The 55,064-nt window shown below is 63.4% G+C and carries 56 protein-coding genes, 1 tRNA gene and 1 pseudogene (2 of these 58 running past the window's edge); 23 read left to right on the top strand and 35 right to left on the bottom strand.

Going from position 1 to position 55,064, the window contains the following annotated elements; translation table 11 throughout:
• A protein-coding gene (locus AC6I6L_RS15075) for a hypothetical protein (RefSeq protein WP_497918584.1) crosses the window boundary here: on the top strand, window positions 1–90 show its final stretch. It extends 408 nt beyond the left edge of the window; only the last 90 of its 498 coding nucleotides appear in the window; its start codon lies beyond the left edge, outside the window; its stop codon occupies window positions 88–90.
• Between the two features lie 161 nt (window positions 91–251).
• On the opposite strand, the gene AC6I6L_RS15070 is transcribed toward AC6I6L_RS15075, so the two are convergent.
• Window positions 252–461 carry a hypothetical protein gene (locus AC6I6L_RS15070; RefSeq protein ID WP_497918583.1) on the bottom strand — a complete coding sequence of 70 codons (210 nt, stop codon included), beginning with the start codon at window positions 459–461 and terminating at the stop codon, window positions 252–254.
• Window positions 462–864: 403 nt separating this feature from the next.
• Here AC6I6L_RS15070 and AC6I6L_RS15065 point away from each other — a divergent pair, with 403 nt between their 5' ends.
• The 4 genes from AC6I6L_RS15065 (at window position 865) to AC6I6L_RS15050 (ending at window position 3,292) form a co-directional block, all read left to right on the top strand.
• Complete coding sequence (locus tag AC6I6L_RS15065) at window positions 865–1,128, top strand: helix-turn-helix domain-containing protein (protein ID WP_497918582.1); 264 nt, start codon at window positions 865–867, stop codon at window positions 1,126–1,128.
• 95 nt (window positions 1,129–1,223) lie between these two features.
• Window positions 1,224–1,415 carry a hypothetical protein gene (locus tag AC6I6L_RS15060; protein WP_497918581.1) on the top strand — a complete coding sequence of 64 codons (192 nt, stop codon included), beginning with the start codon at window positions 1,224–1,226 and terminating at the stop codon, window positions 1,413–1,415.
• 283 nt (window positions 1,416–1,698) lie between these two features.
• Window positions 1,699–2,526: a helix-turn-helix transcriptional regulator gene (locus tag AC6I6L_RS15055; RefSeq protein WP_497918580.1), complete on the top strand. Its 828-nt coding sequence runs from the start codon at window positions 1,699–1,701 to the stop codon at window positions 2,524–2,526.
• Between the two features lie 160 nt (window positions 2,527–2,686).
• Entirely contained in the window at window positions 2,687–3,292 is a 606-nt protein-coding gene (locus tag AC6I6L_RS15050) for an OsmC family protein (protein ID WP_497918579.1), read from the top strand.
• Between the two features lie 98 nt (window positions 3,293–3,390).
• Here AC6I6L_RS15050 and AC6I6L_RS15045 read toward each other — a convergent pair whose 3' ends face one another.
• Window positions 3,391–4,467 carry an NAD(P)/FAD-dependent oxidoreductase gene (locus AC6I6L_RS15045; protein ID WP_497918578.1) on the bottom strand — a complete coding sequence of 359 codons (1,077 nt, stop codon included), beginning with the start codon at window positions 4,465–4,467 and terminating at the stop codon, window positions 3,391–3,393.
• 155 nt (window positions 4,468–4,622) lie between these two features.
• On the opposite strand from AC6I6L_RS15045, the gene AC6I6L_RS15040 reads away from it, so the two are divergent.
• Window positions 4,623–5,798, top strand: a complete 1,176-nt coding sequence (locus AC6I6L_RS15040; protein WP_497918577.1) for a DUF7115 domain-containing protein — start codon at window positions 4,623–4,625, stop codon at window positions 5,796–5,798.
• A gap of 60 nt (window positions 5,799–5,858) precedes the next feature.
• Here AC6I6L_RS15040 and AC6I6L_RS15035 read toward each other — a convergent pair whose 3' ends face one another.
• Entirely contained in the window at window positions 5,859–6,278 is a 420-nt protein-coding gene (locus AC6I6L_RS15035; protein ID WP_497918576.1) for a DUF5830 family protein, read from the bottom strand.
• 93 nt (window positions 6,279–6,371) lie between these two features.
• Here AC6I6L_RS15035 and AC6I6L_RS15030 point away from each other — a divergent pair, with 93 nt between their 5' ends.
• Window positions 6,372–7,175 (top strand): TVP38/TMEM64 family protein, encoded by an 804-nt coding sequence (locus AC6I6L_RS15030; protein ID WP_497918575.1) that lies wholly within the window; start codon window positions 6,372–6,374, stop codon window positions 7,173–7,175.
• A gap of 34 nt (window positions 7,176–7,209) precedes the next feature.
• On the opposite strand, the gene AC6I6L_RS15025 is transcribed toward AC6I6L_RS15030, so the two are convergent.
• The 3 genes from AC6I6L_RS15025 to AC6I6L_RS15015 all read right to left on the bottom strand — a co-directional run bounded on the left by AC6I6L_RS15025 (window position 7,210) and on the right by AC6I6L_RS15015 (window position 12,399).
• Window positions 7,210–7,737, bottom strand: coding sequence for a response regulator (locus AC6I6L_RS15025; RefSeq protein ID WP_497918574.1), 528 nt, complete (start codon window positions 7,735–7,737; stop codon window positions 7,210–7,212).
• A 108-nt stretch (window positions 7,738–7,845) separates the two neighbouring features.
• Complete coding sequence (locus AC6I6L_RS15020; RefSeq protein WP_497918573.1) at window positions 7,846–7,995, bottom strand: HVO_2523 family zinc finger protein; 150 nt, start codon at window positions 7,993–7,995, stop codon at window positions 7,846–7,848.
• Between the two features lie 180 nt (window positions 7,996–8,175).
• On the bottom strand, window positions 8,176–12,399 hold the full coding sequence (locus AC6I6L_RS15015) for a ribonucleotide reductase barrel domain-containing protein (protein ID WP_497918572.1): 4,224 nt from the start codon (window positions 12,397–12,399) through the stop codon (window positions 8,176–8,178).
• 507 nt (window positions 12,400–12,906) lie between these two features.
• On the opposite strand from AC6I6L_RS15015, the gene AC6I6L_RS15010 reads away from it, so the two are divergent.
• Entirely contained in the window at window positions 12,907–13,077 is a 171-nt protein-coding gene (locus tag AC6I6L_RS15010) for a DUF8029 family protein (RefSeq protein WP_497918571.1), read from the top strand.
• A gap of 48 nt (window positions 13,078–13,125) precedes the next feature.
• On the opposite strand, the gene trpG is transcribed toward AC6I6L_RS15010, so the two are convergent.
• From trpG to trpD, 4 genes are read right to left on the bottom strand one after another with little or no spacing between them, the layout of a single operon-like run.
• Window positions 13,126–13,779, bottom strand: coding sequence for an anthranilate synthase component II (gene trpG, locus AC6I6L_RS15005; RefSeq protein WP_497918570.1), 654 nt, complete (start codon window positions 13,777–13,779; stop codon window positions 13,126–13,128).
• The gene (gene trpE, locus AC6I6L_RS15000) at window positions 13,776–15,458 is read right to left on the bottom strand and encodes an anthranilate synthase component I (RefSeq protein ID WP_497918569.1); all 1,683 of its coding nucleotides are present in this window, start codon (window positions 15,456–15,458) and stop codon (window positions 13,776–13,778) included. Before trpE ends, trpG begins: the two co-directional genes overlap by 4 nt.
• A 5-nt stretch (window positions 15,459–15,463) precedes the next feature.
• On the bottom strand, window positions 15,464–16,114 hold the full coding sequence (locus tag AC6I6L_RS14995) for a phosphoribosylanthranilate isomerase (RefSeq protein WP_497918568.1): 651 nt from the start codon (window positions 16,112–16,114) through the stop codon (window positions 15,464–15,466).
• Window positions 16,111–17,139 carry an anthranilate phosphoribosyltransferase gene (gene trpD, locus AC6I6L_RS14990; protein ID WP_497918567.1) on the bottom strand — a complete coding sequence of 343 codons (1,029 nt, stop codon included), beginning with the start codon at window positions 17,137–17,139 and terminating at the stop codon, window positions 16,111–16,113. The genes AC6I6L_RS14995 and trpD overlap by 4 nt, the downstream gene beginning before the upstream one ends.
• 187 nt (window positions 17,140–17,326) lie before the next feature.
• Here trpD and AC6I6L_RS14985 point away from each other — a divergent pair.
• Window positions 17,327–17,401: transfer RNA gene (locus AC6I6L_RS14985), tRNA-Val, on the top strand.
• 163 nt (window positions 17,402–17,564) lie between these two features.
• Here AC6I6L_RS14985 and AC6I6L_RS14980 read toward each other — a convergent pair.
• Window positions 17,565–18,811: pseudogene (locus AC6I6L_RS14980) on the bottom strand (RNA-guided endonuclease InsQ/TnpB family protein).
• 1 nt (window position 18,812) lies between these two features.
• Window positions 18,813–19,217 (bottom strand): IS200/IS605 family transposase, encoded by a 405-nt coding sequence (tnpA, locus tag AC6I6L_RS14975; RefSeq protein ID WP_497918566.1) that lies wholly within the window; start codon window positions 19,215–19,217, stop codon window positions 18,813–18,815.
• Window positions 19,218–19,469: 252 nt separating this feature from the next.
• Between tnpA and AC6I6L_RS14970 the strand changes: the two genes are divergently transcribed.
• The gene (locus tag AC6I6L_RS14970; protein ID WP_497918565.1) at window positions 19,470–19,628 is read left to right on the top strand and encodes a hypothetical protein; all 159 of its coding nucleotides are present in this window, start codon (window positions 19,470–19,472) and stop codon (window positions 19,626–19,628) included.
• 63 nt (window positions 19,629–19,691) lie between these two features.
• Here AC6I6L_RS14970 and AC6I6L_RS14965 read toward each other — a convergent pair whose 3' ends face one another.
• The 3 genes from AC6I6L_RS14965 to AC6I6L_RS14955 all read right to left on the bottom strand — a co-directional run bounded on the left by AC6I6L_RS14965 (window position 19,692) and on the right by AC6I6L_RS14955 (window position 22,546).
• Window positions 19,692–19,841, bottom strand: a complete 150-nt coding sequence (locus tag AC6I6L_RS14965) for a hypothetical protein (protein WP_497918564.1) — start codon at window positions 19,839–19,841, stop codon at window positions 19,692–19,694.
• Between the two features lie 146 nt (window positions 19,842–19,987).
• On the bottom strand, window positions 19,988–20,650 hold the full coding sequence (gene msrA, locus AC6I6L_RS14960) for a peptide-methionine (S)-S-oxide reductase MsrA (RefSeq protein WP_497918563.1): 663 nt from the start codon (window positions 20,648–20,650) through the stop codon (window positions 19,988–19,990).
• 96 nt (window positions 20,651–20,746) lie between these two features.
• Window positions 20,747–22,546, bottom strand: coding sequence for an aldehyde ferredoxin oxidoreductase family protein (locus AC6I6L_RS14955; RefSeq protein ID WP_497918562.1), 1,800 nt, complete (start codon window positions 22,544–22,546; stop codon window positions 20,747–20,749).
• 192 nt (window positions 22,547–22,738) lie between these two features.
• On the opposite strand from AC6I6L_RS14955, the gene AC6I6L_RS14950 reads away from it, so the two are divergent.
• Window positions 22,739–23,806: a zinc-dependent alcohol dehydrogenase family protein gene (locus tag AC6I6L_RS14950; protein ID WP_497918561.1), complete on the top strand. Its 1,068-nt coding sequence runs from the start codon at window positions 22,739–22,741 to the stop codon at window positions 23,804–23,806.
• Window positions 23,807–24,629: 823 nt separating this feature from the next.
• On the top strand, window positions 24,630–24,845 hold the full coding sequence (locus tag AC6I6L_RS14945; protein ID WP_497918560.1) for a hypothetical protein: 216 nt from the start codon (window positions 24,630–24,632) through the stop codon (window positions 24,843–24,845).
• Window positions 24,846–24,976: 131 nt separating this feature from the next.
• Here AC6I6L_RS14945 and gvpM read toward each other — a convergent pair whose 3' ends face one another.
• From gvpM to AC6I6L_RS14905, 8 genes are all read right to left on the bottom strand, one after another.
• Window positions 24,977–25,291 carry a gas vesicle protein GvpM gene (gene gvpM / locus AC6I6L_RS14940; RefSeq protein ID WP_497918559.1) on the bottom strand — a complete coding sequence of 105 codons (315 nt, stop codon included), beginning with the start codon at window positions 25,289–25,291 and terminating at the stop codon, window positions 24,977–24,979.
• Window positions 25,288–26,259, bottom strand: coding sequence for a gas vesicle protein GvpL (gene gvpL / locus AC6I6L_RS14935; RefSeq protein ID WP_497918558.1), 972 nt, complete (start codon window positions 26,257–26,259; stop codon window positions 25,288–25,290). The genes gvpM and gvpL overlap by 4 nt, the downstream gene beginning before the upstream one ends.
• A complete protein-coding gene (locus AC6I6L_RS14930; protein WP_497918557.1) occupies window positions 26,256–26,600 on the bottom strand; it encodes a gas vesicle protein K in 345 nt (114 codons plus the stop codon). Before AC6I6L_RS14930 ends, gvpL begins: the two co-directional genes overlap by 4 nt.
• Complete coding sequence (gvpJ, locus tag AC6I6L_RS14925) at window positions 26,597–27,190, bottom strand: gas vesicle protein GvpJ (RefSeq protein ID WP_497918556.1); 594 nt, start codon at window positions 27,188–27,190, stop codon at window positions 26,597–26,599. Before gvpJ ends, AC6I6L_RS14930 begins: the two co-directional genes overlap by 4 nt.
• Window positions 27,191–27,294: 104 nt before the next feature.
• A complete protein-coding gene (locus AC6I6L_RS14920; protein WP_497918555.1) occupies window positions 27,295–28,233 on the bottom strand; it encodes a hypothetical protein in 939 nt (312 codons plus the stop codon).
• Window positions 28,230–28,934, bottom strand: coding sequence for an Hsp20/alpha crystallin family protein (locus tag AC6I6L_RS14915; RefSeq protein ID WP_497918554.1), 705 nt, complete (start codon window positions 28,932–28,934; stop codon window positions 28,230–28,232). Before AC6I6L_RS14915 ends, AC6I6L_RS14920 begins: the two co-directional genes overlap by 4 nt.
• Window positions 28,934–29,188 (bottom strand): gas vesicle protein GvpF, encoded by a 255-nt coding sequence (gvpF, locus tag AC6I6L_RS14910; RefSeq protein WP_497918553.1) that lies wholly within the window; start codon window positions 29,186–29,188, stop codon window positions 28,934–28,936. The genes AC6I6L_RS14915 and gvpF overlap by 1 nt, the downstream gene beginning before the upstream one ends.
• Before the next feature lie 2 nt (window positions 29,189–29,190).
• Window positions 29,191–29,805 carry a GvpL/GvpF family gas vesicle protein gene (locus AC6I6L_RS14905; RefSeq protein WP_497918552.1) on the bottom strand — a complete coding sequence of 205 codons (615 nt, stop codon included), beginning with the start codon at window positions 29,803–29,805 and terminating at the stop codon, window positions 29,191–29,193.
• A gap of 298 nt (window positions 29,806–30,103) precedes the next feature.
• Here AC6I6L_RS14905 and gvpA point away from each other — a divergent pair, with 298 nt between their 5' ends.
• The 3 genes from gvpA to gvpO are packed head-to-tail and all read left to right on the top strand — an operon-like array spanning window position 30,104 to window position 32,057.
• Entirely contained in the window at window positions 30,104–30,385 is a 282-nt protein-coding gene (gene gvpA, locus AC6I6L_RS14900) for a gas vesicle protein GvpA (RefSeq protein ID WP_497918551.1), read from the top strand.
• A gap of 6 nt (window positions 30,386–30,391) precedes the next feature.
• Window positions 30,392–31,432 (top strand): gas vesicle protein GvpN, encoded by a 1,041-nt coding sequence (gene gvpN / locus AC6I6L_RS14895; RefSeq protein ID WP_497918550.1) that lies wholly within the window; start codon window positions 30,392–30,394, stop codon window positions 31,430–31,432.
• 40 nt (window positions 31,433–31,472) lie between these two features.
• Window positions 31,473–32,057, top strand: coding sequence for a gas vesicle protein GvpO, halophile-type (gene gvpO, locus AC6I6L_RS14890; protein ID WP_497918549.1), 585 nt, complete (start codon window positions 31,473–31,475; stop codon window positions 32,055–32,057).
• Between the two features lie 35 nt (window positions 32,058–32,092).
• Here gvpO and AC6I6L_RS14885 read toward each other — a convergent pair whose 3' ends face one another.
• Together AC6I6L_RS14885 and AC6I6L_RS14880 are read right to left on the bottom strand one after the other, a co-directional pair.
• Window positions 32,093–32,914 (bottom strand): helix-turn-helix transcriptional regulator, encoded by an 822-nt coding sequence (locus AC6I6L_RS14885; protein WP_497918548.1) that lies wholly within the window; start codon window positions 32,912–32,914, stop codon window positions 32,093–32,095.
• Window positions 32,915–33,061: 147 nt separating this feature from the next.
• Complete coding sequence (locus AC6I6L_RS14880; RefSeq protein WP_497918547.1) at window positions 33,062–36,268, bottom strand: bacterio-opsin activator domain-containing protein; 3,207 nt, start codon at window positions 36,266–36,268, stop codon at window positions 33,062–33,064.
• Between the two features lie 199 nt (window positions 36,269–36,467).
• Here AC6I6L_RS14880 and AC6I6L_RS14875 point away from each other — a divergent pair, with 199 nt between their 5' ends.
• The 3 genes from AC6I6L_RS14875 (at window position 36,468) to mutS (ending at window position 42,348) form a co-directional block, all read left to right on the top strand.
• A complete protein-coding gene (locus AC6I6L_RS14875; RefSeq protein WP_497918546.1) occupies window positions 36,468–38,783 on the top strand; it encodes a M26 family metallopeptidase in 2,316 nt (771 codons plus the stop codon).
• Complete coding sequence (locus AC6I6L_RS14870; protein ID WP_497918545.1) at window positions 38,780–39,361, top strand: hypothetical protein; 582 nt, start codon at window positions 38,780–38,782, stop codon at window positions 39,359–39,361. The genes AC6I6L_RS14875 and AC6I6L_RS14870 overlap by 4 nt, the downstream gene beginning before the upstream one ends.
• A gap of 134 nt (window positions 39,362–39,495) precedes the next feature.
• A complete protein-coding gene (gene mutS / locus AC6I6L_RS14865; protein WP_497918544.1) occupies window positions 39,496–42,348 on the top strand; it encodes a DNA mismatch repair protein MutS in 2,853 nt (950 codons plus the stop codon).
• Window positions 42,349–42,387: 39 nt separating this feature from the next.
• Here the strand turns inward: mutS and nucS are convergent, their stop codons facing one another.
• On the bottom strand, window positions 42,388–43,128 hold the full coding sequence (gene nucS / locus AC6I6L_RS14860) for an endonuclease NucS (protein WP_497918543.1): 741 nt from the start codon (window positions 43,126–43,128) through the stop codon (window positions 42,388–42,390).
• 163 nt (window positions 43,129–43,291) lie between these two features.
• On the opposite strand from nucS, the gene AC6I6L_RS14855 reads away from it, so the two are divergent.
• Window positions 43,292–43,852 (top strand): hypothetical protein, encoded by a 561-nt coding sequence (locus AC6I6L_RS14855; RefSeq protein WP_497918542.1) that lies wholly within the window; start codon window positions 43,292–43,294, stop codon window positions 43,850–43,852.
• Window positions 43,853–43,861: 9 nt separating this feature from the next.
• Here the strand turns inward: AC6I6L_RS14855 and AC6I6L_RS14850 are convergent, their stop codons facing one another.
• On the bottom strand, window positions 43,862–44,347 hold the full coding sequence (locus AC6I6L_RS14850) for a DUF7984 family protein (RefSeq protein WP_497918541.1): 486 nt from the start codon (window positions 44,345–44,347) through the stop codon (window positions 43,862–43,864).
• Window positions 44,348–44,719: 372 nt separating this feature from the next.
• On the opposite strand from AC6I6L_RS14850, the gene AC6I6L_RS14845 reads away from it, so the two are divergent.
• A complete protein-coding gene (locus tag AC6I6L_RS14845; protein WP_497918540.1) occupies window positions 44,720–46,660 on the top strand; it encodes a beta-CASP ribonuclease aCPSF1 in 1,941 nt (646 codons plus the stop codon).
• A gap of 67 nt (window positions 46,661–46,727) precedes the next feature.
• Here the strand turns inward: AC6I6L_RS14845 and AC6I6L_RS14840 are convergent, their stop codons facing one another.
• The 5 genes from AC6I6L_RS14840 to AC6I6L_RS14820 form a co-directional block, all read right to left on the bottom strand.
• On the bottom strand, window positions 46,728–47,543 hold the full coding sequence (locus tag AC6I6L_RS14840; protein ID WP_497918539.1) for an endonuclease III domain-containing protein: 816 nt from the start codon (window positions 47,541–47,543) through the stop codon (window positions 46,728–46,730).
• A gap of 102 nt (window positions 47,544–47,645) precedes the next feature.
• The gene (locus AC6I6L_RS14835; RefSeq protein ID WP_497918538.1) at window positions 47,646–48,059 is read right to left on the bottom strand and encodes a DUF371 domain-containing protein; all 414 of its coding nucleotides are present in this window, start codon (window positions 48,057–48,059) and stop codon (window positions 47,646–47,648) included.
• A 75-nt stretch (window positions 48,060–48,134) separates the two neighbouring features.
• Window positions 48,135–49,478: an alkaline phosphatase family protein gene (locus AC6I6L_RS14830; RefSeq protein ID WP_497918537.1), complete on the bottom strand. Its 1,344-nt coding sequence runs from the start codon at window positions 49,476–49,478 to the stop codon at window positions 48,135–48,137.
• 157 nt (window positions 49,479–49,635) lie between these two features.
• Window positions 49,636–49,767 (bottom strand): hypothetical protein, encoded by a 132-nt coding sequence (locus tag AC6I6L_RS14825; RefSeq protein ID WP_497918536.1) that lies wholly within the window; start codon window positions 49,765–49,767, stop codon window positions 49,636–49,638.
• 141 nt (window positions 49,768–49,908) lie between these two features.
• On the bottom strand, window positions 49,909–50,442 hold the full coding sequence (locus tag AC6I6L_RS14820) for an inorganic diphosphatase (protein ID WP_497918535.1): 534 nt from the start codon (window positions 50,440–50,442) through the stop codon (window positions 49,909–49,911).
• 204 nt (window positions 50,443–50,646) lie between these two features.
• On the opposite strand from AC6I6L_RS14820, the gene AC6I6L_RS14815 reads away from it, so the two are divergent.
• A complete protein-coding gene (locus AC6I6L_RS14815) occupies window positions 50,647–51,006 on the top strand; it encodes a PadR family transcriptional regulator (RefSeq protein ID WP_497918534.1) in 360 nt (119 codons plus the stop codon).
• 4 nt (window positions 51,007–51,010) lie between these two features.
• Here the strand turns inward: AC6I6L_RS14815 and AC6I6L_RS14810 are convergent, their stop codons facing one another.
• Together AC6I6L_RS14810 and rnhA are read right to left on the bottom strand one after the other, a co-directional pair.
• Window positions 51,011–51,721: a DUF7108 family protein gene (locus tag AC6I6L_RS14810; RefSeq protein WP_497918533.1), complete on the bottom strand. Its 711-nt coding sequence runs from the start codon at window positions 51,719–51,721 to the stop codon at window positions 51,011–51,013.
• A gap of 93 nt (window positions 51,722–51,814) precedes the next feature.
• Window positions 51,815–52,408: a ribonuclease HI gene (gene rnhA, locus AC6I6L_RS14805; RefSeq protein WP_497918532.1), complete on the bottom strand. Its 594-nt coding sequence runs from the start codon at window positions 52,406–52,408 to the stop codon at window positions 51,815–51,817.
• A 162-nt stretch (window positions 52,409–52,570) separates the two neighbouring features.
• Here rnhA and AC6I6L_RS14800 point away from each other — a divergent pair, with 162 nt between their 5' ends.
• The gene (locus AC6I6L_RS14800) at window positions 52,571–53,533 is read left to right on the top strand and encodes a transcription initiation factor IIB (protein ID WP_006108914.1); all 963 of its coding nucleotides are present in this window, start codon (window positions 52,571–52,573) and stop codon (window positions 53,531–53,533) included.
• Between the two features lie 257 nt (window positions 53,534–53,790).
• On the opposite strand, the gene gfcR is transcribed toward AC6I6L_RS14800, so the two are convergent.
• A complete protein-coding gene (gfcR, locus tag AC6I6L_RS14795; protein ID WP_497918531.1) occupies window positions 53,791–54,447 on the bottom strand; it encodes a transcriptional regulator GfcR in 657 nt (218 codons plus the stop codon).
• 184 nt (window positions 54,448–54,631) lie between these two features.
• Between gfcR and AC6I6L_RS14790 the strand changes: the two genes are divergently transcribed.
• Window positions 54,632–55,064 carry the start of an HAD family hydrolase gene (locus tag AC6I6L_RS14790; RefSeq protein WP_497918530.1) on the top strand. Its footprint extends 878 nt past the window's final position, so only the first 433 of its 1,311 coding nucleotides appear in the window; it begins with the start codon at window positions 54,632–54,634; its stop codon lies beyond the right edge, outside the window.

The raw sequence follows: 55,064 nt of genomic DNA, 5'->3' as shown, positions 1-55,064 counted from the left end.
GCGATTCCTGGCACGATCGTCAGTCTGGTCGGCCACATCGTCTACGCCGTCCCGGTGGCGCTCGCCTACGCGTTGATCGTACGAGACTAATCTCGGCACCGCCTCGCGGGCACGACCGTATCCCCGCCTCGCAAAGAGTTCATTTTCCGGGTCCCGACACGCACAGAGTGCGCTTTTCGGATGTTCGCGATCGTACGAGATCGACGTCCCCGCGGAGAAAACGGCGAGTCCAGGGTACGACCGAGTGATGTCTATTTTGGGGGGTCCACCGTCCGTTCGATCGGTGAGACGGCGTCGCCTCGCCACGACTGGACTCCGAATCCGCGGACGGAACCCTCGAACTCCACGTCCACAACGACGATCGAGTCGACGTCGGAGACGAGGTCACGGCACGCTGTCGCACCGACGAACCGATCGACGAGAACCGGTACCGTCTCGGGACCCAGGTCGAATCGATTCATTCCCCATCGTGCCAGAACTCACAGATTTCGAACTCTCGAACGCAGCGATCGGGTCCGACCCCTTTCGACTGAGCGACTACGCCGCGGATCCCGACCGCGACGCGATCGTCCTGGTCTTTCAGCGGGACTATTGGTTCGTTTCACGACATGGTCGGTCGGATGCCCGAAGCGATCCTCATCGACGCGTCCGGTTCCCAGCCGACGATCGAATACGTCCATCGCGGATCACACCCAGCCGATCGGCCAAGCGTCGCAAACCTTCTCGATCGGCTCGACGAACTCGCGGTTTCTCGGGTGAAACGATGAACACGCCTCTCTCGAACCGCTGCGCTCTCGAGCGACCGTGCACGAGCGGTGCACTACCAGCAAACGAGTATCTGCGTGCCCGGACGAGGAACCAGACATGACCGACGATCCAGAACGGCTCTACGAGCTTCCGCCGAGTGCAAAGCTCGTTTTCAAAGTTCTCACGGTGGAGGGCTCGATGACGCAGGGACGGCTCGCGGCGGAAACCCGGCTGAGCAGGCGAACCGTTCGGTACGCACTCGCGAGCCTCCGCGACGCTGGGGCCATCGACGAGCGCGTCTCCTTTCGCGATGCGAGGAAATCGATCTACTCGGTTTCTGAGTCGATCTCGGGCGAAGAGTTGCCGGCAGCCGCCGACTGACTTTCGTCGCCGTAACCCCCTCACGCGGACGTTCGCGTGTGGTTATTCGTTACGATATCGTACCGAGTATTGTACGGTAACCGAGGTACATTCCAATGTCCGCAGATACCACCCCATCAAACCACACCGAACCACACGGACAACCGTCGATCGGCGTCGACGCCGCCGATCTCGAACGATATTCGGCCGTGACGACGGACGATTCGGCGTTGATCGTGTACGACGAACGGACGGAAGACGCCTGGATTCAGTCCGACGACTGGATCGATACCCTTCTCATGGCGTAAGGCGGCCTGTTAACCGGTATCTCGGTGATCTGGCTGGCCGATCGTCGTTTCGCGGGCAGTGTCGGGTACCGGTCCGTGCGCGGGGTCGGTCGGTTTCCTCCTCCCGGTACGGAGATGGGCCTGTCCTCCCAGTACGGAGATAGGCCTGTCCTCCCGGTACGGGGATCGAGACCGTTCGATACGTGAACCCAGGTCACCGGCGTTCGTCCCGTCGGGCAACACTATCGATCGCATTCGATTGAACTGGCCTAGTCGTTTTAGTACTCGTTTGCGTACTCATCGTATGGCCTTCGATAACATGCCACAGTATACGCCCGATTCACCGATCGGTGATATCGCGTATCTCACGCGGTCTGAACACCGCGTTCCGGCGCTCGTCGCGTTGACGGAGCGTCCGCGGAGTCGCTCGGAACTCTGTGAGTTGACCGGCGTCTCGTCGTCGACGATTCGGCGGACCCTAGACGAGTTCGAAAGCCGAATCTGGGTCCGCAAGAGCGGGTACCAGTACGAAGCGACGCGGCTGGGTGAGGTAGTCGCTTCGGGAATCGAGGACCTGATCGAACGGGTCGACGTAGAGCGGCGATTGCGCGATATCTGGCACTGGCTCCCCGAGGAGATTCGTGCGCTGCCCATCGAGACGTGGGCGGAGATGACCGTCACTGTCGCTGAACCCGATTCACCGTACCGCCCGGTGAACCGATTCGAGTCGCGTCTTCGGGAGACGAGCGAGCTTCGGTTCGTGCACCCGAAAGTCGCGTTGATGGATCCCTGTTTTGACGTCCTCGTACAGCTGATCACCGAGGGGGTCGAGGTCGTTCTGGTGGACCGCCCGGACAGCCATACGTACTTTATTTCGACGTACCCCGAGCGCAGTTCCGAGATGATCCAGCGGGACAATTTCACCGTTCTGGAGCACGAGGATCTCCCGCCGTACGGAATCGGCCTTCTCGACGACTGCGTAATCATCAGTTGTTACGAACGAGAAAGCGGAACGGTCCATGCGGTGATCGATACCGACGCGGCGGCGGTCCGCGAGTGGGCGCAATCGACGTGGGAGTCGTATACGGTCCAGGCGACGCAGGTCGAGAAGATTACAAGCGAAATCCGATAGGTTCGCTCGGGTCGTTCCAGGGACCGGTTCCGGAACCGGCGCGGACGTCAGGAGGGTGCCGTTTTGCAAGGGCTGGTGGGACGGCAACTCCCGGCGAAATATCATAAATCACCCACATCATCTCCCACGCCGTAGCGTCTCTCGCAGAACGGTGATCCAAATGACCGACGATCGACACCCCGCACACGGTATCGACCTCGAAACGCTCGACGAATTCGCAGCGCACGCAGCCGAACAGCCCGACGCAGTCCAGCTCGGGCTGGGGGCGACCGCGACCTACGAGGGAACGGCCGCTCACAGCCTCGGAAAAATCGACAGCTACGAACTCGGCGGCGAGACGATCACCCGCGAGACGCGCGAGTACACCCTCCCGTACGGCGGCTGGAAAGACGTTCTGGACGCGGCCGGGTGGGTCGGCGCGACCGATCGGATGGAACCGATCGAAGTGGCGCTATCCGCACTCGCCGCCTGTATCAACGTCGGCATCTCGATCAACGCCGCGGCCAATGGCGTGGCGATCGACCACCTTCAGACGCGCGTCCGGACCGATTTCGATCCGGCGGTCCTGTTCAGTCTCGCGGAACTCAACGAGACCGACTCGGTCTTCGAGAACCTGACCGCCGAAGTCGAGGTCGACGGCGAGAGCCTCGACCAGAACCTGATCGACGAATGGGCGCGGCGTGCGCCCGTTTACGCGCTCGTCTCGCTCGCACAGGACGTCGACGTCGCTGTCGCAACCCCTGCCGAGGTGGCCGGCGGCGACTGATCGAAGTCGCTATTGCACAAGACGGATCGCTGTACCGTGGTCCCAGCGATCGCTCGGACGCGAAGGCGATCGACGGGACCGAACGACCACCGGCCGTCTCAATCGTCGCTTGCCGCCGAGTGAGCGCCCGCCTGCGATCGCAACTCCGGGCTCATCGCGGGAACGTCCTGCGGATCGACCGCCCCGTAGCGATCGAGTTCTGCGAGCGACTTCGGGAACTCGCGGAGACTCTTGTGGATCGCGATGCCGGCTTTCGCGCCCTGGCCCATCGCGACGGGAATCTGGTTGTGGCCGGGGGTGAGGTCACCGACGGCGAACAGCCCCTCGACGGAGGTCCGTCCGTGGTCGTCGACGACGACCGCTCCGTCGTCCGTGAGGTTCGCGCCGAGCGACGCCGCCAGACCGTTGTTGTACTCGGAGCCGTACATCGCGAAGCCGCCCGCGTACTCGCGAACGGTATCGTCTCCGGACGCCGATCGACTGCCAGTGGAGCGCGGTCCGACGCTATCTGCGAACTCTAGCGCTTCGAGCCAGCCGTCCTCGCCGTTCCGAACGCCGGTGACGTCTTCGTGAACGACGTCCACGGGGTGATTCTCGAGCAGCGCCGCCGTTTCGTCGCTCCACTCGGGATCTTCGCCGCGCAACAGGAGGTCGACCTCGTCGGTGAAGTTGAGCATGAGCAACGCCACGGTGGCGGCGCTGTCGCCGTGGCCCATCACGTACACCGGCTCGTCGACGAACATGTACGCGTCACAGTGGAGACAGTAGTGGAGTCCGCGCCCCGTCCGGGGCAGCGGCGGTTCGGGGCGGCCGTCGGAGAACCCGGTCGCGAGAACGACCCGCTCCGCGAGCGCCGTCCCGTCGGTCGTCTCCAGGTGGAACGACTCGTCACGTCGATCGATCGCGGTCACGAACTCCCGGCGGTAGTCCGCGCCGTACGATCGAATCTGGTCGACGGCCGTCTCGAGAAACTCAGCTCCGGAGACCGATTCGGGGACGCCGATGACGTTGTGGGTCTCCTGCATCATCGCGGCGCGACCGCCGCCGCGGTCGAAGACGGCGGTTTCGTGGCCGAGTCGAGCCGCGTACAGCGCCGCCGTCAGGCCGGCCGGTCCGCCGCCGACGATGGCGACTTCGTACCGTGGGGTGTCCGTCTGGTCGGTGGAGTTCGTCATTTGTAGGTTACCTCTTGTACCCTACTTACGAGTGGTTCGTTATAAATAGAAGCCAACCCTCACGTGACCGGATTACCTCCCGGTAACGCTTCGCTGGTCGACCGAGCGTTCCCCGGACCCACGGATTTATACAAGGGCCTTGCGAACTGCGGGGCATGAGCGTTCCCGGCATCGTCCACGCTGCGCTCGATGGCGACGAGATCGCGGCGCGCGTCTCTCTCGGCGGCGACGACGAACTCTTCATCACCGCCTCGGACACCATCATTTATCGCGCCGACGGGCTGTTGAGCGACGAATCGGTCGATAACTTCCCCCACGACGCCGATCGGCTCACCCTCTCCGAAGGGCGGCGGAAAACCACCTTCGCACTCGAGTACCCGCTCGAGGGAAGCCGATCGTTCGCGGTCCCGGCAAGCAAGACCGATGCCGCGCTTCACCCGGTTCTGGCGGGCGTTCTGAACGGCAACGGTATCACGGACGCCGGCGAAACTGTCGTCCAGACCTACCGCTTTAGCGAACTCACGCTCATTATCACGAGCGATCGACTCGTCAAGCATATCGGAGAAGCCGTCTGGGACGGCGATTACGAGGAGTACCACTTTGGCGACGTGACCAATCTCGCCTTCGAGGACGGCAGCGTCGCCACCTCGATCGTTCTCACCGTCGACGGCCGTCCTCAGCGCATCAAAGCGCCGAACGACGAGGCAAACGACTGTCGGGAACGACTCGAACGTGCGCTGTTCGAGTACCACGACGTGGGTTCGCTCGCGGAACTCAACGAGGTTCTCGGCGAAGACGACGAACCCGACGACGACAGCGCGGCCGGAACCGTCGACTTTGGCGACGGCGTCGATCCGCTCGATGCGAACCCACCTGAACCGGACGAGACCGCTGTCGAACCTCCGGCAAACACCGGCGGGTCGGACGCTGACGCCGGAGGTGAATCGCGACCGGCAGCACAGTCCGGATCACCGGACCCACTCGCGAGCGAAGGCGCAGTCCCCGACGCCGTCGACGCCACGCGAGCCCGCGATCGAACCGACGCGGCGACCGCTGGGGCTGACCGAGCGTCCGGAGAGCGCAGCCGCGACGACGCGGCTACCGCGGCCACCGGTGACTTGTTCGAGCCAGCGACGGAGACGATCGACGGTGACCTCGAGCCGACGACCGACGCCGCAACCGCCGAATCGGCCGCCAGCAGCGGGCCCGATCCCGAACTCCTCGATCGACTCGACGCCCTCGAAGCAGCCGTCGAACGACAGCGCGAACAGATCGAAACCCAGCAGCAAACGATCGAGACGCTGATCGAGGAACTGCGACAGGGTCGGTAGGCGACGATCGTCTACACCCGGAGAGCACCGACTCCGGTTCCACCGTCCGGGCTCCGATACTTACTCCCGGCCGGTCACTTTTCGAATACAGGAGGAGCCGAACGGCCCGAGTTCGCCGGCGTCGAGTGCGATGAAGTGACCCGTCGAGAGACCCGACCCGCAGCGCCGGCACGTAAACTCGCCCTCTTTCGTGATCACGTCCTGCTCAAAACGGACGTACTGGCGACTGTTTGGGCGGACAATCCCGTCCTCGCGATCGATGATCCCGTGTAACTCGGCTCGATCGAGAATGGTCCGGGTGACGGTGGGGTCCGTCGTCACCGTCTCGATGCGATCGACGACGTCGGGAAGGGGCAGCGACTCGTGTTCCAGTCGCTCGAGTAGTGCGAGACCGAGTGCGACGCGATCGTCGGTCTCGCCGTCGCCTGCGGCCGCGCGATCGCCGTCGACGGGTCGGTCGGCCCCCGGATCCTCTGGCATCGTTGCGTGCTGGTTTCGCTGGTGGAATAAGCGTTGCGTCGCTCACCGCAGCGAGGCACAAAAGCTTCAGTACTCGAGAAAAAACTGGGATCGATGCTGTCGGCGACCGGTCGGGCGATCGTTGGCCTGGTGCTCGTCAGCGGCGTGGTCGCCGCGGGGCTGCTCGTTTCCCCGTCGTCGACGATCGCCGCCGTCGAATCGGTGGCGGCCGATCCATCGCTGTTCGCTCTCGTCATTGTCTGCCTGTATCTCGTGCGACCGCTGTTCGCGTGGCCGACGACGCCTCTCGCGATCGTAGTCGGCTACGGCTACGGCGTCACACTCGGGGTCCCGATCGCCCTTCTCGGCGTCGTCGCGACCGTAACACCGGTTTTTCTCGCCGTTCGCTGGCTTACTGGTGGTGACGGAGCCGGTGCTCCAGCAGAACCCGACGCGGCCGATTCCCACGACGGTATCCCCGACGCCGAGTCCTCGCCGGCCGGCACCGAACGGTCCGATCGCTCGGACGGGCGATGCAACGGTCTCGGCCGCCTCGTCGATCGAGCCGGCACCGCGATCGATCGCTACTACGAAACCGCCGGCCCGCTCCGCGGCGTCGTCGCTTCGCGACTGGCACCGATCCCCTCGGATATCTCGACGGCCGCCGCGGCAGCCAGCGGCGTTCGGCTCCGACACCTCCTCGTCGGGACGGCGATCGGAGAACTCCCCTGGACGGTCGCCGCTGTCGTCGTCGGTGCGTCGGCCGCGACGGTGACGACCGGCGGACTCGGAGAACTGGGCTTCGTTCTGGCGATCGGGTGTACTCTCGGTGCGGTAACGTTGCTCGCGGGGCCCGCTTATCGCGTGATTAGCGACCGGAGCCGCCAGAGCGGTCCGGACCGGCCCGTCGACGGGTAGCGGTCACGCTCGATCGCATCGCCGGAGCGAATACCTAGCGGTCCCTGTGTATGCCATCGATCAGTGAATCGCTCAGATCCTTCAGATCGGACTCGAGTTGCCTGTACGCGTCCGTCTCCTCCAGTTCGTCGATCGCGTGTTCGTCTTCGAGCGTTTCCATCTTGTTCGAGAGCGCTTCGAGTTCGCGCCGATCGTCCCCGCCGTACCGTGATTGAACGCGGAGATTTTCGATGATGCGGGTTAGCTGGGCTCGCGTCACCGGTTTCGTCAGGTAGTCGTCGATGTCGAGTTCGACGATGTCGAGCCCGGGATCGACCGCGGTGATCATGACCACCCAGCAGTCGTGGCCCCGGTTTCGGAGTTCGGCCAGTACCCTGTCGCCGGAGATATCCGGCATGTGGCGATCGAGCAACACGATGTCGACACCCCTGTGGAACTGTTCGAGCGCGGATCTGCCGTCGTAGGCGGTCAGGACGTCGTACTGTTCGTCGACCCACATCGCATAGAGATCGGTGAGTTCCTCCTCGTCGTCAACCACGAGGATCGTCGGTTGCGTGGACATGGGGGTAGTTCGTCCGAGACCACAGACCGTCATCTTGTATCAGTTTCGTCGAACTCAGGAACTGAGTCGCTCCTCTGCGGACGAGTTCGATCCAGCGGACCGTCTCCCCTATGTCCAAAAGGTGTCAGAGCAGTCGTAGACGACGCCGTGTTGCGGGCAGACGTACTTGCAGTGGCGGCGAAACATGGGCTGGTCACACCGAGGACACGGCCGACCGCCACCCCCCTCCGCGTCCGCCTCATTCGTCTCATCAGTCATTGTGGACTCCTTCGGCCGCACGGATCGTAAGCACTCGGGAATGTGTGTCGAAGGCGTCGCACAACACGGAGTCGGTACGAGGTCCGAACTGGACCCGATCGCGCTTCGAGTTCGATCAGAGTGCGTCCGATCGGATCCGGATGGATACGTCAGTTCTCGTTCGACGCCGGAAACGCGACGTTAGCACTCGCTCCAGCCACAGGACTCACAGGTCTTGCAGCCTTCAGAGAAGTACAGCGACAGCGAGCCACAGTCGGGACACTCAGGCGACTCGCCGGCGTCGATAAGATCCTGCGTGGCATCGTCAGCACTGTCGGCTGCCGCCGCGCCGCCGTCGGTCTTGGGACCATCCTGTTCGATCGCCGCGTCGGCGTCAGCCGACTCTTCTAGGGTCTGCTGGGTCGGATACGGTTTGTCGATCTCGTTTTCGAGGTAACGACGCATCGCAGTCCCGATCGCGTCCGGAATCGACTGAATCTGCTCGCCTTTGTCCCAGGCCACCTTTGGACTACGAGTCCCACAGAGTTCGTCGACGATTTCCTCGGGGTCGACGCCCGATCGCAACGACGTCGAGATGACCTTCGCCAGCGCCTCGGTAAAGGAGTTGGTAAAGCCGCCCGAGTGGCCGATGTTCGCGAAGAGTTCGAACGGCTGGCCGGTCTCGGGGTCCTCGTTGATCGTCACGTAGATCTTTCCGTAGCCGGTGTCGATCCGCTGGCTGACACCCTGTAGAGCGTCGGGCCGTTCGCGCTTTTCGGTGAAGTCGACCTCGATGGCGGTTCCGTCTCCGGTCAGTGAACCCAGATCCTCATCGAGCACGTCTGCAACTTCCTCGCTCTCGAGGAAGGCCTCGAGTCCGCCGAAGATCTCGTCGATCTGTTCGACGAGCGCCTGTGCGGCCTCGGTCTCGTCAGCGAAGTCGGCGTTGTCGGCCCGCGTCGTCAGCACCTGCTTCGATCGAGTGCCGTCGCGGTAGTAGGTGACGCCCTTGCCGCCGTGTTCGTAGACCCACTCGAAGACCTCCTTTGCATCCTCGATCGAGGAGTCGTTCGGCGCGTTGACCGTCTTCGAAATGGCCGAATCGACGCCCTCCTGGCAGGCACACTGGACGGCCGCGTGCTGTTTTGCCGAGAGGTCGCTGGTGATGACGAACAGTTCGCCGATCGCGTCGGGGACGGTCGACAGTCCCTCGACGCCGTCGAACTGGTTCGTGGCCATCTGTTCTTGGGCTTCCGCTTTGACGGCGTCGACGTCGATGTCGTTCGCCTCGAGCACCCGCAGGAAGTAGTCGTCGAACTCGACTAACATCTCGTCGCCTTGCACGTCGTCGGTGACGTTCTTGTAGTAAGCGACGTTGTAAATCGGCTCACAGCCGCCGGTCGTGTTGCCGACCATCGACGTCGTGCCGGTGGGCGCGATCGTCGTCACGTTGTGGTTCCGGATGGGGAAGCCCTCGGCCCAGTCGGCGGCGTCCTCGCCGGTCTGGTGGGAGAACCACTCGCTATAGGCGGTCGGATCGGCGTACTTGGAGTCGTCCCAGTCGGCAAACGAGCCGCGATCGGTCGCGAGGTCGTGGCTCGTCGCCTTCGCGCCGTGGTTGATGTGGGTCATCAGCTGTCGGGCGACTTCGTTCCCTTCGTCGGAGCCGTACTTGATCCCCAGTTGGATGTACAGCTGTGCGAGCCCCATCACGCCGAGACCGATCTTGCGCATCTCCCGAACCTTCTCCTCGATCTCCTCGACGGGGAAGTCCGACATGGTGACGACGTTCTCGAGGAAGCGCGTGCCATACTCGATGCGTTCGTCGAACTCGTCGTAGTCGATCGCCTCTTCGAGGAATGCGTCGACGGCGTCGGCGTGGGTGTCGTACTCGTCGGCGTGGGCCTCGGACCAGACCCGCCAGTCGGGCGCGTCCTGGTCTGCGAGCGTCGAGAGGTTGATGTGGCCGAGGTTGCAGGCCTCGTACTCCTCCAACGGCTGTTCCCCGCAGTTGTGGACAACGAGACCGTCTGCAACGAACGAGTGGGTGTCCGGTTCAGTCAGGTCGTAGACGGCTTCGTGGCCATCGTGCTCGAGGGCCTCGACAGTGGCCTCGAACTGCTCACTGTACGGACCGCGATCGTACTCCGAAAGACGCTGCTCGAGACTCTCGCTTTTGTACTCGAGAAGGAAGTCTATTTCTTCGGCAAATCGAACGAGATTGTCCTTGACGATTACGAGTTCGTGCTGTGCTTTCGTTTCGTACTCCTTCGTTCCACCACAGCCGTCAGAGAGTTCTTGGGACCCTGCTTCCTTCCGGTTTTGGTAGATTTTGCTGGCGATACCGAAATTGAGGAGTAACTGCTGGACCTCACTGAGCAGGTTGGCATCGGAACTCCACAAGCGAACCGAGACGCCCTTTTTTATGTTGCCTTGAACGCAGCCGTCCGCGGTGAACAGCGATTGGAGGAATCCGCGTGCCATCTCCTCACTACCGCACATCACTGCATCGGGAACCTGTAGTTTGTCCTCCGTGAGACCAACCTCTTCAGCGTACTCGTAGAGTCGAGCGGATCGAATCCGCTGTTCGATCGCCTGGGCACCGCGATACCCAGCGTCGCGAGCAATCGTATTGACGCCGATCTCGTAGTTTGCGTTTCCGAGTGGCTCCCGGACGACATCGTTAACGTCCTCGGCAAGCGCCTCGGATATTTCGGCGTCCTCGTCGTAGAAATTCAAGACTGCCCGTTCTTCACCGTGTTTGAGGTGGCCGTCCCCAACCAGCCATCCGAGTGTACGACCTTCTTCAGCAGAGCCGTGCTGACCGAATTCGCCTTTTCGGTTCTGGATGTGGACCGTATCTCCCGTATCGAGGTTCTGCGCTTCGACCCAGCCGTCCTCAGTCATGACACGATGATCTGCAGTAAGCCGAAGCTCGTACCCTTCTGCGGTCGTAAGCTTGTAGACATCTTTCTCGCCAGTTTTGTAGACGCTGCTGGCTTCCTTGACCCTGTCCTCGCTGAGACGACCGTCAACGACGACATCGGTCGCGACTCCCTGCTCGTACAGCTCCTCTGCAGGAATCAATCCGCGTTCGGTACTGATGAGAGTCTCACCAGTAACACACGGGTTCGTTGCGAGCATCCGGTGGTCATCTTGCTTCTCGACGTCGAAGGAGTGCTGTTTGTTTACGCGCTCGAGGTAGATGACGCCCGGTTCGCCGTTCTCGTGAGCGCCCTGGACGATGCGTTCCCAGACGAGTTCCGCGGGGATCGAGAGCGGTTCCCCGACCTCGACGTGCTCGCCGAGGTCGTAGCGGCTGTACATCTCTTTGGTCTCCTCGGTGGCGATGTGGGGTTCCTCCGTGCGCGGGTTGGTGAAGGTGTACTCCTCGCCGCTCTGGACGGCCTCCATGAACGCGTCCGTGACGCCGACCGAGATGTTGAAGTTCGAGAGGTGGCCCTCGACGGCGTTGCGCAAGTGTTTCGGGACGCGACCGTCCTCGTCGATGAGGCTGCGAGCCTCTTCGAGCGCTTCCGAGAAGCTCGTGTAGGTGTAGTCGTCGGGGTCGTTGAGTCGCAGACAGTGAGCCAGCGAGACATCCTTGTTCTTCGCGTGGATGAACTCGATAACGTCGGGGTGGGAAACGCGCATGATCCCCATCTGGGCACCGCGGCGGGTGCCGCCCTGGGCGATCGTCTCACAGAGCTGATCGTAGGTCCGCATGAAGGTGATCGGGCCGGAGGCGATGCCGCCCGTCGAGCCGACCGAATCGCCGTAGGGACGAAGCTGCCAGAAGCCGTAGCCGACGCCGCCGCCGGACTGGAAGACCTCCGCGGCCTTTTTGGCCGTCTCGTGGATGTCCGAGAGGTCGTCGTCCGGACTCATGACGAAACAGGCCGACAGCTGCTGGAGTTCGTCGCCCGCGTTCATCAGCGTCGGCGAGTTCGGCATAAAGGAGAGCGTTTCCATCCCCTCGATGAACGTCTCGGCAACGTCCTCGACGTGTTCCCGAACTCCGTCGGGGAGTTCGGGAACGATCGTTTCGTAGGCGAACTTGTTGACGTTGCGCTCGGTGAGCGTCGTCTCGGCGTCGTCGTCTACCGTGACGCCCGCCCCGAAGACTTCTGCGGCGAGTTCGTCCCGTCGCGGGTGGCCCGGCTTGAGCTGGTCGGGCGTGACGGTGATCTCTCGGTCCTGTTTCTCGGCTTCGTAAACCGCCTCAGCGAGGGCGATGTTTTTGCCGACGCGATCGAAGAGGTCCTCCTGTTGCTCGACGAGTTCGCCGTCGGCGTCCTTGCGGAGATACCGCGCTGGGAGAATATTGTGGTAGGCGTTTGCGGTTAGACGCTCCTCTAACGTGTCGCCGTCGGTGCGCTTGATCGGGAGGGTCAGCTCAGCCGCGGAGAGGTCGGAGTTACTCACGCGCGGCTCACCTCGTCGGTGTCGTGTCGCCGTATGCCGATTCTGGCGTGGGTCCGGGTCCTGAGTTCTATCATTCGTGACGAAGGTTCGGTATTCATCCATCCACCATAAAATGTAGTGTTGTCGCGCTACTTTTCTTGTAATAGTACAACTATGGTTGGATAGATGGATCTGTCATCTATCGTGTTTGGTTCGCACACGACCGGCGAACCGGCCGCGGAACCACCTGTAAGAGGCTACGTGACCGACCGACTTAACGATTTTCAGACCGACCTGAAAGTGTTCTCGATCGGGAATACTCGACGTGCTGTCCCGTGGTTTTCTCTTTCATTCGGGCGAGGATCGACGCTACCGTGGTCTTCAGCGAACCGGTCGACGGTTCGGAACCAGTCGACGGCTCGTAACGTCTTTTCTTCCTCCACGACCATTCAATCTGCGCGATAGTTGTTCCTGTGCGTCTTTCACGAACCCAGAAAGATTACGTCCCTCCAGTGCGGGGATAGTGGTATGCTCGAACCACTCACGTCCGGGTCTGCAATCCTCCTGATCCTGGCAGCGATCGCTGCCATCGCCGTCGTCATCGTTGCGATCCGAATCGCGATCAAACTGGCAATTCGCGTCGCGCTCGTCGCCGGCGTCGTTCTCGCAGGGCTGTATACCGTCGGCTACATCGGATAGCGTTCTATTTGTCGACTCGAAAAAAACGGACGTAGAGAGGAGTGGACGTTACGCGTGCGTTGCGAGCGATCCGAGGAAGTTCTCGATCACGTCGTGGCCTACCGCCGTGAGCACGCTCTCGGGGTGGAACTGGACGCACTCGATCGGATGCTCGCGGTGGCGAACGCCCATGACGAGCGTCTCGTCGCCGTGTTCTGCGGTCGCCGTCACCTCGAAGCAATCCGGCACTTCCGTCGCGACCAGCGAGTGGTACCGACCCGCGCGAAAGCCCTGTTCGAGGCCGTCGAAGACGCCCTCGCCGTCGTGGTCGACCGGCGAAGCCTTGCCGTGGATCGGGTCGGGCGCTCGGCCGACAGACCCGCCGTACTCGTAGACGGCCGCTTCGAGACCGAGACAGACGCCGAGCGTGGGCACCTCCGGGCTGACCTCGCGAAGCACGGCCATCGTGACGCCGACGTCCCGATCGTGTTTCGGGTGGCCGGGACCGGGGCTGATGACGATCGCGTCGGGGTCGATCGCTCGGATCTCCTCGATCGAGGCTGTATTTTTCAAGACTGCGGTCTCGGTGCCGGCGTGCTGGCTGACGTATTCGACGAGGTTGTACGTAAACGAGTCGTAGTTGTCGATGAACAGCACACGAACCGGGTTTGCGTCGGCGTTCGCCGCTGAATCGTCCGCGTTCTCGGTATCGATCGCGCTCATCGACTCACCTCCGGACTCGACTCGACGGCGTCGTCGGCCGGTTCGCCCTCCGAGCCGCGACCGAGTTCTCCCTCGCGCTCGATCGCCTCCAGGGCGGCGAGGACGCCGCCCATTTTCTTCTCGGTCTCCTCGTACTCGGCTTCGGGATCGCTGTCGGCGACCAGTCCGGCCCCGGCCTGAACCGTGATTCGGTCCTGCTCACCACCGGTTTCCACGGTCGCCGTCCGAATCACGATCGCGAAATCGGCGTCGCCACACCACGAGTAGTAGCCGACGCCGCCGCCGTAGAGACCGCGTGGCGTGGCTTCGAGGTCGTCGATGATCTCCATGGCCCGGATCTTCGGCGCGCCCGAGAGCGTGCCGGCGGGAAAGGACGCGCGGGTCGCGTCGAACGCGTCCGAAGCCGCGGCGAGTTCGCCCGTCACCGTCGATTCGATGTGCTGGACGTGGCTGTACTTGAGGACGTTCATGAACTCGTCGACCCTGACCGAGCCGGGTTCGGACACCCGGCGCACGTCGTTTCGGGCCAGATCGACCAACATTGTGTGCTCGGCGCGTTCTTTCTCGTCGGCCAGCATCTCGCCCGCGAGCCGTCGATCCTCGACGGGGCTGGTTCCGCGATCGCAGGTGCCGGCGATCGGGTTCGACATGACCTCGCGGCCGCGCACGGAGACGAGCGTTTCGGGGCTCGCGCCGACGACGGTGAGATCGTCGTGGTCGAGGAGGTACATGTACGGCGAGGGATTTACGTCGCGCATCGCCTCGTAGAATCCGATCGGGTCGATCTCGCCGTAGAGTTCTCGCGTACGGGAGATGACGCCCTGGTAGATGTCGCCGTCGAGGACGTGCTCTTTCGCCCGCCGGACGCTCTCCTCGTACGCCGCTTTCGGTCCGGCAGTCTCGGACTCTCGGACGAACCCGCCGGTGTCGGGTAACTCGGCTCCGCGGAGCGTGTCCGCGATCGCGGCGGACTCCGACTGAATTTCGTCGTACACTCCACCCGGATCGTCGTCCGGTTCGATCACCGGCGTGAAGATGAGCGAGACCGTCCCCTCGAGTTCGTCGAAGGCGATCGTTTTCGTCGTCAGGACGAACTGCGCGTCGGGAAACCGCGAGTCGGGCCGCTCGAGTCCGACCTCCTCGAGCCAGAGGTCGTAGACCGCGTCGTAGGCGAGAAAGCCGACGAGTCCGCCTTCGAGATGCTGACGATCGTGCTCTGGCAAGTTGGCGAGTCGTACGTCCGGGAGCGCACCGCGGAGCGCGTCGACCGTATCGCCGCCGGCGTCGGTCTCGATCAGATCGATCGGCGCGTCCGGCGAGAGCGCCTCGACGCTCGTTCCATCGGGACCGACCGTCACGACGGCCTCGGGATCGTAGCCGACGTAGGAGAACCTGGCGTGGCGCTCGGCGTCGGCGGAACTGGGCCGGAACGCGCCGTCGGGATCGCTCGACGCCGTCTTCTGGGCGCTCTCCAGTAAAAACGTGTACGGCGATCGCTGGTGGTCGCGATCATTTTCGCCCGAGCGCCCGGTGAGGGCGGTGTAGGCCGCAAGCGGCGAGGTGTCGACGTCGAGCGTCGCGACGGCGCGAACGACCGCCGGCCGGTCGTCGCCGCTGCCCGCGTGCTCACAGAACGTCTCTCGATCGATATCCAGCGTGGGGGTGGTGGCGTCGGTCATCGTAGTCACGGGTGTATCGGGTACCGGGCAGTGGTTGCCTGTTCGACGAACGACTGGACGGCGTCGGGGTCTTTGACGCCGCCTTCGGCCTCGACGCCGCTTGCGACGTCGACCGCGAACGGGTCGACGGTTCGGACGGCTTCTGCGACGTTCTCGGGGGTGAGCCCGCCGGCGAGGATCAGCGGCGAGTCGAGGTCGGCGGTCGCCCGCCGCGTCGCCTCCCAGTCGTGGGTCTCGCCGGTGCCGCCACCGCCGTCTTCGCTCGTCGTGTCGACGAGGAGCGCGTCGACAGCCTCGTCGTACCGCGTGGCAGTGTCCGCGTCGGCGGCGTCGATCGCGAACAGGAGATCGGCGTCCACGTCGGCACGCAGGGACGCGAGCGTCTCGGGACCGAGTCCGCCGTGGATCTGCACCGCGTCGGGTTCGACTTCTTCGACGAGGTCGATCGCGTCTCCGGGCGAGTCGGGCATCGTCACCAGCACGCTCGTGACGAACGGGGGAACGGCCGCCGCGAGTTCTGCGGCGCGCGATCGGGACACCTCGCGTGGCGTCTCGACCGGGACCGAACAGATGATGCCGACGGCGTCAGCGCCGGCCTCGATCGCTGTTCTGAGATCCTCCTCGCTCGTCAGCCCGCAGATCTTGACGCGGCTCATCGTCCGTCCACGTCCGCCGCGTCGACTTCGCCAGCCGTCCGGAGTCGGTCGAGTGTCGCGGCCGCATCGCCGGATTCGATCGCGTCTCGCGCAGCGTCGGCACCCGCCTCCAGCGAGTCGGCCATCCCTGCAACGTAGACCGCAGCGCCGGCGTTTGCGAGGATCACAGCCTGTTTCGCGCCGGTGATCTCGCCCTCGACGATGCCTTGCAGATCCGCCGCGTTCTCCGCCGGCGTGCCGCCGGCGATGTCCGCGATGTCGTGTGCTTCGAGTCCGAGGTCCGCGGGTTCGATCGTGTACTCTTCGACAGCGTCGCCGTCGACTTCTGCAACGGCAGTCTCACCGTGGATCGCGATCTCGTCCGTGCCAGCTCCGTGGACGACGAGCGCGCGCTCGGTGTCCATCCGTGCGAGTGCGTTCGCGAGCGTCGGAACGAGAGCTGGATCGTAGACGCCGACGACCTGCGCGTTCGCCCCCGCTGGATTCGTCAGCGGGCCGAGGACGTTGAAAATCGTCCGCATCGCGAGTTCCCGGCGCGGGCCGATGACGGCCTTCATCGCGGGGTGGAACGCGGGCGCGTGCATGTAGCCGATACCGCGTTCTTCGATCGACGCCTCGACGGCTTCTGGCTCGGCGTCGAGCGTGACGCCGAGTTCCTCGAGCACGTCGGAGCTACCCGACGACGAGGAGACGGAGTAATTCCCGTGTTTGGCGATCGGCACGCCGGCACCGGCGGCGACCATCGCGCTCGTCGTCGAGACGTTGATAGTGTCGTAGTCGTCGCCACCCGTGCCGCAGGTGTCGACCAGTGGCTCCCGATCGGGCGCGATCGTTCTGGCAGCCTCGCGCATTCCCTCGGCAAAGCCGGCGATTTCCGCTTCCGTCTCGCCTTTCGCGCGGAGCGCGGCGAGCAGCGCGCCGATCTGTGCCTCCGTCGCGTCCTCGAACACGGCCGTCGAGGCCGTACGCGCCTCTGTCTGTGTGAGATTCTCCCCGTCCGTAACCCGTTTGACGTACTCCTTCATACTGAATACCAATGTACGTAGTTGTCTTACAATGTCCAAATCAGTACATCGACTTAACCCTGTCGGAGCGATCGTGGGTACCCTTCCCGTACGTCCGTTGATTCGAAACCTTCAATTACGGTGGCGGGGAAGAAATGAGTGCAGACAAAGTGGCCCACTGAGCCACGAAATGCACGCAACGCCAGGTGGGTTGGTGGTCTAGTCTGGTTATGACACCTCCTTGACATGGAGGAGGCCGGCAGTTCAAATCTGCCCCAACCCATTTTTGACGATACAATAACGAGGAGCGAAGCGGCGAGTCCGTGTCGTCAAAATGGTCGGTAGTTTGAACCAGACGAGTCGCAGCCCGGGACGCGAACGAAGTGAGCGACCCGGAACGTCTCGGCGTGGTTCGAATCTGCCCCAACCCAGTGAACTACCCTACCCTACTCGCTCACGGCTGACGCCGTTCGCTCGTTGAGGGTAGGGTAGGGCTTCCTGCTTCAACGACGCGCTTTGCAGATACGGGCGTATCCACAGGGAGCGCAGTCTTCACAGGCGCTGATTCGGAGTATCCCACTCCTACATCTTCGAGGCCGCGAGAAAGAATATTCCACGCCGCATTCGCGTCCCTGTCCGCTTCGAACCCGCAGGCAGGACAGGAGTGTTCACGGACCCACAACGGTTTCTCCGTTGAGACACCGCAGGACGCGCACTCCTTGGTCGTCCCTCTCGGGTCGACCGCAACGAAGTGCGTCCCCTCTCGCTCGCATTTGTATTCGAGCAACGAGAGGAACGTGCGCCACGCGGCAGAGGCGGTGTTGCGGCTGTTCGACGGCGATTCCATCATTCCCTTCACGTTCAGGTCTTCGACCGCCACGAGGTCGTACTCCCGAGCGTAGTACGCCGAGAGCTTGTGCAAGAAGTCGCGGCGCTTCCGGCGGAGGTCGGCGTGACACTCCGCGACCCGACACCGTTGCTTCTCCCAGTTGTTCGACCCGTGCTGTTTGCGCGAGAGTTTTCGTTGCTCGCGTTCCAAGCGTTCACGCTCGTCGGTGAGGTCGAGCGACCCGACCGCTGTCCCGTCGGTGTCGTGGGCGTACTTGAGAATCCCCACGTCGATACCGACGCACTTCTCGGGGTTCTCAGGTGGCTCGGGAGGTTCACGGTCCATTTCGACACCGAACGTGGCGAACCACTCGCCCGTCGGTTCCTTCTTGACCGTGACCTGTTTGAGCGTGGCGTCGTCGGGGATGGCACGATGGAGCCGTATCGGTATGTCCGCGAGCTTTGAGAGCGACAGCACGGTCTGACCGCCCTTCTTGTCGAGCTTGAAGCCAGACTGACTGTAGGTGAAACTGCGAAACTCCCGTGGCGGCTTCCACTTGAGTTGACCGACGCCGTAGCCGTTCTCTTTGAGCGCGGAGAGGCCTTTCAGGTTGTCGAATAGCCGTTCCACGACACTTTGGAGAACCTTCGAGTACACGTCTGAGAGTTCGTCCCACCACTTCTTGAGGTCGGGGAGTTCCGACCGTAGGGTGGTCATGGACGGCAGTTCGCCCTGTTCGTCTTGGTACTCGTTGAGGCGGTAGAGAGTGTGGTTGTACAGTTGCCTACAAATATTCCGGTGGCGGTCCAACTCCTCACGATGGGCGTCGGACGGCTTGAGACGGTATTTGTAGGCGTAGTACATCCTACTCGCGTTGGTTCTCGACGTACTGTTTCAGCACATCCAGCGACACCTGCCCCGTCGAGATAAGGCAGTACGAGTCGTTCCAGAACGAGTCGCCCCACAGTTCGGTCTTGAGTTCATCCTCGTACTCGTTGCGGATACGGCGGGCGGTAGCGCCCTTGACCGTGTTGACGAACTTCACGAGGTCCGTGGTTGGTTTCGCTCGAAACAGGATGTGTACGTGGTCGTCCTCGCCGTCGAGGTTCGTCAGTTCGACACCGTAGTTGTCCGTGAACCCGCTGATGACCCCGCGAATGAATTGGGTTCGCTCCTCGGTTAGCACTCCGCGCCGATACTTCGTGGTGAGTATCAGGTGGTAGTGCAGGGAAAACGTCGAGTGCGCTCCCGAGTCGAGATCGTATTCCATTGGGTTCGATCATTACTGTATTAGCCTACTGCAAAAACGTTACGACTACGTGGGCCTGTGGGCCTGCTACCGAAACGTGTATGAGAACTGTGCGGCGCTGTATCCCCTCCCTGCTCGCGTCTTCCCCTCGGTCGTCACTCGCTGAGGAAGGGGGCTTAGCGCCTACTTTCAGCTAATTTTGCTGCAAGCAAATACGCGAGCAACCACCCTACCCGAGAAACGCTTACGACGAGTCGAGGCGTACGATAACACATGACATACAAAGTTCGATGCGATCGCTGCGACCTCGATCGCGAGTACGGCGACAACGCAGACGCTCACCGGTGTGCGATGGATCACGAGGCCGAGTTCGTCGACCACTGGGTGAGCGTGTCCGACCTTCGACACGCACCCCCACCGGCGGGTAACTGACTGGATCGACTCTCGATCGATTCGTCGGCTCCGGAGGCCGTTCAGGCGGAATCGATGCCGTCATTAGACGATCGCTCGCACCCAGTCGGAGGTGACGAATTTGTACCGACAGCCCTCACAGAGTGAGACCTCGACGACCTCGTCGGTCGACAGGTAGATGTGGTATCGGCTGGTCGGAACGGCCTCGCCGCAGTTTGCGCAGAGATCGGTCATCGCGCGGTCTATCCGACGGTACGTCACGAAACGGCATAATTACATTCCCAGTCGTAACCTGCGACGATCGCGATCGAGCACGCCGGCAATGCGATACTCGAACGGTCGCGCGTTCAGAAAGCGGCTGCAGCGTGTCAGGAAGCGTCTCAGAACCGCCGCTGAAGTTCCGATTCGACGGCCCGCGACAGATCGAGCCGGGCCAGCCACTCTCGGCGCTGGTTGGGGTCGCCGTGGCCGGCGACGAACCCGTTGAGCCGCGCGATCCCCGTCGAGTCGACGAACGCGTCGCCGTAGCGGGCCGCGAGTTCGTCGCCCGCGATCGGCGTCGATCTGAGTTCGTATTTCTGGTGATACGCTTCAGCGGGGGTGCACTCGTCGAGGGGTTCGATCGCGGTCGCGACCGATTGGCCCGTTCGTTCCTCGAGTGTGGCCCGACGCTCTCGTGCAGTCTCGTACTGTCGGTCGTCGTGAGCGAGGACGACGCTGCGGTACTGACGGTTGTGAGCGCTCGATCGCCAGTCGTGGCCCTCCCAGAATACGTCGAGGAGGTCGTCGTACGACAGGTCGTCGGGATCGTACTCGACCTGGACGACCTCGGTGTGGTCGCCAAGCGAGTGGTAGGTCGGCTCCGGCGTCGTGCCGCCCGCGTAGCCCGCACGCGTCCGGATGACGCCCTCGATCGCCCCGAAGCGGGCGTCCGGTCCCCAGAAACAGCCCATGCCGAACGTCGCGGTTTCCGTCTCCGGCGGCGAGTCGGGAGCGTCGCCGGCGTGGGTCACGATCGTCGCGACCCGGTGTGACTCGTCCATACAGGTCAGAGGGACGAGACCGGTATGTCTCCTGCGCTTGCTCCGATCGAAACGGGCTGTCCGATCGATCAGCCGTGCTTGAACTTCGTGCCGGGATCAGCCGTCGTCGTCCCTCATCTCGGTCGAACCGGACTCGGACGGGACGGGCGTCGCCGCATCGACTACGGACCCCAGCCCCAGTCTGTCCAGGGTATCCCGGCTCGGTCGTCCGCTCTCGTCCCAGCCGCGGTAGCGGTAGTACAGGTCGAGCAGCGAATCGAACTCCGCCGGATCGATCGCGTTCCCGTTGGAACGGTCGTCGGACCGTGGTTCGCACAGGGTAGCAGGGAGGGAATCGTCGGACCGAGAGAAGCCTTCTCGAACGTTGAACAGCCGGATCAGGGTCCAGATTCGCTCGCCGGCGGTGGCGAGCGCCTCCCGATCGTACTCCCGGCCGACCGCTGCGAGCCACTCGACGCCCAGATCCTCGAGTGCGTCACTCAGGAAATCGTCCGCGATTAGACTCCAGAGTACGGCTCGACGGTTCTGTTCGTCGACGACGGCGGCGACTCTGGCCCGATCGGTCGGCCACGATCGACCCAGCGCCTCGGTTTCGACGGGGCGAGCGCGGCGGTGGCAGGCACCGCGATCGCTCGTCGCGTAGGCCAGCGCCATCGTTTCGGCACCGCGAGGATCGTACGAGGCGAGATCCATCCCCTTGACGGTCGGGATCAGGTCCTCGCCGCCGTACTCCTCGGCTGCGGCGTCGATCCCGTCCGCCAGCGCCGACCCGAGGGGCGTCTCGCGGCGGGCAATCTCTCGAATGAGTTCTCGTGCGCCCTCGTAATCGCCAAACGAGAGGTCGCGATCGAGCAGTCCCGCGTCGCTCGCACGCACCGCCCAGGCGACGGCGTTGCCGGCGCTGATGACGTCGAGCGCGAGTCGATCGCAGACCGCGCCGAGGGCGGCGACCGCGTCGAAGTCGTCGATGCCGAGGCCGGCCCCGAGAACGATCGGCGTCGCACCTCTGGGGACGGTCTCGCCGTCCTCGCTCTCGACGCGGAAGCCGCCGGGGACGGTCTCGCCGTCGTGTTCGCGCTCGTGCGTTCGGTCGCGGACGGACTCGATACCGAGTTCGCTGGCACCGTCGAACCGACCCTCCTGCCAGCCTCGCGTCGGCAGGACGCCGACCTCGTTGGCGAAGTCGATCGTCTCGAGGGTTTCGCTCGATCGCTGCCAGCGGCCGATATCGCTGTCGACGAACGCCCGCTCGTACTTGCGGCGAAGGTCGGCGTGCTTCTGTACGGGCGGATCGTGGGCGACGACCGCCTTGAGCCGCTTCGTCCCCATCACCGTGCCGGCTCCGCCGCGTCCGGCGTGGTGGTCGCCGCCGTCGGAGGCGATCGTCGCGTACTGGACGCCGTGTTCGCCGGCGGGTCCGATACAGGCGACGGCGGCGTCGGAGAATGCCTCGCAGGTCTCCTCGGCGTCGGCCCCCCACAGGTCGGCGGCCGCTTCGAGTCGCGCCGTGCCGTCCGCGACGTGAAGCACCAGCGGCTCGTTCGACTGTCCCGTCACGAGAATACCCAGATGGGAACCGAGTGAGCCGGCCAGACGCTCGGGAAAGGTTCCGCCGCCGTAGGAATCGAGAAACGCGCCGGTCAGCGGCGATTTCGTGATCGCGGCGTAGCGGGCTTCGCCGGGCGTCAGTCCCGACACGGGGCCGAGCATGAACAGCAAGACGTTTTCGGGACCGAGCGGATCCGTTCCCGCCTCGAGTTCGTCGTAGAGGTATCTGGCACCGAGCCCTTTGCCGCCGACGTACGCCTCGAGCCACGCCTCCGGAATCCGTTCGCTGGTAACGGTTCGGGTCGAACAATCGACCCGCAAAAGACGTGGCGGCTCGTCCTGCGCCATCTACTGGGTAATAGGCGTCCGGATGGTGTTAACAGTTTTCCAGATATGTGACAGCCCGGGCGAGGGTCCGGACCAGCGGGACGATTCGGCGGCGACCGCAGCCCCTGCACCCGCGATCAGGGCCGTCGGAAAACGATTGCAATGCGGTGCCACCTCGCACACTTTTGTACTCGCTTCGTGAACTACGAACCCATGCGAGCCGCCGTACTCGAGACACACGGGGAGTTACTGGAGATAAAGGATGTCGAGTACCCGCAGCCACAGCCCGATCAGGTCGTCGTCGAGACGGAAGCCTGCGGCGTCTGTCGGAGTGACTGGCACGCCTGGCAGGGCGACTGGGGATGGGTCGGGGTGCAGGCCCCGAGCGGACAGATCCTCGGCCACGAACCCGCGGGCGTCGTCGCTGCGGTCGGTGACGACATCGAGACCCTCTCGGAAGGCGATCGCGTCACGGTCCCCTTCCACCTCGGGGACGGCACCTGTACACACTGCCGGGAAGGGCGTTCGAACAACTGTGAGACGGTTCTCCCGCTGGGCTTTACCGGGATCGCACCGGGCGCGTTCGCGGAAGCGTTCCCCGTTCGCGAGGCCGACTACAACTGCGTCACACTCCCCGACGACGTGGCGTTCGCGGAGATGGCCGGCCTCGGCTGTCGGTTCATGACGGCCTACCACGCGCTGGCCGACAGAGCCGAGCTTCGGCCCGGAGATTCGGTCGCCGTCCACGGCTGTGGCGGCGTCGGTCTCTCCGCGATCCACATCGCCGACGCCCTCGGCGCGCATCCGATCGCGGTCGACGTGCGCGAGGACAAACTCGATCGCGCTCGTGAACTGGGTGCGGTCGAGACGGTGAACGTCACCGACGTCGAGAACCCGGCGAGCGAAGTCAAGGCTCGCGCCGGCGGCGGCGCTGACGTCTCGATCGACGCGCTCGGTATCGCGGAGACGTGTCGGAACTCGATCGACAGCCTCGGAACGCGGGGAACGCACGTGCAGGTCGGACTGACGACAGGGGAGGAACAGGGCCAGATCGACCTGCCTGTCGACAAGATGACGATGCTGGAACTCGATTTCCACGGCTCGTTCGGGATGCCGCTGGTCCGCTACGAGGAACTGTTCGATCTGATCGCTCAAGGAACCCTCAACCCCGGGAAGATTATCGGTGAGACGCTGTCGCTCGACGAACTACCGGAGACGCTGGTCTCGATGGACGATTACGAGACGATCGGGATACCCGTCGTCACGGACTTTGCGGGGTAAGTGGGGTCATCTCGACACCGAACAGCTTCGAAAACGACGCGTTTCGAACTGGAGTGGGGCAAGCCGGGCGGGGGCGGGAACCCGCCCTGGCATGAGAGACATGAGCTAACTCGAAGCGGGGGCGAGTCCACATCCGAGCGATTCGGGCACGAACGCACGCAATCGACTGGTCAGCGCGTCGGTGTCTGTGCGGTCTGCCGTACCGATGTTCCGCTCCGACCGCGGAGTTCGCGGGTGGGACGGAACGGACAGACAGCAGTCCGTATGAGCCGAGCGTGTATTACCCGGCGGGGCAGTCATCCCCGCACGTGCTGAGACGGGTAATCCCGCATTTGTTATCCGCCACCTTGTACCCCGGTAGCTCCCCCAATCCGTCGCCAGGCACGGGCTATCACGGGAGTAGCGACCGCCTGTCGATCTCTTGGAACGTAAACTGTCGTCTCCGGAACCGCAGGCCACAGACCGCACGACTATCCGGAAACTCCGGTAAAGCGACGGTCTCCCGACGCTGACGAGACTCGGTTCCGTCTTCGGTCGCGAATCCGGCAACCGACGACTACCCCCGTTCGGTCGCCGTTCGTGCCTTGGTTCTCTGACACCTCTGTCGCTGACGAAACGACGTGCCGTCTCGACACGTACCGTCGATTAGGCCGTGATTACTCCGGTGAGACGATCGATCGGGTTGATACGGTGCCGTGTGACTACATGGCTAGGCGACCGGTAGGCCGAAATCCGGCGATTCGCGGAGTAAGACGGTCATAGCGGCCCAGAACCGGCCGTTACAAGCCGGATAACTACAACCGACCGTCCGGAGAGAGTGGATATGATCACCTGCACCAACTGCGAAACCCCCCAGTTTCTGCAGATCACCCAGAGCCGTGTCTACTTCGAGGACGGGGAGATGATCAACGAAATCTCCGAAACGTACCAGTGTACCCTCTGCGATGGAACCGGCCAGTACGTCTACGACGACGACCGAGACGAGGCCACCGTTACCGGCGACGTCGAACTCACGACCGAACGGCCGAAACACGCCTGACAGGTATCCCCGCGATCTGGCGAGCACCGCGGGGGCACGGTCGATTCAGAAATCGAAGGGCGCTAAAAACGTGACGAGAAGGCCGAATCGCTAGGTCTGACTCGAGTCTTCCCTGTCCAAATCACAGGTTGCTACTGCTTCTCCTCAGACGAAAACGACCAGTCGATCGCCTCCGCCTCTCTCGACCGTCGATCTCGGTTCTCGGTTTGCCGACTGCGCTGGTGTTGTCGACGGGTGATCGCTGACCGCCGGCGCTCGACATCCCACGCCTCGAAGAGACCGTACTCGTTCATCGTCTCCATGCCGGCGATCGCTGCGGAGAGTTTGATGCCGACGAGGGGGATCTCCGCGACCGAAACGACAACGTCCGCACGGACGATGGCACCGTCTCTCAGGAGGACGTCGAGAACGTCGACGAGCGTTTCGTCGTCTTTTCGTGGCTTCATGAGTGGGCATCCGTTCGCGTCGGTTCCTTTCCAGAACCGCTCCCGTCACCGTCGTTCCCATCGTCACCGTCGTTCCCGTCGTCCCCCAGCTCCGGCGCGTACGTGTACGGCGGCCACGGCCCGGTGAATCTGACCGTTATCCCGTCACTGACCGCGATATCGTCGAGCACCGATCCGATCGCGTCCTCGGCGTCTTCGGGGGCAAGCAGCGTGAGTCGACACAGCGTTTGGCCATCGACACCGCTCGCGTCATCGTCTCTGCCTGTGTCTGCCGAGATCGACGCCGTCGGTGATCGCTCCAAGGCGTGCACCTCACGGGCGTGCTCGTCGAGCCGATCCTGAAGATCCTCCGTCAGGGACTCGCGGCGGCTCGCGCGCAGTTGGTCGCGCCGCTGGTCGAACTGCTTTTCGAGCAGGAACGCCGTCCCATCCTCGGAGTCGTCGATCCGTGCGTCGAGGTCGGCCAACCGATCGTCGCGCTCGATCAGCATCTCGTCGCTGACGGGATCGGTTTCGAGGACCTCGACGCGATACTCCCAGTGGCCTGCGAGCGCTGCCAGCGCAGGCTCGAGGGTGTCGGACTCCTCGCGAAGCCACTCGCGGACGTCGTCGTCGTCGCCGCGAAGGATCGTATCGAATTGGAACGGAATCGGCGTCCCGAAGGCGTCGCCGGCCTCGTCGACGACGGTCTGGTGGCGAACGAGCCAGCGCTTGACCTCCGTGAGATCCGCCGAATCGTAAATTCCGTCACACGAGTGGACGATCGCTCCGAGATCGCCCGCCGAGACGATCGAGACCGGTTCGCCGTCGACGCCGGTCGTCTCGATCGTCTCGTCGTCGACGGTCCGAACGACGCAGTAGAGATACCGCCCCTCGTCGATTTCGGGGACCGACTCGCGATCGGGTCCAGTCTTTTCAGCGTCGATACCGTCGCCCTCGGTGGGTTCGCTGGGATGGTCCGAACTCACGTCTCGTCACCTCCGAACACGGAGTAGCCGGGTGCGGGCGTGGCCGTCGACTCCTCGTGGAGTCCTTCGATCGCGTCGTTCACCAGTCCGTCCAGATCACCGCGGAGATCGTCGACGCCGTCTTCGATCCCCTCGTCGGCTTTGAGCTGTTCGATCTCGGCTTCGATCGTCGCGAGTTGTCCGCCGAGGCGTTCGATCTCCTCGTCGGTCAGGTTCCCGCCATCCATGCGCCGAACCGCCTCGCGCTCCAAAGCCTCGATCAAAATCTCGACGACGGTGACGACGAGCGTGAGCAACCCCTGGCGAGCGTCGTCGCCGTCGCCCACGTCGATCGTACTCACGATCGCTCACCCTCCGGAGCCGCTTCGTCGTCGCTGTCTCCGCTATCTAGGCTTTCGCCGTCGGCATCCGACTCAGTCGACCCGTCGTCTCCGGACGCCGCGTCGCCCTCGGAATCATCGTCGAGCACGTCGAGGCTCTCGGTCGGCTGATCGGGATCCGGTCGAGCGCTGACGTGTTCGGTGCCCCGATCGGGCTGTTCGTAGCTCTCGTCGCTGTCTCCCTCGGAATCAGCGTCGCCCTCGCCGTTCGAAACCTCTTCGCGCGTCTCGTCTGCGTACCGTTCGTCGGCAGTCACGTTGACGCCACGCGTCGGGTCGATCACCGGGTTCGGCCGCTCCATCTCCGCGAGTTCTGGTTCGTCGATCGCGGCCGCGAGCCGTCGCATGTCGGTCCCTTCGGGGAACTCGAGACCGTACTTGGCTGCGGTCTCGAAAGAGGCGATCGCCGCCCGGACCTGGACGCCGAGCAGTTGCGTGTCCCCGATCGAGACGGCGATATCGGCGTTGATGACGATTCCCTTATCGAGGAGCATCTCGACGACCTCAGCGAGGTCGGTCTTCTGTCGGCTGGGCTGGAAATCATGCGGCACGGCGCTCACCTCGTGAGGTCGGTCCCCGCGGCTGTCGAACAGTAGTCGCCCGGTACGGCCGTCGCACAGTTCTCGCCCGGTACTCGTCTCGTCCCCGTGGTGGATCAGTCATCATCGTCGTCCCTCCGTTTCTGTCGCTCGATCTCGAATCGTCGTCCGTAGATCCGCTTGCGGCTGGGGGCGGTCGAGAGTTTCACTTGCTGTGGCACCGTCGAGTGGCGAGCCCCGCCCCCGAGGTCGCGTCGATCGGTAACGATCGTCGACGCAGCCGTCGGATTCCGGGAGTTCGCGCTGGTGTCCCGGCGACGCATCTTCTCGCGGTTCATTTCGTACAACCGCTCGAACTTCTCGTGGGTCTCGAGCAGCGCCGCACGGAAGGCGTCGATCCCTTCCGTCGCCTGCTCCTGGATGAACACCTGGTAGGCTTCCGGGTCCTCGGTGACGTCGGGTATGCCGAGCGCCTGTTTGGCACCCTCAACGGCGTCGACATCTTCCAGAAGTCCATCGTCGCCGCCCATTATTCCGTCCTCGCCGCCAACAATACTGCCTTCGCCGCCGATCAGGTCCTCGTCGTCGTCCGCGACCGATGCGGCGGCCTCCTCGACCAGACTGGCGTCCTCGCCCTCGTCAGCGAGGTCGTCTATCGCGTCGTCGAGGTCGCGCTTCTCGGACAAGACGTCGGTCAGATCCGTGGCATCCCACGCGTTCAACAGGTCGATCGCCGTGAACACCTGTTTGACATTCACGACGTCCCCGACGGCAGTGTCCTCGTCGGTGATCGCCTCCGGAATCTCACCGACCTCGATCGCGTCGAGCAGTTGCTCGGCGTCGACGGCCTCCGGGAGTTCGCTCAGATCGATCGCGTCGAGCAGTTCGCCCGCTTCCGTGACGACCCGCTCGAGCGCTTCGAGATCCTCCCGGAGCGCGTCGAGTCGCTCCGCTTCGAGTTCGTCGAGCGAGTCCACGCCGTCGAGGGTCTCCTCGATGGTCTCGAGGCTCTGCTTCGCGTCCGAAAGCAACCCTTTGTCGGCGGTATCACTCATCGTTTGCCTCCGTCGTCGTCGATTTCAGTACCGCTCTCTGTTTCCGTCCCGTTTCCCGGCGTGACGACGACCGTCAAAATACCGTTCTTGATCGTCGCCTCCGCCGTTCGATCGCGCCAGGGGACGTCGACTCGACCGAGTTCCTGGCCGGAGACGGCAACAACGAACGTTTCGTCGTCGAATCCCACGGTGATCTCGTTCGGGTCCGCACTCGCGACGTCGGCCGTGACCAGAAGTTCGTCCTCGGTCGTTCGCGTTGTCACGTGATGGGCGTCCGTCGAATTGACTCGCCGGCGGCGTCGTGGGCGGTCTCGATCGTGCTCGGTCGGCACTCCGGTTGCCGGACGGTCCGAATTGGGGGAGGCCCTGTGAACACCATTGTCGGCACGATCGGACACCGTGCCGATCGAAAAGGTGTAATCGAGGATGCCCTGATCGCGCCGCTGCCTGGAGGCCGTTCCCTCGTCGATGTTTTCGAGCGCCGAAAGCAGCGTCGAGAGCCAGGTGTCGTCGCCGTCCTCGGCATCGCGCCGATCGTCAGCGGGATCGTCCACAGCGCCGCGTTCGGTTGCGTCATCGTGGCTGTCAGTCGGTTCACCACGATTGTCGTCGCGGCTGTCAGTCGGTTCACTACGATTGTCACTCGACGCGACGCGATCGTCGGGCGATTCCTCGCGGTCGTCGGTATTCTCGTCGGTCATCAGCGTTTCACCTCGATGCGCCCGCTGGTGAGTCGCTCGTGGACGTCTCGTGCGATCTCGAGTTCCTCCTCGAGTTCCTCCTTTCGACGCCGGTACTCGTCTTCGGGCCGCTCGCCGAGTTCGTACAGTAACTGGTTTTCTTTGAGTTCATTTTCGAGTCCCTCGATGTCGTACAGTTCGTCGAGCGCCATCGTGTGCAGCGCGTCGACGATGCCGACGATCGGTCGAAATAACAGGTCGTCGAGCACGAACATCGTTATCCCTGCGCCCCGATCGTCACGTCGACGAAGCTGTACGGTGCGAACGGCCCCGTGTAGCGAAACATGAGGTCGTCGTGTCTCTCCTCCAGTCTGGCGATGGCGTCGTCGAACGCCGCCCTATCCTCGCGATCGACCAGATACGATCGATTGAGCACGAGGCGATCGCTGAACAGATCGTTCGCGACGGACTGGGCGGCGATCGGTTCGAGTTCGTCCGCGACCGACTCCTCGATCGCCGCTCGATCGACGGTCGCGCCTTCCTCTCGGACGACCTTACAGCCGAGTTCGATCCGCCCGTCGATATCGTTCATCGCGCGGCGAAAGGCTGGTCGAGCGCCGCGCAGGACGTTTTTCAGTTCCCGGTTGCCCTCGAACGCCATTCCGAACTGCATCGGGACGATCGTGTGACTGTCGTTCATGATCTCTCGGAGGACCTCGTCGTGGCGCTGTGCGTCCTCGTCGGTCTCCTCGGGGTCGGTCGTGTCGATGTTGGAAACGACGGCACCGAGCCGGCGGTGTGAAATCGTGTAGACGCGATCCGCGCCAGCGACGGCGTCCGTCTCGAACTCGACGTCGCCCGTCGTCACGCCGTATACGTAGCGATGTGTCATCTGTTGGAGCTTTGTGGGGATGGTGGGTCGCACAGAGCCATTCGTCGAGGGTGCTCGGGATTCGTCGGAGTGTGCGAGACTATCGGGACGCGATCGGTCGCTCGTCACGACACGTTCAGCGTGGCCGGTTCTTACTGTGGTGCTTGCATTGGCAGCCAGATGAGGCCTCTCGGTCGGTTTCTGCCAGTATGGGGTGACGCGGTTCTGCCGACTTCCGGTGACCACCCGATCGCACCAGACGGCTTGCAGACGCAGCGCAAGGCGTGTTAGGACGGCGTCGTGAACGCTCTGACGCGCTATGGCATCACCACAACGAAGACCCGACTCCTCGAGTCTCGCGGAGGTACTGGACCGCATTCTCGACAAAGGCGTCGTTATCGACGTCTGGGCCCGCGTGTCGGTCGTCGGTATCGAACTGCTGACGATCGAGGCCCGCGTCGTCGTCGCGAGCGTCGACACCTTCCTGCACTACGCGGAGGAGATTGCAAAAATTGAGCAAGCCACTGCGGAGGGCGATCTCGAAGAACTCGAGGTCGAGCAACGGCCCGAGTCGTCCCCGCAGTCCGCGACGACCGAATAATCAGCGATGGCCGACAACTCGTCTTCCCGCGAGCGGAAAGTCCGCGGCCGCAAGATCAGACGCGATCGCGCGGAAAAAGATGGGCGACGAGCAAAAAAAGCCCTCTCGCGAACGGCCTCGTCAGAGACGTCGATCGCGACGGATGATCGCTCCGGCGACGATCACCTGCTCGAACCCACCGAGGTCGCCCCCGAGCCGTTCGTCGAGACGGACGCAGTGACATCGGTACGCGATCGGATCGCGACCTGGCTCGAGGCGGACCAGCCGGTTCACCTGATCGGACCGACGGGATCCGGGAAGACGGCGCTCGCACTGTCGGCCGCCGCCGAACGCGGCCGTCCGGTCGTCTGGCTCACCGGCGACGAGGCCGTCGACACCGCCTCGCTCGTCGGCTCACACAGCGGCGGGGAGCGCTACGAGGAACACGATCGGTTCGTCAGCGGGGTCAACAAGAAGACCCAGATCGTCCGCGAGCGCTGGGTCGACAATCCGCTATCGGTCGCCGTTCGGGAGGGCGCGACGCTCGTTTACAACGAGTTCTCGCGTAGCGATCCGGCGGCTCACAACGTCCTGCTCTCGGTACTCGAGGAGGGCGTCTTAGAGCGGCCAGGCAAGCGCGGCGGGTCCAGAACGATCGACGTCCACCCCGAATTCCGCCTGCTGGTCACCTCGAACAGCGCGGAGTACGCCGGCGTCCATCGCCAGCAGGACGCGCTGCTCGATCGGTTCGTCGGCGTATCGATCAAGTTCCACGACGCGGAAACCGAACGCGCGATCGTCGGTGCACACGTCGAATTGCCAGACGAGGCCGTAGAGACAGTGGTCGAGACGACCCGGACGCTCCGGGACGAACTCGAGATGGTCGTCGGCACCCGCGCGGGTATTACGGCGGCGAAGGGACTCCGGGCGTTCGACGGCACGCAAGAGGGCGAGTTCGAGGACGACCGCCTCGCGGACGTCTTCACGGACGTCCTCGCGCCGAAAGTCGCCGGCAACGGCATCGGGGACGTTGACGACCTTCGATCGACGATCGTTGAGACGATCTGAGCCAACCCATCAGTACGCACAGTGACATTCAACACAACCCATGGCCGAAGCCGACACGACTAATGCAGCCGACCAGTGCAAGGCGCTCACCGGGGACGGCGAGCGCTGCTCGCGGCCGGCCGAGGACGACGGATTCTGCTTCCAACACGATGAGAGTGATCCAACAGTGAGCGACAGTCAGGCCGCCGATCAGGCCCAACAGGATGAACAGACCGAAGAGAAAGCCCAGCAGGACGAACAGACCGAAGACGCGTCCGAATCGAGCGATAGCGGGGCACAGGGACCGCGATCCACCCAGATGACCGACGAGGAAGTAACTGATCCCGAGACGGTCGACGCCGACGTCGACACCGAACACGAGGAAATCGAGGGCATCCTCGGAATCCGACAGACTGTCCAGTCGACTGCGGGGCAACTCATCGGTCGCGAGTTCGACGCGGTCAGCGAGATTGCGCCGACCGACGACGGCTGGCGCGCGATCGTCGAAGTCGTCGAACGACGATCGGTGCCCGACACGCAGGACGTTATCGGCCGGTACGAGATCGAACTCGACACGGAGGGGACCGTCCACGGCTACCGGCGACTCGATCGCTACCGGCGGGGAGACACGACGTCGTTCGAGTGACCGCGACGACGATCACTCGGTGGGATGGCCGGTAATCACTCCGCGGGGTGTTCGATCGCAAGCGGGCGTGCCTCGGCTCGGTACGCGGCGTATATTACCTCGGCCCATTCGCGGGCCGTGGACGCGTCGGTGTCGAGCAGCACGCGGACGGTCCCGCTGCCCTGTTCGTAACAGCCGATCGCGACTCGATCGTCGAAGCAGCCGACGCCGTAGGATGGCAACTCGTCGTGTACCAACACGGTGAGGTTGCCGCTTTCGAGCGGTGACACACAGTGATCCGGATACGTCGAGAGGATGTATCTGGCGACGCTCGGCGGGTCGATAATTTCCGTCTCCATGCCGTCGACGATCCGCCGGCGAAGCAGGTCTTTACACGGCTCGAACAGGGCGATGTCCGATCCGACGAACCGAAACGCCGTCGTCCGCTCGAGCAGCGACTCGAACCGGCGTACCGGGGCGTACGGATCGCTCGGCTCAGCGGTCGTGACGGTTGCGTCGGCACACATCTCGATCGTAAAACCGCTTTCCTCCCCCGGGAGCCAGTGCCAGATGTCCCGAACCGTTCGCTCGGTTTCGACGCGATCGATCAGGTCCTCCATCGCAGCGGCGATGGCCGCCCCCGGTTGCGTCGCATCGTACTGGTGCCCGTCTCGACGGACCCAGTTGCGAGCCTCGAATTCGCGTATCGTTCGCCGAACGGTCGATGACGATACCCCAGTTAGCTCCCCGAGTTCGGACCGCGTCCGCGGCCGGTCTGCGAGCGAGACGAGTGTCGTGACGCGGTGTGCCGAGCGCGCGAGATACGCGATGTCGTCGATCGGTGATCCCGCCATTGATTGCGTCTTGTTGACACTCATCATACGCTATTTACTCCGGGGGGTAGTATAATCATTTATTCATTCCGTACAACCAGTTCGTGACAGGAACGATCTCACATCGAGTCGAATGTGGGAACCTGCAACCGAGAACCCGGAGGCGTGAGCGTCGGGAGACCGTTCTCGCAATCACTCGAACAACAGGTCGACGATCGCTCCTTCGGCGATACGCAGATGTCGGTTAACCGTCGGCTGGGTCACGTCCAGCAACTCGGCGATATCCTCGCCGGATGCCTCGCGGGGCCACTCGAAAAAGCCGCTGGCGTGGGCGACCCGAAGGACTTCGAGCTGACGATCGGTGAGACGCTCTTCGACGATCGCCCGGAACGAATCGTCGGAGCGGTCCTCGGAACCGATATCTCGTCGCGAGCGGAGGGTAACGGTCGCATAGCTCGTTTCCAGTCGATCGACGAAGTCGCGGACGTCCGTCGACCGCGCGACGACGACGCGGGCGCGGACGGTCCCCCGGTCGGCGACGATCGATCGGATCATCGCGCCGTGTTCGACCAGCGTTGCGGCCAGGGTCGTTCCGGAGATGGTGAGACGGAACCGACACTGGTCGTCCCGATCGGAGATGAGTGTGACTTCTCGGACGTGTGGTCGGCCCGTGGCCGTCTCGAGAACTGTCTCGGCGCTGACTCCGGTGGCAGTAACGAACAGTTCCGATCGGTCGGCCGTTACCGAAAGCTCCTCACCGAGGGTAAACTCGCAGTCGAGTTCACCACTCAGGCGTCCGAGAACCGTCTCCGCGCCCGGAACGTCGAATTCGAGTTCCACGTAGCGCTCGGAGCGCAGGACTCGTTTCGTCTCGGCAGCATTGATCGCGTAGCCGATCGTATTCCCGAGTTCGGCGAACACGTCGCGAAACTCGCCGCCGAACGCGAGCGGACTGTCGAGGTAAATTGCGAGTGTCCCGTAGTTGACTTCGCCGTACTGCAACGGGACGGCGAACGCAGATTGGAAGTCCCGAGAAAGCGCGTCCTGTCGCCAGGCCCCCTCGCGCAGTCGGTCGGTGATCCGTGAAATCGAGGTGGCATGTCCGGAGACTGCGGTTCGACAGGCGGGTTCGAGCGGTTGACTCTCGTCGGCGATCGAGAGCGAGACACTCTCCAGATAGCCCCCATCGGTGCCGGCCCAGGCGCGTGGCTGAAGGGTCTCGGTGTCCCACTCCGGGTCACCGACCCAGGCAAAGGAGATTCGGTCGTCGGCCGTCAGGCGATCACAGACTGCCCGCTCGATCTCCTCGCGCGTCGACGCCTGCACCAGCGAGTTGTCGATCTCTCGAATGATCGTGTTGACGCGATTCAGTGCCGTCAGACGACGGTTCTGTTCGCGGAGTTCCAGGTCCCGTTCGCGGATCGCCGTCTCCCGCTCGGCCCGATCGAGCGCGACTTCCGTCGTCGCGACCAGCAACTCCAAGAGTTCGTACTGTCCGGCTGCAGCAGTCGCCGGCGGCGGACCCCTCGCAACGAGCAGGCCGTGGTCACCAACGGGGACGAACCGTTCGTGTGTGGACTGGTTTGCGCTTCCGCCATCGAAGACGACTACCGGATCGGTGTCATCTTCGGTCGACCGCGACCTGTTTCGGATGAACGCTTCCCAGGCGATCGTGGCGTCTTCCGGCCCGATGACGGAAGGGGCCTCGATATCGGCGGCTCGCGTCCCGTCAGCCGTCGTGAGCCGAAGCTCGTTTCGCTCGGTATCGTAGAGATAGACCGCGACCCCCGAGAGTTCGAGGACTTCGGCCGCAGTCTCGGTCGCCATTTCACAGACGTCGGTTCTGGTTTCGGCCTGAATGAACTCTCGGGAGGCGTCGTGGAGCGACGCGAGCGCCTGTTCGTATCTGACACGATCGGTAACGTCGAACGAGACGGCGATGACGCGATCGGTGTCGGATTCACCGGCTGGAATCGCCTCATAATAGGTCTCGAAGACGGTCTCTTCGACAACCTGGGTTCCGCGGAACGAGTCGCCCGAGAGCGCACGCTTGCAATCCGTGACGACATCGGGATAGTCGGCGTACAGCTCGAAAACCGACTGGCCGACCGCTTCGCCGGGCTCGAGACCGAGCGCGGCCAGCCCGCGACCTTCCGAGACCGTCAGCGTTCCGTCGGCGTCTATCGCAAACAGAATCACGGGTACGTTCTCGACGACGGTCCGGAGGCGCTGTTCGTTCTCACGAAGGGCCCGCCGGTAATCGAACGTTTCCGTGACGTCGTGACCCACCATGACGAGGTAATCGGTCTCGCCGTCGTCAGCTTCGACCCGGTTGAACCAGGACTCGAAGATGCGTCCCTGGTGTTCGTCGATCGAATACGTGAGTTCGCCCGCGAGGGCTTTCCGGATGTTCTCACAGAGGTGGGGTTCGTCTGCGTGGACATCGAACACGGACTCGCCGTTGTGCATGTCGGCCCGTTTCCCCATCGCTTCGAGCGCCGCACCGTAGCCGAGCTGGTAGGTCCCATCACCGTCGACGATGCCGAGAAACAGCGGAGCGTTATCGAGCACCGTCTCGAGGTATTCGTTTTGCTCCTCGAGCGATCGTTCGTGCTCCCGGCGATCGGTAACATCGGTCTGGTAGACGGTCACGCCGGAGTCGTTCGGGTAGGCGTGGACCCGCATCCACGTCGTCCCCGTCGGCGTCTCGAACGGCGTCTCCGCGGTGACGGTCGTCTGTGAGTCGAATGCGTCCGCGACGAGCGTCCCGAACCACTCGGCAAACGCCGGATGCGAGGACAGCACCTCGGTCGGCCTCGCGCCGAGAAACGCGTCGGGATCGAGACCGAGCGTCGTTCGGACGACCTCGCGTGCGGTCTCGTTGAGGTACGTATATCGCAGGTCATCGTCGAGGACGGCGACCGAGTCCGAAACCCGGTCGAGAATCGTCGCGTGAACGCACTCCTCATCGTCGCTCCGAATGCTACCTGCCCGCCGGCGATCCCGTCCTCGCGTCATCGCCTCGTCGTTCCGGAGGAGTCGATCGATCCGGTGAGACAGCACGGTCCCCGCCGCTTCGCTTTCGATCTCCGTGAGCGCGTCGCTCGCACCGTTCGTCAGCGCCTCGCGAACCCGTTTCCGGTCGTCGTCGACGACGATGACCGGAACGGACTGCGTTGCCGACGACACCGACTTCCACAGATCGCCGCCGCCGTCGACGAGCGCACCCGAGCAAACGAGACAGTCGATCGCGTCTTCATCGAGTCGCGACCGGATCGTGGCCCCGTTCGTTGCCGTGACGATCCTGTCGCCGTCCCGTTCCCGTTCCAGTCTCTTACGAACGGTTTCGCGTCGGTCGCGATCACCGTCCGCGTAGAGAATTGTTCGCCGTGATCCCATCAGCCACCACCGCGATCACGTCTATGGCATCCCGGAACCGTGCCCGTTGGTCCACCCACAGTGCCAGTCATCAGAACTGGATACGCGATACGGCTACTTGACCGTCACTCCGGTCTCGATCGTCTCTTGGGCGACCTCCGATCGCCTCGACGAACTGTCGCGTACGAAGAGTTATTATTAGATCGGATAATTCAGGCGTATGGGGAATCGGCGGGGAAACGGAACGGAGAGTGGCAACCGGGGCCGCTGGGCGCTGGATCGATCGGATGAGGACGTGGCGGCACCCAGTGTATCGAGTCGCAACTCGAACAGATCCGCTGTCGATACCACCTCGGCATCGAGGAGTTCGTTCGACGGGGGTGATGGCACGGAGTCGAATCCGTACCAGATCTCGACCGTCGAGCAGTTACAGGCGATCGAAGCGGACCTGACTGCCCACTACGAACTCATCGGAGATATCGACGCGGGTGAGACGAGCGAGTGGAACGACGGTCGCGGGTTCGACCCGCTCGGAGATACGGACGGCGACACCCTCGAGGAGTCCGCATTTACCGGCACACTCGACGGGGGCGGATATCGCGTTCGAAACCTCCACGTCGATCGGGTAGCCAGCGGGTTGTTCCTCTTTATTGCCAGAGCTACTATTAAAAACCTCACTCTGGATGCACTCGAGATCACGAGCAGCGGTGATGAGGTAGCCGGCGGTATCGCGGCGGTGAGCATGGATTCCCGTATCGAACGAGTTGCCGTTCACGGGTCCGTTCAGGGAAACACAGCCGGCGGGTTGGTCGGATTGCTGAACAGCGCACAGATCGTGAACTCGTCTAGCACGGCGACAGTGAGGGGGGCTCTGGCCGGCGGACTCGTGGGAAGTGCGTACGGTAGTTCCACCGCGATCGAGCGTTCGTATGCGAACGGGACCATCGAGGCGGTAGCGTACGACGACGAGTTAGGTATCGGGGGCGGAGTGTGTGGTCTCCTGGAAAACGCGTCCGTCTCGAATTCCTACAGCACGGCGACAGTGACCGGTTCGCTGGTCGGCGGGCTCGTTGGAGGCGCGAACGGGGCTACGATAGACCTGGCGTACGCAGCCGGGCGCGTGACGAGCGAAGGCGACGAGGATGCCGGCGGGCTCACCGGAGTCGTCGACGAGACGACGATCGAGAACGCCTACTGGGACGCCGACGAGACGAATCGAGGCACGTCCGCCGGTCTGGAAGCAGAATTCGGATTGACGACCGCAGAGATGACCGGTGGGGCCGCCCGCGAAAACATGACCGGGTTCGATTTCGAGGGTACCTGGCGCGTAACCGACAGCTATCCGGCCCTCTCGTGGCAATCCGCAGATTCTACCACCGAAACGGGACCCGGTGAGACCGATACCGACACGCCGAGCGGTGGATCCACGTCGTACAGACTCGAAGATGGAACTCGCGAGGAAGTGAGCGTCGGGACGCGGACGTACTACGTCATCCGCGAGATTCCGGACGCCGAGTCGAATCAGTGGGCCGTAACGACGCCCGACTTCGATCTCGTTCCGACCGACGAGGCCCTCGATCCGTTTTTGACGCACGTGTTCAGCCGGGGCGTTCCGCGAATAGACTGGGAGTCCGAGCGGCGGGAGGCCACCGATCGACGGGCAGAGATGCGATACGGAGAACTCCTCAATCGGGCACTGAACGCGGCAACGGGCGTCCTGCGGACGTACGCCCTCTACGGAATCTCCCCGCCGTCGGCAGTCGGCTCCGCCGTCGACCTCCTTCAGGACTCCATTAGCTGGGGCCTCCGCGAACTCGACGACCCGTACACGCAGGCGTTTACCGAGCTAACCGCGACGTGTGCGACGGCCGACGCGATCGATTCGCAGCTCCAGGGGATCGACGCCTCCGAGTCGATCGGCGGGGGTGCCGAACGCATCGTCACCGCTGCGATAGAAGGATACGACCTGTACGACGCGGGAGGCGAGTTCGTCGATTCGTACGCCCAGGTCGCACAAGCACTCGGGGAGGCTCCCGGATTCGCGCCGAGCGTTGGGCTCGCGCTGGATGCCAGCGAGACGTACATCATCTCGAAAAGTATCGACCTCGCGGCTGCACAGTTCGAGGCCGTCTTCGACGCCCGCGCACAGATTGCCGCGCTCCTCTATGCGTACGACACGACTCGGCTGTCCCTCCTCGATCGACTTGCGGACAAGACCCAGCAGGCGGACTCGTGGGCGCTGAGCCCGGCCAGCGGAATACAGTACCACTCCCTGATGGCGTCGTACAATCACATGGGTGCGCTCGCCTACGCCGGTGCGGGCGCTCACTACGCCGCGATGAGCGACCAACGGTCGGGACCGATCTGGGACGTGATCGACAATGCCGGGACGCTCGCGGCCCGATACGAAACGATCTCGTCGAACTTTCAGGAGGCCGCAATGGCGAACTACCTCGCGATCGGCGGCGCGTGGGACGACGCACAGACGCACCTCGAGCGCTCTATTAACGCGATAGCGGACGGGGGTGGGGTATGACCGATCGACGAACGGTGTTGAAACTGCTCGGTGTGACCAGCGTCGGCGGCGCGGCCTGGTGGTACTACGGAGCCGGACAGGGTGGGGAACCGGACCAGGCTCCGAACCCGGACTCGGATTACGAGGCGGAGAATGGGGCTGCTACGGAGGCGGAACCGACCGCACACAGCGATCTCAGCGCATCGATAACCGACGCGTACGAAGCGGCAACGGCCGTCAGTCTCGAGCCGTCGTTCGAGTACGAATCCGTCGAGATGGAGCTCGAAGACGACGATCTCCTCGAGCGAGTCGAAGCGACACCCCTATCCGATGGGACGGGCGATCGACTCAGAATTACGCCGCAGGCCGACGCGGCCGATGCCGTTACCTACTTCCGTGAGCTGTTCGGCGGGCGGACCGAAATCACCGGTACGGCTCGCATCGACCGCCAGGACCGGCAGTTTCGCGGTCGCGTCGGACGGAACGTCGCATACCTCCTCTGGAGCGGAACGATCGACGAACCCGTGGTGCTCGCCGGCCGAGGGAGAACCGAAGCGGACGCGAGGCGGGCGATCGCGGCGTTCGAGACGGAGATCTGACGGGCGGAGTATTTCGGTGAGTGTACGGCTACCGGATTCGACGAGTCCGTCCGAATCGATCGATTCAACAAATTCGGCCGGATCGATCGATCGATCCAGCAAGGTATTTCCCCGCGCGCCGGCGGGAATGAGACATGGATTCGGCGCTTGGCCCACCCGACGCGATGGCCGAGAAACGCGACGAACTGACGCCGATGATGCGCCAGTATCACGATCTCTGTGCGCGCTACGACGACGCGCTCGTGCTCTTTCAGGTCGGTGACTTCTACGAGACGTTCTGTGGGGCCGCCGAACGCTGTGCGCGGCTGCTCGAAATCGCGCTCACCAGCCGCGAGGACAGTACCGGCGAGTATCCGATGGCCGGCATCCCCATCGACAACGCCGAATCGTACGTCGAGACGTTGCTCGAGGCGGGCTACCGGGTCGCCGTCGCGGATCAGGTCGAGGAGCCGGGCGAGTCCACTGGCGTCGTCGAACGCGCCGTGACCCGCGTCATCACGCCGGGAACGCTCACCGAGGACGAACTGCTCGCGAGCGACGACAACAACTTCGTCGCGGCGATCGCCAGAGACGGCGAGACGATCGCCCTCTCGATGCTCGACGTTTCGACCGGCGACTTTCTCGCGACGAGTTCGACGACGAGCGACGCGATCGCAGACGAGGTGCGTCGGTTCGATCCCGCCGAGGCCGTCGTCGGTCCCGACGCGCCGACTGACCTCGTTCCCGAGGACTGTATGGTGACGCCGTTCGATCGGCGCGCGTTCGATCCCGCTCAGGCCCGCGAAAAAGTCGCGGTGTACGTCCGAAATCCCGACGCACTCCTCGCGAGCGACACCGAGATTCGGGCCTGCGGGGCGATACTCTCGTACGCGGAGTACGTTCGCGGCGGCGAACACGGCGGGGAACGTGGCGACGCAGATGCGGGAGAGAGCGGCGACGCAGATGCCGGAGAGTGCGGCGACGCGGACAGCGGGGATCGTGGCAGCGAAAACGCTGAGGCAGCCGGTGGCGGGATGGATGAAATCCTCGACTCCGGCGAGACGAGCGCTGGGACGACCCCGCGACTCGAGTACATCACCCAGCTTACCCGATACGACCCGCGTGAATACCTGCTGTTGGACGCCGTCGCCGTCGGCAGTCTGGAACTGTTCGAGCCGCGAGCCGTCCGCGGCCGGGACGAGGCGACGCTCGTCGGCGTCCTCGACGAGACCGCGAGCGCGGTGGGCGGGCGCAAACTCCGCGACTGGCTCCGCCGGCCGCTGCTCGATCGCGATCGGATCGCCGCTCGACACGACGCGGTCGAGGAACTGACCGGCGCGGTCCAGCGCCGTGAGCGGCTGCAAGACCGCCTGCGAGAGGTTTACGACCTCGAGCGACTCATCGGACGGATCTCGCGCGAACGAGCCAACGCGCGGGATCTTCGATCGCTCCGGGACACGCTCGCAGTCGTCCCCGACGTTCGGGACCTGCTTTCCGACGCCGAATCCGAGCGATTGCGAGCGCTCTACGCGAACCTCGATCCGCTCGCGGACGTTCGGGGGCTGATCGACGACGCGATCGTTTCTGCACCCCCGATCGAGATCACCGAAGGAGACATCATCGCGGAAGAGTACGACGACGACCTCGACGACCTCCGGACCACGGCGCGGGATGGCCAGCGGTGGATCGACGACCTAGAAGCGAGCGAACGCGAGCGGACCGGCATCGACTCGCTGAAAGTCGGCTACAACTCGGTCCACGGTTACTACATCGAGGTGACGAACCCCAATCTGGACGCGGTTCCGGAGAACTATCAGCGCCGCCAGACGCTGAAGAACTCGGAACGATTCATCACGCCGGCGCTCAAAGAACGCGAAGACCAGATCGTCGGGGCCGAGGAGCGGGCGGACGAACGCGAGTACGAACTGTTCTGTGAGGTCCGACGCGAGGTCGCCGCCGAAGTCGAACGCGTCCAGAACCTGGCCGACGCGCTCGCGGCCCTCGACGCCTTCGTCTCGCTCGCCACCGTCGCGGCCCAGTACGATTACTGTCGGCCGGAACTGCTCGAGCGTGCCGACGGCACCACGGTCGGAGCGACCGATAGCGGTGACGCTGGAACCGACACCGGCCTCACGATCGATATCGAGGGCGGCCGCCACCCGGTCGTCGAGCGCACCCAGGAGTCGTTCGTTCCGAACGACGCGCGGCTCACGGACGATCGACGGCTGGCGATCCTCACGGGACCGAATATGTCCGGCAAGTCGACGTACATGCGGCAGGTCGCCCAGATCGTCCTGCTCGCACAGGTCGGAAGCTTCGTCCCCGCACGATCGGCGCGGCTGACGCCGGTCGATCGAATCTTCACCCGCGTCGGCGCGAGCGACGACATCGCCGGTGGGCGATCGACGTTCATGGTCGAGATGGACGAACTCGCGACGATTCTGCGGGAGGCCGACGAACACTCGCTCGTCCTACTCGACGAGGTCGGCCGGGGAACCTCGACGATCGACGGCCTCGCGATCGCGCAAGCGATCACCGAACACCTCCACGACGCGGTCGGCGCGACGGCGCTGTTTGCGACCCACCACCATCCGCTGACGGAACTGGCCGACGAACTCGCCGCCGCGTTCGCGCTCCACTTCGAGGTCGATCAGGACGACGGCGAGGTCGTGTTCCACCACGAAGTCGTCCCCGGCGCGGCGACGGGTTCGTACGGCGTCGAGGTCGCGACCGCGGCGGGCGTTCCGAGTCCGGTCGTCGAGCGATCGCGAGAACTGGTCGCAAAGGCGGAGGGGACCGATGGCGAGGGAGACGACAGGGACGATATCGACCGCCCCGGAGCGACTGACGCCCTGACCGACGATCCCGCGGTATCGCCGGCATCGACCGACGGCGGCGACGTGCCCGCGGACGTCGCGAGCGAACTTCGCGCGCTCGATTTGGCACACCTGACGCCCGTCGAGGCGCTGACGGAACTCGATCGGTTGAAGCGGTTGCTCGAGGAGTGACAATCGAGGAGTGCGGTGCGGTCGCCGCCCACGGACCGTTCACGCGATCGGTTCGAGCGAGACGAACTCGAGACCGTGGTCCGCGAGCAACTGCCCGGCGCGATCGGTCACCGAGGGGGCGACGAGCACGCCGCGAACGTCCGCGTCGGCGTGGAGGTCGCGTTGGAGGGCGTCGACGTACCGGCGCAACTGGCTCACCGCGTCGGGACCGACGCGTCGCCGCTTGAGTTCGACCACGACGGCCCGCCCGGCCGCGTCCTCTCCGTAGATGTCCACGGCCCCGGCGGGCGTCTCTCGCTCGGTCGCGAGGGGTTTGAATCCCGCTTCGAGCAGCGCGGGCTCGTCGAGAATTCGCTGGCGGAGGTCCTCTTCGGTCCCCTGAACCGCGAGTTCGTTCGCGTCGGTTCCCGAAAAGGCCGATACCTGTAGCACGCGCCGAAACTCCACGCGGAGGCGCTCCTCCGGCGTCGATCGGTGGCTCTCGAGGACGAGCGCGTCACCCTCGCAGGCGACTGCATGATCACAGCCCGGCGGTTGCCAGTTCACCGGCTGCTGGCCCTCGTGGGTGTGGACCAGCGCCGCCCCGTCGGGTTTCAGCATGACGTGGCGATCGCCAGCCTCGAGCGTGCTCGCGGCGCGTCCGTCGTACTCGACGGCACACCGACCGAAAATCGTCACCAGCGCCTCGCGATCAAGTCCGGCCGCGATCGCGTCGCACGCGTCGGCAAGCGACGGCTGCTCGAGGGTGGTCGCTCGCGCGACGGGAGAACTGGCAGTCACTGCCTCGAGATAGCTCGTCGGCAGATAAAAACGGCCCGGACCCGCGGTCACGGTCCTCGTTCCAGATCGGCGCGTGTAAAGCGCAGTCCTCGTTCCAGATCGATGCGTGTGAAAGTTCCTCAATAACGCTTATTCGGCCGCGACGAGGCGTTCGGATGGAACCATGACTGCCAGTCACGACCGCCGCAGATTTCTTCAGATCGCCGGCACGGGTGCCGCTGCGTCGATCGCCGGCTGTTCCGAGGCCGGTCTCCTGAACGACGCCGGCGACGGGGACGGCGAAAACGGTGACGAACGGCTCACCGCAGTCGTCGACGCCCCGAGCGCTGAGATCGAAGCCCTGTACGAGCAGGTCGAGGCCGGTGAGATTGACCAGTTCGAGTTTCAGGAGGAACTCGAGCAACGCCGAACCGAGGCGATCGAGGAATTCGAGTCGTACGCCGAGGACGAAGAGGTCACGATCGACGAGGCGTCCGACGACGTCGACGGACTGTACCTGATCGACGGCTCGGACGACGCGATCCTCAGTGCACTCCGAAACGGGCCACTGACCGTCCTCTACGGCAGCGAAGCGTACGACCTGATCATCGAACAACAGCAGCAACAACAGCCGCCGGCCGATCCCGAGGAGACGCCGGATGACGGCGAAAACGGCGAGGACACGACAGACGACGAGGACCCAGCAGACGAGGACACGACAGACCAAGACTCGAACGAATCCTGAGACGGCCCGTTACTTGTCGACGCTGAACGGGCTCTCGCGTTCCGTCCAGTCCCAGCCCGGCAGTCGCTCCTGGAAGCCGGCCGCGAGCGCGGCGTCGAGGTCGTCGACGCCCGCGTTTTCCGTCTCGTCACCGTGGACCTGTACGTCCGCGTAGTGAAAGGTCGCCTCCCCGAGCGTTCGCAACGGCTGTGTGCCGGCGATCGTCGCGGCGAGTTCGCGACCGAGAATCTCGTCGACCACGAAGCCGGGGTAATCGCCCTCGACGTCGAGAGTGCGGAGGATCGCGACCATCGCCGCGACGTTGACCGCCAGATCGCCGTCGGCGAAGACGGCGTCGACTTCCGCGCGATACTGCGTCTCCGTAACTGGACCGACGTCGGTGTCGAAGATCTCGCCCAGATCCGATCGAATATCGTTGATAATCAAGACCGTGGTTCCAGCGCGGTCGACGATCCAGTCTCGTTCGGTCACAACACGCTCCGGTGTGAGGTGCATAGCCCCCCAACGTGTCGAATCGCCCTTATCTTTGCGAAGGCTTTTATACCACGCAAAGAATAGCGACGAGTAAGCGGGTTCTCCCTGGAATCTTCCCGCACGAACCAGGACGTCCGACCTGGGAGTGTGTTCGTCACGCTCGGAGTAGGACACGATGATTCGGAACAGAAGACCGAGTTCGAAGTCGACTCTCGTCGTCTTCCGGTGTTACACCCGACGATACCAGACTCCACACGCGAGTGGACGGTACTATCGCGGGACCAGCCACGAACGGCGACACCCCCTCTGCGTCCGATCGATCGGTTCCCACCTCCGGCCCGACGACACGCCGACTCCTGTCGGCGAGTTCACGCAATCCACATTCGGCGACATATGAGCACTGTAGAGCAGCAACTCGACGATTTGAAAGCAGAGATCACGAGCGAGCTACCGAGCGATATCTCGGTTTCCTCGGTGAAATACGAAGGCCCGGAACTGGTCGTCTACACGCGCGATCCGAAGAAATTCGCCCAGAAAGGCGATCTCATCCGGAAACTCGCGAGTAAACTCCGGAAACGAATTACCGTCCGCCCCGACCCGAGCGTCCTCTCGCGGCCGGACACCGCCCGCGAGGAGATTATGCAAGTCATCCCCGAAGAAGCAGGCGTGACGGACCTCGACTTCCACGCCGACACCGGCGAAGTCGTCATCGAGGCCCAAAAGCCCGGCATGGTGATCGGCCGCCACGGCTCGACGCTCCGGGACATCACGAAGAACGTCGGCTGGACGCCCGAAGTCGTCCGCACGCCGCCGATCGAATCCTCCACCGTCTCGAACGTCCGGAGCTTCCTCAAACAAGAACGCGACGAGCGCCGTGACATTCTCGAGCGCGTCGGCCGGCAGATCCACCGCGAGGAGATGTCCGACGACCAGTACGTTCGCATCACGACGCTCGGGTGCTGTCGCGAGGTCGGGCGCGCCTCGTTTATTCTCTCGACGCCCGAAACCCGCATCCTCATCGACTGCGGTGACAAGCCCGGTGCCGAAGGCGAGGTCCCGTACCTCCACGCGCCCGAAGCGCTCGGTGCCGGCCCGCAGACGATTGACGCGGTCGTCCTCACTCACGCCCACCTCGACCACTCCGCGCTGATCCCGCTCCTGTTCAAGTACGGCTACGACGGTCCGATCTACTGTACGGAGCCCACGCGGGACCTGATGGGACTGTTGACGCTCGACTACCTCGACGTCGCCGCCAAGGAGGGACGCGCCCCACCGTACGAAAGCGAGCAAGTTCGGGAAGCGATCAAACACACCATCCCGCTCGAGTACGGCGACGTCACCGACATCGCACCCGACGTCAAACTCACCTTCCACAACGCGGGCCACATTCTCGGCTCGGCCGTGAGCCACTTCCACATCGGCGACGGTCTCTACAACGTCGCGTTCTCCGGCGACATTCACTACGACGACACGCGGCTGTTCAACGGCGCGGTCAACGACTTTCCGCGCGTCGAAACCCTCGTCCTCGAGTCGACCTACGGCGGTCGCAACGACTACCAGACCGACCAGGAGGACTCCGAACGGAACTTGATCGAGATCATCAACGATACCCACGAGAAGGGCGGGAAGGTCCTTATCCCCGCCTTCGCCGTGGGTCGTTCTCAGGAGATCATGCTCGTCCTCGAGAAGGCGATGCGCAATGGCGAAATTCCCAAGATGCCGGTCCACCTGGACGGGATGATCTGGGAGGCAACCGCGATCCATACCACCTATCCCGAGTACCTTCGGGACGACCTCCGCGATCGAATCTTCCACGACGACGAGAACCCGTTCCTCGCGGAGGAGTTCAACCACATCGACGCCGGTGAGGAAGAGCGACAGGACGTCGCGGACGACGGTCCCTGTATCATCCTCTCGACTTCCGGGATGGTCACGGGCGGCCCGATCATGTCCTGGCTCTCTCACATCGGTCCCGACCCGGACTCGACGCTCGTCTTCGTCGGCTATCAGGCCCAGGGGACCCTCGGCCGACGCATCCAGAACGGCTGGGACGAAATCCCGACCAGCGAGGTCGGCTCGATGAGCAGCGGCAACGGCGGCGGCCGCGGCACCCTCTCGCTGAACATGAACGTCGAAACCGTCGACGGCTTCTCCGGCCACGCCGACCGGGCGGGTCTCGAGAACTTCGTCCGAACGATGAATCCCCGCCCCGAGAAGGTGCTCTGTGTCCACGGCGACGAGCGATCGACCCAGGACCTCTCTTCCGCGCTGTACCACGAGTTCGATATGCGAACGTTCGCGCCGAAAAACCTCGAGACGTTCCGCTTCCTGTAGTGTAGCCCGTTTTCGTGCTGGTGACCGTACCAGCGCCGCCGAATTGTGTTCTTTTCGGGAGGTCCAGTTACTCCGCAATCGTCTCGGCGGGATCGACGACCTCGCCAGTCGCGGGGTAGACGCCGACCTGATCGCAGATATCAGCGAGGGGACACGCTTCCGGGTCGTCCAGACAGGCGGGCTTCCGGGCGCGACAGTATTCGCGGCCGAACTGGATGGTCGCGGTGTGACCGAAACCGCACTTTGCGGCCGGAACGTCTCGCTCGAGAACGGCACGAACCGCCTCGTGGTCCGCGTCCGGCGGAGCGATCCCCATTCGTCGATAGATTCGGTGAACGTGCGTGTCGACCGGAAAGACGCCGCCGCGTCCGCCCGCAAAGAGCAGGACGCAGTCTGCGGTTTTCGGCCCCACGCCGCGCACGTCGAGCAAGGTTTCGCGGACCTCGGACGGCTCCTCGTCTTTGACGAACGCGTCGAAGGCCGCGGCGGAGCCAAACGCTTCCAGAACCCACTCGGCCGTCGCGATCAGCGTTTCCGATTTCTGGTTGTACAGCCCCGCGGAACTGATCGTCTCCGCGAGTTCGTCCTGCTCGGCGGCGGCGATCGACTCGGCGAGGTCGACTCCCTCGTCACCGTATCGATCGATCAGCGCATCGTGTGCGGGCTGGCTCGCGACATCGCTCGTGTTCTGGCTCAGAATCGCCCGAACGAGACAGGTGAAGGCGTCCCGTCCGCCGTAGGTCTTCTGCCAGTAGCGTTCGCCCAGCCGATCGACGACGCGTTCGGCTCGCGTCTCGGCCGTCGCGGGATCGAACTCGGCGGGCCGCCCACCGCCGGCCGTTCCGCCGCTGATGTTGACCGCAGGCTCCGGATCGTCGCGCATAGAAGGAGCTTCGTGCGCGGGCAGCAAAGTCGCACCGGAACCGGTATCTGGTCTCACCGTCGGCGGCTCGGTATCGACGACGACCCCGCCCTCGACGGACGCTCACTCGACCGTGATCGTCACCGTCGCTTCGGCACCCGCAGCGAGCGCGTCGACGAGGTCGCGATCGAATCCCTCGGCCGCGAACTCGGCGTCGTTGACGATCGTTCGATCGTCGACGTACTCGCTCGTCCGGCCGACGGCGCTGCGCTCGTTCGTCAATTCGAAGTCGGGGTCGCCACGGCCCGTCACCGAATCGCTGTGGCCGTCCGCCTCGATCGTCACCGTGATCGTCGCCTCGGCGTTCTGGCAGGCCGCGACGAATTCCGGGCCGAAATCGGCCGGGGCGCGATCGGCGTCGATCGCGAGAATGCAGTCTCCGGCGGGTGTGAGGTAGTCGTCGGTCGTCACCTCGAACGTGCTCGCGTGTTCGGCTGTAACGTGCTCGTGGCCGCGGGCGTGGATCACTTCTTGCATACGATGAAATCGGTTCCCGCGATCGGAAAACGGAATCGAACCCGACCTGTCGGCCACGTCAGGAGGGTGATCGTCTCAGACCAGACTCGCGCCGTCGAACTCGCCGCGACTGTACTCGACGTCCATCAGATCGAGGATCGTCGGGGCGATGTCGAGTAAGTCGGCGTCGCCGATCGAGGCCTCCGGGTGGTCGATAAAGAGCGCGGTGTCGTCGAAGCTGTGCATCCCGTTTCGCGGCCCGGTGTCGAACACCTCCGCATCGGCTTTGAAGCCCGATTTGAGGTCGAAGCCCTTGGTCGGAATTGCGACGAGGTCCGGAGCGATATCGTCGTGGTCGCCCCGGAACGCGTCTTCCTTCTCGACGACGCGCTCGACGACCGTCCTGCCGTCGGGTCCCTCGAGTGCTTCGAGTTCGGCCTTGAGTTCGTCGCGAACAGCGTCGTACTCGTCTTCGGGAACCGAGCCACGAGGTTCGCGGCCTTCGAGGTTGAGATAGAAGCGACCAGGAATGAACGAGTAGGCTTTCGTCTCCGTGGCGATGTCGCCCAGTTCTTCCGGCTCGTCCGTCTCGAAGGAAAGCCAGCCCTCCTCGCGAAGCCACTCGTTGAAGTGAACTTCGTAGTCGAGACTCGTAAAGCCGTGATCGGAGGCGACGATCATCGTCGCGTCGTCGGGCATCGCCTCGCGCAGGCGACCGACGTACTCGTCGACTTTCTGGTAGAACTCGATGAACTCGTCGTGGTACTCGCCGTCGCGTTCGTAGTCTTTGAACAGGAAGTGGTTGACTCGGTCGGTCGTCATGAAGACGCCGAAAAAGAGGTCCCAATCGTCTTCCTCAATGTAGTGTTCGAACGCCTCGAACCGGGCGTCGACCGTGGTGTGAGCGTCTTCGATGAATTCGGACTTGTCGTCCTGATGGCCGAGTTTCGGGTTGACGTCGATGCGATAGTTGAGCGAGTCGAGATACTCGCGTACGTCCTCCGGGTACGCGGCCTTCTCGAGGTCCGGCGAGAGAAAGCCCGAGACCATCCGCTGGACGTTGCGCTGTGGCGGGAACGTGACGGGGACGTTCATCACGCTCGCCTGCCTGCCGGCTTCCTGAACGCGATCCCAGACGCGATCGGCCTGGACCTCTCGTCCCATCGGGACGTAGGTGTCGTAGGTCCCGACTTCGCGGTCCTGAAAGCCGTAGACGCCGGTCTCGCCTGGGTTCTTTCCCGTCGTGAGCGACGGCCAACAGGCGCTTGACTCCGGCGGGACGATGCTCGAAATCTCGGCGGCGGTTCCCTCGTCAGCGATCGCCGCGAAGTTAGGAAACAGTTCCTCGTGTTCGGAGAGGAGACTATACGGCACGCCGTCGACCCCGATGAACGCGACTCGGGGATCGCCGTCGCCCCGTAATCGATCGAACAGACCCATGGACGGGCTTAGTTCGACCGTATACAAGAAGGTTCGTTTCGAGACACGTTTTCGAGAACCGCTGACAGCTTCACGCCAACCGGGGTACGGGTCGGTCGAAGTGTCGTTTCGCCCAGTCGGTCTGTCTCACTCGCTGGCGCGTACTCGGATCCGATCCTCACTCACGGCGGCCGTTCTCGGCGTTCGGATCGAAGTTCGTCGGGACGACGGTCGGATGAGCCATCCCCACGCCGGCGTCGTCGCTGTCTGGCGATGGGAACTGTCGGGTGGGCGGATTGGAGGCTGCCATCACAGGCGTACGGACGGGTTCACGGCCAATAAAATTACCCATGCTCATAATGCATGAGTCCCGTGGGCGGCGATAACTCCGGTGAATCTGGCGGGTCCCTGCTGGAACCGCGAAACGACACCCCGGTGAGAGCCGACTGCGTTACTCGAAGTGCTCTTCGTAGAGGTCCTGGGCGTGTTCGATCGCGTCGTAGGCGGCCTGTCTGTCCTCCCAGCCGAGCGTCTCGACCTCTTTGCCCGCTTCGAGGTTCTTGTAGGTCGCGAAGAATTCGTCGATCTCGTCGCGCTGTTGCTGTGGGATGTCCGCGAGGTCCTCGATGTGATCGTAGCGTGGGTCCTCAGAGGGCACTGCGATGACCTTGTCGTCCTGCTCGCCGTCGTCGTCCATCTTCATCAGCGCGACGGGACGGGCTTCGATGACGCAACCGGGGAACGTCTGGTCCTCGACGAGGACGAGCACGTCGAAGGGGTCCTCGTCGTCGTAGTACGACTGCGGAATGAAGCCGTAATCAGACGGGTAGTGGACGTTGCTGTGGAGGACGCGATCGAGAACGACGCCCGGGATGTCCTTGTCGTACTCATACTTGTTTCGCTCGCCTTTGAGACATTCGACGACGGCGTAGATTTCTTCTGGCGCGTTCGGTCCGGTTTCGAGGTCTTCCCAGAGATTGACCATGTACCGGAACTCTACCGGTGGATCAAAAAGTACTTTCGTAATCGAGTTTCAACTCTCAGTTGACGGCACGCCAGACAGCCGATGGACGTCCCCCGATCGCACCAGCGGTCGGGGATCCCACGATAGCTACGTAGAGCGATCTACACGTCGAAAGTGGCCAAATAGTTGGCAAGTCTTAAATAGTCTGGTGACATTTGCACACGTATGTCAGAGGCACAATCAATCACCGGCGAACAGAGTATCGCACGCGACCTGACTGCGTTCCAGACGAATATCCTCGTTATCCTCGCCAAGGAACCCATGTACGGGCTGGCAATCAAGCGAGAGCTCGAGGAATACTACGGAACCGAGGTCAACCACGGTCGACTCTACCCGAACCTCGACGAACTCGTCGATCTCGGACTGGTCCAGAAGAGCGAACTGGACAAGCGAACGAACCAGTACTCGCTGACCGACGACGGCTACGACGCCGTTCTCGACGGAGTCGAGTGGACCCTCTCGAAGGTCGTCACGGACGACGACCGCGCCGAGGAAATCCGCGACCTCGTCGATCAGAGCTACTGAGACCCTACTGAACCTGGAATTCGGGCACCGGTTCACCGGCCGTCTCGTAGACGATCGCGATCGACTCGTCGATCAACTCTCGCTGTTTTTGTGACGGCCACGCGTTCCGGACGAAGTACTCCGATCGAAACTCCGCGAGCTCCGCCGGCGTCGCGGATTCGATCGGTTTCGCGTAGTGATTACTGAAGAAATCTGCCAGAACTGACGCGTTCGCCCCGTGAACCTCGCCGTGAGCCGTACTGACGGCACTGACGAGGTCCCGATTGTGCATCTCGACTACGTGCCAGTCGTCGGGATCGCCCGTCCCGTCGAGTGGAATCTCTATCGCCCGATCTATATCGTCGATGCGATCGGTTCGGATGACTCCCTCCGTCTGGTCGTGCCATTCCTCGGGATGGAGCACGAGCGTCGAATCTCCCGAGTCGTCGCGCACACGTGCGGTAAAGTCGTGCTCGTCGAGGAGTTGCTCGCGACGATCGAGGTACGCCGTGCGCTCGTTCTTGTCGGTAGCTCGCCGTGCTCGGCGGGTTAGTCGCTCGGCATCGTCGACGACGGCGGCCGGGAGTTCCTCCCCGCCCTCGTCGTTTCGTTCTGCACCTGTGCCCGCTTTTTGGGGAGATGTATCCGTTTCACTGACAGTTGTGTCCGCTTCGACCTCGTCCGCGATCGAATCCCCGTCCGCGTTCCGATCCCCGTCCGCGTTCCGATCGTCCATACCGAGCGGTAGACGCTCGAAGACTTTTCTCTTGCTGGTCTGTGATTTGCACACTTCGGGAGTCGTCGGTTCTGTCGAATTCGCGCGGCGGAGTTATCCCTGTTCGAGGGCCTCGGTAGCCAGCCCGTCGGCTCGGTCGTTGACTTCTCGCGGGACGTGTTCGATGGTCCACTCGTCGAAGGCCCCGAGGAGTTCGTGGACGGTGACGCGCCTCTCGCGCAGTTCGGGGTTGTTCGTATCGTACTCTCCGCGGACTTGCTTGACGATCAGTTCGGAATCACCGCGGACGTTGAGTTCGTCGTAGCCGTAGTCGCGGGCTGCCTCGAGAGCGGCGGTCAGCGCCTCGTACTCGGCCTGGTTGTTCGTCGCACGCCCGATCCGCTTGCTCCCCTCCGCAACGATCCCGTCGCCGGTGACGATCACCCACCCGATCGCTGCGGGACCGGGGTTGCCGTGACACGCGCCGTCGAAGTAGACGTGTGCGCGCCCACCACCCTCTCGAAGCAGTGCCTCGAGATCCTGGGGATTTCCACCCTGAATGACGACTTTATCGTCGTAGGCGACCGCCGTCGCGTCGCCGCGGCTTGCACGCCACCGTTCGTGACCTGTGTTTCCCGGTTCTACGCTGACTCCTGCAGCTTCGAGTCGGTCGCGGGCCGCCTCGACGTCGCACTCGATGACCGGCATTCGTAGCTGAGGTCGGCCAGAACGGAATAAAGTCTTTCCGGTTCCAATTCGTAAACCTTGGGACTGAAGCGCCGTATGTGCCGTTTTCGGCAAATGAGCGTCCGTGACCGAAAATCCAGTCCAAGGATTTATATACTTTGGTGATACTACTATAAAAGTGCGATGACACGGTCCACCCGCCAGCGGGAGCGAACGCGTGAGACGGACGAGACCGAGGATCAGGAGGGGGTACGTGCCTGCCCCGAGTGTGAATCGGACAATCTCGTAAAGGACTCCGACAGGGGTGAGCTCATCTGCGAAGACTGTGGGCTCGTCGTGGAGGAAGAAAAGATCGATCCCGGTCCTGAGTGGCGGGCGTTCAACCACCAGGAACGACAGGAGAAGTCCCGCGTCGGCGCGCCGACGACCCAGACGATGCACGACAAGGGATTGACGACGACGATCGACTGGAAAGACAAAGACGCCTACGGCAGATCTATTTCCTCGAAAAAGCGCAGTCAGATGCACCGACTGCGCAAGTGGCAAGAACGCATCCGAACGAAAGACGCCGGCGAACGCAACCTGCAGTTCGCCCTCAGCGAAATCGATCGGATGGCCTCAGCACTGGGCGTCCCGCGATCGGTTCGTGAAGTCGCGTCGGTGATCTACCGACGCGCGCTGAAAGAAGATCTCATCCGCGGCCGATCGATCGAGGGCGTCGCAACGTCGGCGCTCTATGCCGCCTGCCGGAAAGAAGGGATCCCCCGCAGCCTCGAAGAAATTTCGGAGGTGTCCCGGGTCGAGCGGAAAGAGATCGGCCGCACCTATCGATACATTTCCCAGGAACTCGGTCTCGAGATGCGCCCCGTCGATCCGAAAAAGTACGTCCCGCGCTTTTGCTCCGAACTCGAACTCTCCGAAGAAGTCCAGACCAAGGCCAACGAAATTATCGAGAAAACGGCCGAGGAAGGGCTTCTCTCGGGCAAGTCACCGACCGGTTACGCTGCAGCCGCGATCTACGCTGCGTCGCTGCTCTGTAACGAGAAAAAGACCCAGCGCGAAGTCGCAGACGTCGCACAGGTGACCGAGGTGACGATCCGGAACCGGTATCAAGAACAGATCGAAGCGATGGGAATCCACGGCTAACGGTCCGTCTCCGCGAACTCCGTTTTCGACGTCGAACCACTCCGACCAGCGCCGGCACTGCTTCGTGCAACCGATCGTGTCGCGTGGCCGTCGCTCTCTCGCTGTTGGTCGAGAGCAAGAGACAGCGTGGTCGTGTACGGATGACGGCCGCTGTGTTTCAGGAAGAGGGGAGATCGGTCACTGCAACGTCCGGCCGTAACTATCGGTACCGTGAGGTAGCTGCTGTGAATAACAGGCGAGCAACAACGGTTCGAGTCCTACTCGTCTTTGCCCACACTGATAACCTGCAACAGCGAGTAGACGGGAACGCCGTTGAGTTCTTCGACACCCTGCTTGTCCGCCAGCACGACGCAGGCCAGCGGTTCACCGCCTTTTGCACGGATCGCCTCGATCGTTTCACGCATCGTCGTACCGCTCGTAATCGTGTCGTCGACGACGTAACACTCCCGATCGCGGATGCCGGCGAAATTTCGTGAAAAGGTGCCGCCGAGGTCCTCGATGTCGCCTTCCTCCCACTGGTGTTTCGCGGGCGTGTAGGTCCCGAGATCCGTCTCGAGTTCGCTCGCGACGAGCGTCGCGATCGGCCCGCCGGCTTTCTCGATCCCGATGGTCAGATCGACGTCTTCGCCGTGTTTAGCGAGCAGATCGGCCATCGCCGATGCGATCGCACCCATCCGCTTGCTATCCCGACCGATCGCCGACCAGTCGACGTGGATGTCCTGTGGACCGCTCGGGGCGGCTTCGCTCCCCTCCGCCGCGCGCTGGTCGGTCGACTGTGCCGTTGCGCCGCTTCGCTCGACGAGCCAGCTCGCCGTTTCTCGGGAGACGTTCAGTTCGTCTGCGATCTCACCTTTCGAGAGGCCGCGGGCAGCGAGGTCTGCCGCGCTCTCGATGAGGTCGTCAACGTTTTTCATAGCTTCGCGTTCGCGGGCCGCTTTTATCAATGCTACGAGGTTGTCGTCAGTTCCCACGGTTCATACTCGATCGATCTTCGTGGTACGAGGTGGCTCGATCGATCACCCTGGCGCGACTGCGTGCATCGCTCTCCGGTTTCGATAACTGGAAACGATTATCCCACTGCCGACACCTGTAGGAGACATGGAACGATACGATCTCGTCTACCGGCTCTACGACGAGTACGATACGAAGACGCTACAGGAGTACCAGGAGTTCGTCGACGTGTTCCCGGCCGTCGATTCCCGGGTCGCACTCGACCACTGGCAGGAGGCAAACGACGAACTCGAAGCGCGGAAAAACGAGATTCGATCGGACTTTGCGGCCGGCGAGACGTTCGCCGAAGTCGCCTCGCGGGCAACGCGCGACCAGGCGTTTACCGCACTCGATTTGCAGGCGAAGTACGGGCGCGCGGTGAACGTGCTCGTCCTCGACGTCGACGAGACGCTCCGGTCGGCCGGCGGGACTGACAACGAGATTCCCCGTGACACGCTCCACGTCCTGACGGAGTTTTACGAACAGGGCGTCCCGATCGTCATCTGTACGGGCCAGACTTTGGAGAACGTCAAGGGATTCG

The sequence above is a fragment of the Halosolutus sp. DAT137 genome (genome assembly GCF_059736405.1).
Note: the sequence above shows the minus strand (reverse complement) of the source record. Positions and strands in the feature narration are given on the sequence as shown.

Excerpts from the sequence above, each read along its gene's own strand:
- AC6I6L_RS14915 (WP_497918554.1), bottom strand. The coding sequence starts at position 28,934 with ATGACCGACGAGAATACCGACGACCGCGAGGAATCGCCCGACGATCGC.
- gvpM (WP_497918559.1), bottom strand. The coding sequence starts at position 25,291 with ATGAAGCCACGAAAAGACGACGAAACGCTCGTCGACGTTCTCGACGTC.
- AC6I6L_RS14845 (WP_497918540.1), top strand. The coding sequence starts at position 44,720 with ATGAGCACTGTAGAGCAGCAACTCGACGATTTGAAAGCAGAGATCACG.
- AC6I6L_RS14965 (WP_497918564.1), bottom strand. The coding sequence starts at position 19,841 with ATGACCGATCTCTGCGCAAACTGCGGCGAGGCCGTTCCGACCAGCCGA.
- AC6I6L_RS15070 (WP_497918583.1), bottom strand. The coding sequence starts at position 461 with ATGAATCGATTCGACCTGGGTCCCGAGACGGTACCGGTTCTCGTCGAT.
- AC6I6L_RS14820 (WP_497918535.1), bottom strand. The coding sequence starts at position 50,442 with ATGGTCAATCTCTGGGAAGACCTCGAAACCGGACCGAACGCGCCAGAA.
- AC6I6L_RS15060 (WP_497918581.1), top strand. The coding sequence starts at position 1,224 with ATGTCCGCAGATACCACCCCATCAAACCACACCGAACCACACGGACAA.
- AC6I6L_RS14875 (WP_497918546.1), top strand. The coding sequence starts at position 36,468 with ATGGGGAATCGGCGGGGAAACGGAACGGAGAGTGGCAACCGGGGCCGC.
- AC6I6L_RS14850 (WP_497918541.1), bottom strand. The coding sequence starts at position 44,347 with ATGCACCTCACACCGGAGCGTGTTGTGACCGAACGAGACTGGATCGTC.
- gvpO (WP_497918549.1), top strand. The coding sequence starts at position 31,473 with ATGGCCGAAGCCGACACGACTAATGCAGCCGACCAGTGCAAGGCGCTC.
- AC6I6L_RS14950 (WP_497918561.1), top strand. The coding sequence starts at position 22,739 with ATGCGAGCCGCCGTACTCGAGACACACGGGGAGTTACTGGAGATAAAG.
- AC6I6L_RS14835 (WP_497918538.1), bottom strand. The coding sequence starts at position 48,059 with ATGCAAGAAGTGATCCACGCCCGCGGCCACGAGCACGTTACAGCCGAA.
- AC6I6L_RS14800 (WP_006108914.1), top strand. The coding sequence starts at position 52,571 with ATGACACGGTCCACCCGCCAGCGGGAGCGAACGCGTGAGACGGACGAG.
- AC6I6L_RS14920 (WP_497918555.1), bottom strand. The coding sequence starts at position 28,233 with ATGAGTGATACCGCCGACAAAGGGTTGCTTTCGGACGCGAAGCAGAGC.
- AC6I6L_RS15055 (WP_497918580.1), top strand. The coding sequence starts at position 1,699 with ATGGCCTTCGATAACATGCCACAGTATACGCCCGATTCACCGATCGGT.
- AC6I6L_RS14955 (WP_497918562.1), bottom strand. The coding sequence starts at position 22,546 with ATGGCGCAGGACGAGCCGCCACGTCTTTTGCGGGTCGATTGTTCGACC.
- trpD (WP_497918567.1), bottom strand. The coding sequence starts at position 17,139 with ATGAAGGAGTACGTCAAACGGGTTACGGACGGGGAGAATCTCACACAG.
- AC6I6L_RS14855 (WP_497918542.1), top strand. The coding sequence starts at position 43,292 with ATGACTGCCAGTCACGACCGCCGCAGATTTCTTCAGATCGCCGGCACG.
- AC6I6L_RS15045 (WP_497918578.1), bottom strand. The coding sequence starts at position 4,467 with ATGACGAACTCCACCGACCAGACGGACACCCCACGGTACGAAGTCGCC.
- AC6I6L_RS14945 (WP_497918560.1), top strand. The coding sequence starts at position 24,630 with ATGATCACCTGCACCAACTGCGAAACCCCCCAGTTTCTGCAGATCACC.
- AC6I6L_RS14815 (WP_497918534.1), top strand. The coding sequence starts at position 50,647 with ATGTCAGAGGCACAATCAATCACCGGCGAACAGAGTATCGCACGCGAC.
- AC6I6L_RS15035 (WP_497918576.1), bottom strand. The coding sequence starts at position 6,278 with ATGCCAGAGGATCCGGGGGCCGACCGACCCGTCGACGGCGATCGCGCG.
- AC6I6L_RS14810 (WP_497918533.1), bottom strand. The coding sequence starts at position 51,721 with ATGGACGATCGGAACGCGGACGGGGATCGGAACGCGGACGGGGATTCG.
- gvpF (WP_497918553.1), bottom strand. The coding sequence starts at position 29,188 with ATGTTCGTGCTCGACGACCTGTTATTTCGACCGATCGTCGGCATCGTC.
- AC6I6L_RS14830 (WP_497918537.1), bottom strand. The coding sequence starts at position 49,478 with ATGGGTCTGTTCGATCGATTACGGGGCGACGGCGATCCCCGAGTCGCG.
- msrA (WP_497918563.1), bottom strand. The coding sequence starts at position 20,650 with ATGGACGAGTCACACCGGGTCGCGACGATCGTGACCCACGCCGGCGAC.
- AC6I6L_RS15030 (WP_497918575.1), top strand. The coding sequence starts at position 6,372 with ATGCTGTCGGCGACCGGTCGGGCGATCGTTGGCCTGGTGCTCGTCAGC.
- AC6I6L_RS14825 (WP_497918536.1), bottom strand. The coding sequence starts at position 49,767 with ATGGCAGCCTCCAATCCGCCCACCCGACAGTTCCCATCGCCAGACAGC.
- gvpA (WP_497918551.1), top strand. The coding sequence starts at position 30,104 with ATGGCATCACCACAACGAAGACCCGACTCCTCGAGTCTCGCGGAGGTA.
- gfcR (WP_497918531.1), bottom strand. The coding sequence starts at position 54,447 with ATGAAAAACGTTGACGACCTCATCGAGAGCGCGGCAGACCTCGCTGCC.
- AC6I6L_RS14885 (WP_497918548.1), bottom strand. The coding sequence starts at position 32,914 with ATGAGTGTCAACAAGACGCAATCAATGGCGGGATCACCGATCGACGAC.
- AC6I6L_RS15050 (WP_497918579.1), top strand. The coding sequence starts at position 2,687 with ATGACCGACGATCGACACCCCGCACACGGTATCGACCTCGAAACGCTC.
- gvpN (WP_497918550.1), top strand. The coding sequence starts at position 30,392 with ATGGCCGACAACTCGTCTTCCCGCGAGCGGAAAGTCCGCGGCCGCAAG.
- AC6I6L_RS14995 (WP_497918568.1), bottom strand. The coding sequence starts at position 16,114 with ATGAGCCGCGTCAAGATCTGCGGGCTGACGAGCGAGGAGGATCTCAGA.
- AC6I6L_RS14870 (WP_497918545.1), top strand. The coding sequence starts at position 38,780 with ATGACCGATCGACGAACGGTGTTGAAACTGCTCGGTGTGACCAGCGTC.
- AC6I6L_RS15040 (WP_497918577.1), top strand. The coding sequence starts at position 4,623 with ATGAGCGTTCCCGGCATCGTCCACGCTGCGCTCGATGGCGACGAGATC.
- AC6I6L_RS14905 (WP_497918552.1), bottom strand. The coding sequence starts at position 29,805 with ATGACACATCGCTACGTATACGGCGTGACGACGGGCGACGTCGAGTTC.
- mutS (WP_497918544.1), top strand. The coding sequence starts at position 39,496 with ATGGATTCGGCGCTTGGCCCACCCGACGCGATGGCCGAGAAACGCGAC.
- AC6I6L_RS15065 (WP_497918582.1), top strand. The coding sequence starts at position 865 with ATGACCGACGATCCAGAACGGCTCTACGAGCTTCCGCCGAGTGCAAAG.
- trpE (WP_497918569.1), bottom strand. The coding sequence starts at position 15,458 with ATGACCGACGCCACCACCCCCACGCTGGATATCGATCGAGAGACGTTC.
- AC6I6L_RS15010 (WP_497918571.1), top strand. The coding sequence starts at position 12,907 with ATGCTCGAACCACTCACGTCCGGGTCTGCAATCCTCCTGATCCTGGCA.
- trpG (WP_497918570.1), bottom strand. The coding sequence starts at position 13,779 with ATGAGCGCGATCGATACCGAGAACGCGGACGATTCAGCGGCGAACGCC.
- AC6I6L_RS14970 (WP_497918565.1), top strand. The coding sequence starts at position 19,470 with ATGACATACAAAGTTCGATGCGATCGCTGCGACCTCGATCGCGAGTAC.
- tnpA (WP_497918566.1), bottom strand. The coding sequence starts at position 19,217 with ATGGAATACGATCTCGACTCGGGAGCGCACTCGACGTTTTCCCTGCAC.
- AC6I6L_RS15020 (WP_497918573.1), bottom strand. The coding sequence starts at position 7,995 with ATGACTGATGAGACGAATGAGGCGGACGCGGAGGGGGGTGGCGGTCGG.
- AC6I6L_RS14840 (WP_497918539.1), bottom strand. The coding sequence starts at position 47,543 with ATGCGCGACGATCCGGAGCCTGCGGTCAACATCAGCGGCGGAACGGCC.
- rnhA (WP_497918532.1), bottom strand. The coding sequence starts at position 52,408 with ATGCCGGTCATCGAGTGCGACGTCGAGGCGGCCCGCGACCGACTCGAA.
- AC6I6L_RS15025 (WP_497918574.1), bottom strand. The coding sequence starts at position 7,737 with ATGTCCACGCAACCGACGATCCTCGTGGTTGACGACGAGGAGGAACTC.
- AC6I6L_RS14880 (WP_497918547.1), bottom strand. The coding sequence starts at position 36,268 with ATGGGATCACGGCGAACAATTCTCTACGCGGACGGTGATCGCGACCGA.